Origin of the sequence: Planococcus chinensis, assembly GCF_042681545.1 — a bacterium.
GTDB classification, from domain to species: Bacteria; Bacillota; Bacilli; order Bacillales_A; family Planococcaceae; genus Planococcus; species Planococcus chinensis.
Genome location: NZ_JBHUFW010000002.1, coordinates 169,999 through 227,669, shown reverse-complemented (window position 1 = coordinate 227,669; position 57,671 = coordinate 169,999). Strand labels below are relative to the sequence as shown.

Here is a 57,671-nt window from a genome sequence, read left to right as displayed (position 1 = left end):
GCATCATCACTTTTGCCGAAGAAGGCGAAGCCTTCATGGAACAGGAACTTGCGGCAGTCGCTGCCCATTACGCAGGGAACCCTGCTTACAAAGGGAATGCCATTCACCATGTCGGCAGCTGGATGACGCTGCAGCCTTAATATCCAAGACACGCTGATATCAGCGTGTCTTTTTTTATTGGAACCTGTGAATCCCCCTTTTCCAAAGCTGCCGCCGCTAGAGACCGAAGCCGTTTCGCCGCAACTCATCCAGAATAATTGCAATAAAAGACTATCTATTTATACATAACTTTACATATTATGGCTGTCAGACAAGGCATCCTCGAAAGCGATATAGTATAATAACAACCATCCAGAAATTTTTTCAAAAGAAGGTGAACCCAGATGTCCCCAGTCAATTACAAAGCATTGCTTGCCAATAGAATGAAACAGGACTTTTCCAAATGGCATGCCCAACAACACGTCCAGGAACGGGAAGTCTACCGGTTTTTACATACGATGAAAGGCACGGCGGGCACCATCGGGCTCATGGAGCTGTCCGAGTTTTGCGGAACGCAGCTTGCCTCGTTCGCAGAAGACAGCACCGCGTTGCTGCCGGTCCAGTCACTGGAACACTTCATGGCCACACTGACGGCCTTTTTCACGCCAGAAGAGCCCGCCGCTGAAGCAGCGCCAAGCTCCCCTGAAGACGCATCCGGCAAGAAATCGTTTGTCTTGGTCATCGATGCGGACGCAGCGTTCGCGGCTTCCATCAAAGAATCATTAGAACAACAAGGCATTCCGGTCGTGATTGCCCTGGACGGCAAGAAAGGCATGGAATTTTTCTATACCCTCCAGCCGCAGATGGTCATTTTGGACAGCCACTTGCCGGATGCCGACGGATTCGACCTCGTGACCCGCATCCACGAAGCGGCCAAAAGCCGTTATCTGCCCATTGCCGTGATCAGTGCGGATGACCGGATCGACAACCAGATCCGGGCGATGGAGCTGGGCGCCACCGATTTTCTTGCCAAGCCCTTGAATCTGCCCTTTTTCGCCGCCTATGTCCGGAACCGCCTGCGGAACCAGGAAGCGATCTCCCAAGGGACGCTTTACGATGAACTGACAGGAGCCGGGAACCGGAAGTATTTCAATCATGTCCTGCCGCAAATGATGAACTTGTCGGAGCGGACACGCACCGCTTTCACGCTCGTCCTGCTCGATTTGGACCATTTCAAGAAAGTGAATGACAATTACGGCCATCCTGCCGGAGATGAAGTGCTGCGGACATTCAGCCAGCTCCTCCTGAACATGAAGCGGGAGTCGGATTATTTCTTCAGGTACGGCGGGGAGGAATTCGCCTTGCTCCTGCCGGACACCAAAGCGCAAGCAGCCGTCCTGCTGGTGGACCGGATTCGCGCCGCTTTTGCGGAAACCGCGTTTTCATCCGCCTCGTCCGAGCCGTTCCATGTAAGCTTTTCAGCCGGCATCAGCGAATTCCGGGTGAAACAGGATCTGCTCGTGAGCATGGCGGACCAGGCGTTGTACCAGGCGAAGAAAAACGGGCGCAACCGAACGATCGTCTATGAACCCGCTGAGGGCGATCTCAAACGCCACCTCAACATCATCATTATCGACGACGATTCCCTCGTGCGCCGGCTGGTGTCAAAACAGTTTTCAGGCTGGAAGCCCGAGGAATTCGATCTTCGCATAGAGGAATACGTTGACGGCGCCAGTTTCGTGGAATCCCAATGGTACAACGCCGAGGAGAACTACATGATCCTGCTTGATGGCGTCATGCCGAAAATGGACGGCCTGGAAGTGCTCAATCATGTGCGCGGCCAGTATCCCCATGAAAACATTGTCATTTCCATGCTCACTTCCCGCAACAACGAGTCCGACATTGTGCTGGCGCTGAAAAACGGGGCAGACGATTATATCGTCAAACCGTTCTATGCCCAGGAAGTGGTGGCGCGCGTGGAGCGGCTGACGATGAGGATGTTCAAATGAGCCTTTATTTCTACTGGATCCTAAGCGTCTCCCTGCTCCTTGGCCAACTCGTCCTGCTGCTCGTCCTGGCTTTGCGCAAACAGAAACTCGCCGCGAAAGAAGGAGCCATCGTCGAGCAATACCATGCATTAACCGATTCGTTCAGCTCTTATATGATGGACTCCGCCGATGACCGATTCGTCCAGGAAATCCGCAGCAACCCGCACAAAACCGTGGTCCTGGAACGTTTGCTGAACGGCTATGTCTCCGTGACCAAAGGCGGCGTCCATTCGCCGCTTGTCGCCACACTGTCGGAAGACTTCCTGTCCGCGCATTACGCCAAACAGCTCAAGCGCAAGACGTGGGCGGTCCGGATGAATACGCTGTACTTTATCGAGGATTTCCATATGGAATCCCTCAAGCCCTTGCTGAAAGAAAAACTCCGCAAGAGCTCCCAGCTGGACCAGGAAACGCAGCAGCTCATCCGGACGTTGGCCTCTTTGAACGAACCGGAGACCCTTTCGGTACTAGCGCAGTACCCCGATGCGCCGGCCCGCCTGTACATCGACGTGTTCAAACGGCTCGAAGAACCGACAAGGCTCGAAGAGCTGGATGCCGCGCTGCGGAATGAACCCGCGAACAAAGCGCGGAAGCATGCCGCGATTTCCTATATCGGCATGGCCGGACTGATCGCGTTCCTTCCCCGCATCGAGGACGAATTAGCGACGCAGGAAGGGGAACTGCGCATTCAGGCACTGAAAGCCATCCTCCACCTGCAATACCTGAGCGACCCCCGCCTATTGCTGCCTTTTTTCCAGTCGGCTTCCTGGCCGGAGCGGATGTATGCTTCCCGGATTGCCGGAAGGCTGCAATTGTCGCGGTTCAAAGAAGTGCTCAGCGATCTGCTCGGCGATTCGGTCTGGTGGGTCCGGTATTCCGCAGCCGAAGCGCTGGTCCAGTTTTCGGACGGCGATATTCTGCTTGCCCATCTATCCGCCAATCATCCCGACCGCTATGCCCGTGATATGGCAGACCAGTGGAAATCGTCCCTGTTAGGAAGTGAAGCCTGATGCACAGTTTATTTCAATTCTTGGCCTACGCCATTATCGCCTATATGCTTTTTTCAAGTCTGAGTTATTTGGGCTTCTTCATGCTGGCATTCCGCAAAGTGAAACGGGAGGACCAACTCGACCGCCGGGAATCCACGGAAGACTTTCTCCGCAACCAGAATACGTACCCGGTGTCGATCCTTGTGCCTGCCTACAATGAAGAAGTCGGCGTCGTCAGCACGGTCCGGTCCTTATTGGCGCTGGAATACCCGGAAAAGGAAATCATCGTCATTGACGACGGTTCGAAAGACGAGACGTCGAACCGGATGATTGCCGAATTCGGGATGAAGGAGATCCAATTCGCTGTGCGCACGCACATCGAAACCGCCCCGATCGTAGCGATCTACCAGTCCACCATCTTCCCTTATATCCGCTTGATCAAAAAAGCGAACGGCGGAAAAGCGGATGCACTGAATGCGGGCGTCAACTTGGCTTCCTACCCGTATTTCTGCGCGATTGACGGGGATTCGATCCTGGAAAATGACGGGCTGCTCAAAACGATGAAGCCCATCATCGAATCGGACGGCCAGATCATCGTGACCGGCGGCTCTGTCCGGATCGCCAACGGCTCCACCATTTCCCGCAGCAAGGTGGAAGTGATCGACCTGCCGAGGAGCCCGATCGTCCTGATGCAGATCGTGGAATATTTCCGTGCGTTCCTGATTGGCCGGATTGCATTGAGCCATATGAACATCCTGCTGATCGTCTCCGGCGCATTCGGCGTCTTCAACAAAGAGCGCGTGATCCAAGCCGGCGGATACAACAAAAACACCGTCGGCGAAGACATGGAACTGGTCGTACGGCTGCACCGCCTGCTGCGGGAAGAAAAGTCCAGACAGCGCATCGAATACATCCCCGACCCCGTGTGCTGGACCGAAGCTCCGGAATCGCTCGATGTGCTCCGCTCGCAGCGCATCCGCTGGCAGCGCGGCTTGTTCGAAACCCTGTGGTCCCACCGGAAAATGATGCTGAACCCGAGATACGGCTCCGTCGGCCTATTGTCCATGCCTTATTTTCTGCTCGTGGAACTTCTCGGTGCAGTGTTCGAGTTTGTCGGATATTTCATCATTTTCGGGGGCTTTTTCTTCTCGCTCGTCGATACCGAGACAGCCGCCATCCTCTTTTTGGTGACGATCTTCTACGGTTCGCTCATTTCCGCATTGGCCGTCCTGCTGGAGGAATTGACGCTCCATAAATACCCGAAAGCTTCCCATCTGGCGCGCCTCTATTTCTGGGCGCTGACCGAAGCGTTCTGGTACCGGCCGCTGATGGTCGTATGGCGGGTCCAGGGGATTTTCGCCGCGTTCCGCAAAAAAGCCCATTGGGGCGACATGAAGCGCAAAGGAATTTCATCTTAAGTTTTAGGAGGCAGACACACATGAAGAAAATACTTGTGGCAGACGACGAAGACATTTTGCGCATCCTGATTGCCGATACGCTCGAAGACGATTTTTGGATCGAAGAAGCGGAAGACGGCAAAGAAGCGCTGCAAAAAATACGGGAGAATGCGTATGATTTGATCATCCTCGATTATATGATGCCTTACCTGACCGGCATGGAAGTGCTCGAGCAAGTCCGGAAAGAAGGGAACGGCACCCGTGTGCTGATGCTGACGGCAAAAGCGCAGGATGCAGACCGGGAGCAAGCGATCTTAAAAGGCGCGGATTATTTCATGTCCAAGCCGTTCAGTCCGATGGAACTCCTCGGACTGGTGGAGAAAATAGTAGCTTCCTAATAAAAACGAACAGGCCCGCAGCGGGCCTGTTCGTTTTTTCGTTGCAGCCATTTTCCAACGGGCTGTCATTTAATTGTCGCCGTCTAAAACCGGCTCTTTTTCAGGGTAAAAAATGATGCCTTCTTCGTGCTGGCCATCCATCAGGTCCTTCATCACTTTCGATAGATCGACCGGTGCATACGGTTTTGTCAGGTAATGGCTGATCTTCATGATTTTCTGCACGTCTTCCACCGGGTCCAACGCAGAGGAAATGACGATCGGAATATCTTTCGTCTCCGCACCTTTTTTCATCATGTCGACCAGGTCCCAGCCGCTCAATTCTTCGCCAAGGAGGATATCGACAACCGCCCCGACCAGCGGGGTGCGTTTCGCCTCTTTGAACGCTTCTTCCGGATTCGTGTGGTAAATCACTTTGAAGCCGTTCTGCTTCAATTCCTCCGACAGCAAGAGCGCCAAGCTCATATCGTCTTCGACGATCATCACCGGCGGATTCCCCTCCGCCCCTTCCTGAGTGGCGTATTCGACGGTCTCCGACATCAGCGGCAATTCAAAATGGATCGCCGTGCCCTGCCCTTCCTGCGACTCGATCCAGATCGCCCCGTCGTGCTTCAGGATGATTTCCTGGCAGATCGCAAGGCCAAGTCCCGTGCCGCCGATTTTCCGGCGCGAACTATTGTCGATGCGCTGGAATTTGGAGAACAGTTTCGGGATGTCCTCGGCCGGAATGCCGATGCCCTCGTCCTGGATCGACACATGCAGGTTTTTCGAGTCATTTCTCAGGGAAATCGTCACATTGCCGCCCTGTGGCGAAAACTTGATGGCGTTTCCGATCAAATTCATCAGCACCTGCGCCAGGCGCTCGCGGTCCCCTTCGACGATAACATCCGACGCATCATCGATAAAGACGATCGGGTGCGTCGTTTGCGTCCGGAACTTCTCCGCCGTCTCGATGATCATTTCGCTCATCGACAATCGGCCCATGCGGTAGACCTGGCTGCCGGACTCCATGCGCTGCAGATCCAAAAAGTCATTGATCAGATTGGTCAGGCGCCGCGCTTCTTTGTAGATCGTCTTCAGGTAGCGCTCCTGTTTTTCCGGTTTCAGCTGCTTGTTCAAGAGCAGTTCGGTAAATCCGAGAACGCTCGACAGCGGCGTCCGCAGTTCATGGCTCACGGTGCTGACAAGCTCGGATTTCATCTTGTCCACTTCGCGCTCCCGCGTGACGTCCCGGTGCACAAAAATCGTCCCCGTCTTCTCTTTGTCCACGACGACCGACGTGCTGTATACGTCAATCACGCGTTCATGCGGTTCTTTGACCGTGTACTGGAAGGCATTCGACGCCGACTCCTTCTCGTCGATGCATTTGTGCAAGAACGCCAGCATCGCTTCAGGCGCCGTTGTCTGTTCCGCCATGGCGCGCATCCAGACGCCCTGTTCGACATTCGCATCAAGCGGCACGTCGCCGCAGTCGAGCATCATGCACATCGTTTTGTTATGCTGCACCATATTGCCGTTCTTCGAAATGAACTGGATGCCTTCATTGATGTTGTTGATGATGCGTTCGTTAAGCGTCCGCTCGTGGATCGCGGCGTCGTATAATTGGATGCGGTCGATCGCCAGATGGATCCGCTTCAAGAGCCCGCTGATGTCCTGCTCTTCTTCTTTCGAGAACGTCCGGCCCACGCGGGACAAGCCAATCAGCGCAATGTTCTCCTGGGCTTCGTTTTTCACGGAAGCATAGAGATCGCTGATATAGACTTTCCCCATCGCGATGCCTTTTTCATGCTGCGCTTCCCGCTGCATCGTAAACGACTCACGGTCCTTCAGCCGCTCCGCCAGATACGGGGTCCGCTCGTCCCGGAATTGCAGGAACATGCCCTCTGTAAAGCCGTCCAACGCGAATTCCCCGGTCTTCGGCAGCCACAGCACGCCGCTGTCGATTTCATAGGTGTTCTTGAAATATTGGAGCGTCGCATTGGCCAATCTTTGCTTGTCCAATGTGAACGACAGGATATGGTTCAGCTCGTTGTACCGGATAAGGCGGTCTTTTGTCTTCTCGGTTTCTTCGAGCGATTCTTCCAGTTTCGTCTGCTGCGCCTGCAGCTCGCCTTTACTCAGCAGCAATGCCTGGTTCTGTGCCGTCAGCTCTTCCTGGTTCCCCTGGATGGTCCGGATCATGTTATGGAACGTCATCGAGAGAATGCCCAGTTCGTCCGACCGGTCAAGCGGCTTGTAGGCGACTTCCCCGCCGCTGACAAAGCCTTCGATCGATTTCCGCATGCCTTCGAGCGGCTTCACGATATCGTTCAGCGCCCGCACAATGATCAATGCAATCACGAGGAACAGCAGCAGGAACAGCAATGTCAGCACAAAGGAGAAATTCTCCGCATCCGTTAAAATATCCTCGTTCAATTGCTGCAAGTCCCTTTCAGAGGCCGTCTCGTACTCCGCCGCATAGGCGACGAATTCGTTCACCGCCGAGTTGGTGCCGTCACGCGAAAGCTGGCGCAGCCGCGCGTAATCCTCCGCCCGGACAGCTGCGATCGAATTCGGCAAGGTTTCACTTTCATATGTCTTAAGAAAAGCACTCAGATCCGCAACCGGCTCACGTTCCTCCGGGGTCAAAGACAGCTCTTCCATCTCCTCTATCGTATCCTTCAAATTTTGGAGTTCCGCATAGGCAAGCCCAAGCTCCCGCTCGTTCTGGAACGAATAAAAGCCCCGGATCCGGAAAAACAGCTGATCCAGCGAATTCGAAAGCTCCTTCAGCGTCTCCTGCTTTTCCATGAGTACGGTGTACTCCGCTGTTTGTTCCTCCTGCTGCTTGTTCATATAAAAATAAATGCCCGCGATCAATAACGAACAAACGAGCAACGAAGAAAAGGTCAATCTCAAATATTTATGCCTGATGCCTTTTTCCCTTGAATTGTGCATGCACGTGCCTCCTGGAGTGTGTTTACTGTGGTTCCTGTTTCGGAATTGTAATAAGTCTTATTGTAATGCAATTTCCATAAATATGCTTTTTATTTTTCGTTGATTGATGAGTTCGGCAGGAAAAGGGTGACGGCAAAAGAGATGTGAGAGAGACGGAAAAATTCCCATTAAAAAACACCGATTCTTTTCGAACCGGTGCTTTGCATTCAGTCAATTATCACTCTCTCTTTTCGGACCGCTCCACTTTGCTCGGCACCTTCAAGAAGACCAATAGATTTTCTGCTCATCCTCCCGCAGCTGCTCCAAACCTGCTTTTTGCAGCACGCGGATCGAAGCCCCGTTTTCAGGAGAACAAGTAGCGGTCACCTTTCGGACGCCCGGCTGAGCCAACCCCCATTGGACCATCGCGGTTGCCGCTTCTGATGCATAGCCATTGCCCTGGAAGCGCGGAAGGATGCTGTAGCCCAGATTGATTTCACCTTTGTCGTTCGGCCCGCCTTTATAGCCGATGTCGCCAATGACCGTTTTGGTCTCTTTATGGATAATCAGCCCTTCCCAGATGTTCTCTTCCGGGTGCTCGGTAAACCGTTCAATTTTGTAGGGGAAGAACTGCTTGTAGACATCCATTGGATATTCAGCAGGCACTTGGTAAGGCACCATCTTGGCTAGCTGTTTCGGTCCTTCCAGCAGCGCCTTGATCATTTCGAGCTCGAATGTGGTGATTTTTAATCTGTCTATTGAAATTTGAGGCATTTTTTCTTCCCCCATTTAATATTTTTACTATTTCCATTTTCAACTTTAGAAATTTACAATCATTGAAACGAGTCATTCGAAATGTATATTAATTCTATGACTACTTTGACCCTATCTTTTTAATATTATTTTTTCTTGTATAATTATTAATGTTACAGCTACTTATAAAAGAATAGATTCAACCATTTTCCAATCTCATTAAAAGAAAAGGGATGATAAATTGAGGAATTCTAATAATTGGCTCGAAGGGATAATAACTTCTTTAAATTCACTTGGTGGAAAAGGATCTTTAGAAGAAATTTATGAGAAAGTCCTAACACAAAATAATATCGATTTTAACGCTTACATTGATTGGAAATCACAAGTTAGAAAAAACTTATACTTACACTCTAGTGATTGCGATATATTTAAAGGAGTAACTGGTGATGAAACCGATCTTTTTTATTCTATAGAAGGTAAAGGAAAGGGCATTTGGGGGATTAGAAACTTTAATAGTTAAAAAAAGAGGAATTAGCTTTGGATGCTAATTCCTCTTTTTTATTACACTCATGAAAATGAACAAACGCAAGGTACGGTTTCATCAGGAATTTTCAAGAAATTCTCTACACCTTCTCGTTCCATCCGCTCTCGGTATTCACGTAATGTATAAGGCCCGCCATCTTTTTTAAGAATAGAAACGTTTTTTTCAAAATCCTTACGGAAGTTCTCTTCCATTTCTTCTTGCAAGGCATAACGCTCTGGCCATACTTTATAAAGTTGCGCATAGTGCTGAAAACCTCCACGTACACAGCGGCCACCGCAGTTTGCATGTGAGAATCCCATTGCATACATTCTTGGAAGCTTAATTCCCCACTCATCTTCAATAATAGACTTTACATCGATATCTTCTCGGAATGTTTCTATCATTGGAAACCGTGTTTCAATCGGCTCTAATGGACGGTGAGCATAAAACTCACTCAAGTTGTCAGAGCGATGTGTTTCATGTGGCCCGATTCCAAAATAAAGGACGGGCTCAAGATTATGAATATCTCTTAGTTCTTCTAAAAACACGATTGTTTGTTGCACTTTTAGCTCTTCTGAACATTTTGCCAAGCGAGAATTTCCAAGGAACCGATAGTCATAAAATACTTCTTCAGGAGTTCTTCCATCTACTCTTTCAGTAATTTCGACCCCAATATACTCTGCAACTTCATACATGAAACGGTAATTATCTTCATCTTCCCAAAGGGTATTTGTAAAGAATAATATACAGTTCTCTTTCCCATGTGCTTGTACCATTTGATAAGCAACATATGCACTTGAAGCACCGCCGCTATACATTGCTACGTGCACTTTTTTTCTTTCCAAAATAACCCCTCCTATTACTCTATATACTCATCTAGTAATTTAAACACAAGATATTCTATTTCTTCCCTCGGGACGCTTCTACCAGCGTTATTGATAATCCGGTTTACATTTTCGTAAACTGTCTTTGCTTTATTTGACAGTTCCACTTTCTTGATCGACTTCTGCGAAGCGCCATAACCCAATAGAATTGTGTCACTATCATCGGAAGACATTTCCATGTCCCTATAATCATTTTGCATCTGCCGTTCAAATAAATCAAATGTTGTGTCTGACCAATTCTCTAGTTCTACCCCAGTATAACTGAGCGCAAAGTCTCTTATGAAATTATTAGCCTCTGTATCAATAGACTTGAGCAATCTATTTCTTTTTCCAAGGCTTGCAGAAAAATCATAGCGTTTTTCTGCCAACTCTTTTTCTGAAGATACTCCGAAGGTTTCAAATATCTTGCCAACCACGTCGTTCTCGAATTGAGCGAAGTGTGCTTCCAGATCCGTCTTCATCTCGATTAGCACACTAGTTTCTGAAAACTTCTCCTTTAGCATTTCTAGACTGATAATCGGATTAACTTCAATTTTTCGAACCAAATTTTTGAACTCAAGCAAGTCATTATTCATTTTCTCAGTAGTCTGGGTGTGTCGTGGCAACTGCCTCAACCAGTTCAATATTCCGCTGCTTGCTTTAATGACTATGGTCTGTTCCTGTACATATTCGCTTTCAAAAGACTGGAATGCCTTCTGTACGCCTTTTACGAAACCTAAGAATTCTGCAGAGTAATCATTGAACACAAATTGATATTCTGCTGGTTCATTAAACATTCCATATAATTTGTCGGCATCTACCGCTGTAACATACATACCGTTTCTGTAGAACATTAATTGTTCCCACACGTCTCTTAATAGTCCTGCAAATAACAAGGGAATCAATGGCTTTCGAATGCCAAAAGGAGAAGATGTAAAAATATTCTCCAGCTCAAGTACAGACCCTTCTTTATTCATATGAATAAAGCTAAGCAACGATTCTCTGAGCTTTCTATAAGGAGCATAGGAAACTTGATCCAATTGACTAATATCCAGATTATGATTTTTGAATACAGTAGCATAAATCAAGTAATCCGGTCCTTGACCTTCAATTCCTAACCTCTCAAAATTAGGGGTTTTTATAACATTATTCAATACTGTATGGATTGCTTTTGTTTGCATGCCATTAAGATTTCTTCTATTAATGGAATCATTCCTAATTTCAGGAGTATCCGGATACATACTATACATTACTTCACTTATTTTATTCTCTAACTGAACCTGATGGTTAACGCTGAGTCGTTCACCTTGATGGAACCATCTTACATTTTCTTGGAAATTCTCAAAATCCTGAAGAAATTCTCTGATTTCAAATTGTGTTTCAGCTAACAAAACACTTATTTCTTCTTCTAAGCGATTATTTTCCGAGAGTAGTTTTTTGTTTGAATGGATAGATTGTAACCCAATCAGTCTATCCAACAAATTCCGAATAGATTTGAACTCTCTATCCGTAACTGCAAATACTAAGCGGTTGTCTCTAATAGAAGCAGTAGCAGCAATAGATTTTGAGTAAGAAATTTCATCAGATGGAATCACATAATAAATATAACCATCTGCATCAAATTCAATTTTTTCAAAAAAACCATCTTCTATTAATTGTTCTGATGTCAAAAGATTAACTTGCATAAACCGGGTAATATTGAGCTCATCATTATAATCAGTAGCAAGATAAAATTTCTTTTCAAGAAGTTGTTTTAAAGACTCTAAACGAAGTTCATTGTTTACTTTCAGTAGATTTCTTTCTTCATCTAACAATTCATCCACCAAGACAGAACTGCCTTCATTCAATTCCCATTGCCCCAAAATCCGATTAAACCGAAGCATCTTCTGCTGAACTAATTCGTTCAAATTTGCCCTTACCTCTTCTAAAGCTTGCCCTGTTCCAAACTTCAATAATTCATCATTTAACTTCACGACATTAGTTGCACTAGACAAGTCCCATAAGGTAATTATTTTTAATAGATCCAGTTGACCTTTATTCTGTTTTGTCACTCTTATTTTATTAGTAATTTTAGCAAAGGTCTTTAAAGACCTGAAAGACTCATCCCCCAAAAATTCATTCATTGAGTTTTGGAAGAAATAATCAAAAAGCATGTGAGGGTAGTACATTCCATCATTTTTTTTTGCAACAAAATTTGTCAATCCACCTGTTTCTTCACTTTCCAGAAAAGTAAACAACGTCCGCTCGTTTTGACCAAATACATTAGATAGTCTCGGAAGCAGAAACAATGCTAGCGGGTTTAAAGGATAAGATCCTTCTACGATCAGTTTTTCTGTTTCCTGATGATTCAATTCATTAAACAAGTTATATTTCTTTAAAATCCACTTGGAATCCGCTGATTCAAGATTAAGTACCATCAATTCTTCTTGTAAATTTTTTGTGTATTCTTGCGCAATACGATAAAAAGTAGCCTTATCACTTTCTACAAAGTAAGTTTTAAACCGCTTTTCTATCCGTTGAAATTCTGCTTTAAATTCCTCATTATGCCCTAACATATATTGAGACATGTTTTTATGAGATATAAGTAGAAGCTGGAGAGTGTTGTCACTTCTTCCGGCGACTTCTGCCAAATCCTGCAAATCTTGCATGGTCTTATAAATTTGAGACATTTCCAGTGACTGAAGAAAACGACCAAATTCATCGTAAGCAATGAATATATTAATGTTTTTTTCTTTTAACTGGTCAATCACATGAGTGATTTTCTCAACGAAATTTGCTTCATGATCAACCTGAAATTTAGCACCTGCACTTAAGATAGAATATTCTTCTATAAACCACTTTATTTCTTCTGGATTATTGTCATGAAGTTCTTTCTTCCATTGGATTAATGTATAATCACGACTCTTTAGAGACTTTTTAAAAAGGGCGAGAGTTTTAGGGAACGTAGTTTCCCAGGTTTCTATTACACTGTGAATCTCTTCAATTTCTCCAGGAACATCAATTTGAAAACCAGCATTTTTTACTGACTTAACAATAGAATTTATTATCGTCCTGCTAAATGGACCTTCATTTCCTGAAAGGACTACAGGGATAAATGATTTATTCGATTGTTTAGCTTCGTATAGCTTCTCGAAAATTTCTTGATCAACATCTTTAAACTTATCTATTAACTTGTTAAAATCTGAGTCGTTAATACTTCTAGAAAAAATATCAGCAACTATAGTAGCTGCTAATGACTTTCCACTGCCATAGGGACCTATCATAATATGAGCATTATTTTTGCTCTGACTTAAAAATCCCCCAATAATCCCTTTTAAAAATTCTGCATGAGATGGAGTAGGTAAGTAGCGTTGGACAAATTCCTTATTCCCAATGTCAAACTTCAAATTGATACTGGTAGTAAATGCTTTTTTACTTTGAGTAATCATAAATTTTTTCTACCTTTCGCTCATGCTCATAATAAATGAATTCTTCCGGCGAAACTTCAGGAAGTCGAAGTGTATCTAGATTATTAGTTCTTGTAAATACTGCTGGATACTCTGGATGTTCTGTCCACTCACTAATTAAGTTCACTATCGATGATCTTTTCATATTAAATAGTTTTCCTAATAACTCTTCTTTATGTACTAAATCATCGATACTGATAGCACCTAAATTTCTTCCTTGCATATATTTAAGTATTGTATAGCTTATTAACAACAAGTTGCTTTTATCCATTTTCGCTTCTTTTTTATAAATAATTCCATTACGTTCTTCCAATAAGTTCAACTTATATAATGGGCTTAATATTACTTCCTCCGGATCCGCAGAACTTCCGCCACTTGTGTAAATCTTAATTAAGCAATCAATATCTCGTTTTAAAGAATTTTCGGAAACTACGCGTTTTTCACGTTTCTGAACCCAATTAGTAAGTTCAGATAGAACATCCTCTCTAGTAAAAGCAGTTTCTGTATATACATTAAAAAACCAAAACCAAGTGGTGCTGATATCCCTATTCGTAACTAACGAATGATGCAACAATCCTGCAGTATTAAAATATTTAATAGCGCGATCTTTTTCCTTGATGAATCTACCTAAAGAAGTGATTTGATGATATTTTTTATTATTATCTCGGACTTCCTCAAATAATTTTGTTGCTATTATCCAATACTTCAACGATTGAACCATATTCTTCCCTAATCCCATTTTTTCAAATGCATCTTTTTCAAAGAAAAAGGAATTATTTACCTCAACGTTCTTAATAGCTTTACTTAGCCATCTATCACGTAAGTAAAAACTTTGATGTTGACTATAACCCATTTACCTTACCTTCTTTCATTGGAGTTATCCTCCAGTAAAAATCTTATTAAAGAAAAAAGACATCAAGTCTTTTTTCTTTGCTTTTAAGTAGACGCCTATTAACTTTCATTTAATTAAATATTTGTTTGACAAAAAGCTTTAACTGCTTATTTTTTAAATACCTTATTAATTTTACCACGTTAGAACAAAATTGATTTCACTAATTACTAAAATTTGTTCCTTTTAAAATTTAATTTTTAAATTTCCTTAAAGCGATATATATATCTAAAGATTATATTTTCTTGAAATTTTTCATAAATTTATTATGGAGAAACTTCTATAACTTCTTTCATTTTTTCTAAAGCAACTTCTTGTTGTTCTTTTGTTAAGCCAAAGAATAAACCAATTACTGCATCTACACTTAATTCGCTTAATCTGCCTTGAATTTTTTGATCTATTTTTTTAACTTCTTGAATTAAATCATCTGTTAGGTATAGAGGAATTACATTTGTATGCTGCAACCATGTTGAACATTGCTTAACATCCCAAGTATTTAAATCATTTTCATCAATGATATACTTCACTTTCCACTTCTCTGCTTGCGCGTCTAAACTCATTATTAAACTGTTTTTATAATTCTCTAAAACAACAGAAAAATCAATTTCAGATTCAATGTTTAACCATTTGCTTTCTAAAGCTCCAATTTCCATTAAAAGAGCCTCGCGATTCTCTTTAATTCCCTGAAGTATCTGGATATCATTTAAAAAGTTTTGCAAATTGTTTGCTGCTTCTTCTATTCCCTCTCGATCTTCTTCTCTTATTTCTTTATTTAATATTTGTTTTACTCTGATAAAGAAATTTTCACACTCATTTACTGTGGATAAGTCGTAAATAGCATCATAAATTTCTCCAACTTCTGCATTTAATTTTTTAAGGCAATCGTCCGTTTTTTGCAAAACACCTTCTATGATTTGATGCAATTCATGTTTAGTTTTATTGTCGACTTTGCTTTTGTTTACAAATTCGATATTTTTCGAGCCCTCTTCTTTAATTTGCACTAACCTTTGGTATCCAAGAGAAATAGAAGGAGCATTCTTTCGAGCAAATTGATTAATAGTATCTTCAATTTCTCTAGTTTTAAGACCCTCATTTAAATTATCCAGTATTGCATTTTTCCGACTCTTTAGTTGGCGTGCTTCTGATAAATAATCATATTTATTCAAGGAATCAATAATTTTTTCTACCCACTTATCGAAACCGCTAGCTTGGCCAAGACTTTGGCACTTTAATTCTTTAACGTAAATAGGAAATGTTTCTTTAATATAGTTATGGCATCGCGCTTCAATCTTTCTTGCCTCTTCTATTTGTTCAATGTTGTATACATATTTCTCTGAATCTTCTACTTGTCCATTCATATTCTCTACAGTGTCTAATATTTCGAACAATAATTTGAAGTCGTCTGTTTTTCTAGTTGCTTCACCTATATCGGCACGAATTTTACCAAATTTGCGGATTGAATTATTGTAAAGTCGTTTCCCCTCCTTTAAAAGATACTCAAGATGTGCCACTTTATCTTCTAGATCTGCAGGTACGTCTTCTTCTTTTTTTAATTTTTCATATTCGTCGAAAAGTTGATTTGCTATTATTACATCATTATTTTGATTTACTTTTTTAAATAACGTTAGATAACGGCTAGCAGACTCTTCCGGATTAATGCGTAATACAATGGTTGAAAATAAGGATTTGAAATCTACATTCTTATCTAAGAAAACTACTTTACTCCACTCTTCTAACCTTAGGCGCGAATCGTCCACACTTAAGCGCGTTTCTGATTTACGCTGCACTAAATATACTGCTACAAGTAGCGCTAATGCATAATCATTTATTCCAAATGGCGGAACTTGATATCGATCAAAAATGTTTTGAATATCCATTTTCCCTTCTTTTTCAATGATTTCATCCCATTCATTAAAAATGTATAAAACACGAGGATTAGTAGGAGAAATCATCTTATAATCTCCATTGAAAACACCCCACGAACCAGCTTTCTTCTCAAAAAGCAGATCCTCAACGCGATTCCTAATTTCTGTAGTTTCTGAATGAATCAGTTGAAATGTAGCTTCCGATAACACCAAACGCCCAATACGGGTCAAATGTTTTTTCCCTTTCGATAAATTCTTTTGAGCAAATTCAGTAAAAGGGAAGGGAATAACTCTGCTATACAACTCCATGAAAAGTTGTTCCATATACTTACTTGGCCTTACATTGATTTTTTCAATTCCACTAGCCTTTAATACTAACCTTTTTGTCGCAAGATCATTGAAGGAGTCGGCTAAAACGTTACTGACTTTCAATCTAAAATCTGTAATAAACCGACTATACTTTTCTTTTTCTGGTGCAGTGAATAAATTAGTGACTTGATATTCTTGAATGGCTTCATAGAATTTATTATCTTTATCATCTAGAATACAAAAAGCTATAGGAGCTTCATTAAAATTTTCTTTCTTTAAGATAGTTTTAACATTATTTAATTTCTCTTCGCTAATATCAGAAGGAAGGTAAATCCATACTAAACGCCCTTTCGGAGTGTCCGGTCCTACTGATTCTTTCCACTCTTGTTTTAGTTGAGCTAAAAATCTTAAATTCATATCTTTAACATGAACAATTTTTTGAGTAAATTGCCACTCTGTTGTTTTAATAAAATGATGTCCACCAAATGCTGTTTCTTGTTTATCAAGAGGTAAGATATCGTCCAAAGCATTGTCAAATACTAAAGATAGATCTAATTCCAACTTACTTTTCTTCTTGTTTACTAGTCGTTTAAAATCATTAATTCCAATTGCATCAGCAACAAAGTCGTAAACGTTTGCACTTTCATCAAAACTAATTACACCAAAGTTCCCTTCTAACTGCTCAACTGCTGTCTCTACTTCTTTTATCGAGAGGTTCGATGCATAAGCTAACGCTTTTTTAGCATCCACTGCATTTCGAGTCTTAAAACGACCGATACGTAGTATTAAATTCGCTGCAAGTACTTCTCTTTGACGCTCATCAAACTTATCGTCATATTTGGATAAAACCTGATTATATAATATTGCATATTCGCTTTGCTTGCGCCCCTCTTGTTCGGCAGCAAGAAGCTCTTTGAAAAATTCTGTACGTATTATTCGAGTCGCCGGCACAATTACCAAGTCCCCGAACTCTCTCAGCTCTCTTTCTCCTTCGAATTCAATCTGCCGCTCTAGAAAAGTCAGCGAAGAGCGTTGTTGCAACCAGGAGGAAAGATTAGAAAGCATCCAAGAAGTCATTGGATGTAAAGGATAAATTCCTTCTAATACAACTTTTTTAAAGTGTTCAAAATCCCCCCATACACTTGAGCTTTCAGCTTGAGGAGCCCATGCTAGGAAATCTTCATGGTATGAACGCCAGTCATTTATTTGATTATCTATTTTATCAACCACTAACTCTTTAAAAGCGGTTTGGTTTTTACGTTCAATTAAATTAGCAAAAATAGTTTCCAGGTTTGAAGACAAATGAACTTTTTCACTTGCTTCGTATCTACCTATATAGCGATTAATATTAGCAGTTCTATCTACTCGAGTGAGGTAGGACTTTAAATCAGACTGAATAAAACCTACAAAGATAATTTTATCGTCACTATCTTGAACCGCTTCATAAATCTGCTGTAATGCTGAATCTCCTGCTCGAGTTGGATAAGATGATGCAAACTCAATATACCGTCCAAATTCATCAAAAAACACAACCACTTTATTAAACTGTGCTCTTTCACCACATAAAGCATCGGCTATTTTAGTTAATACATCGCCCGCTGAGACACCCTCGTCCCATCTTATATATGTACCGTTTATGTCAAAATAAACTTTATTAACAACTTCAAAAACATTAGATTCTTGCAAAATATTCTCCATTAAATATTCTTTTAACACATTAAGAGGCATTTTATTTAATAATTCTTCACTATATTTCTCATACAAATTCGCATAGTTCTCGAAAGTATTAGAAACAAAATTACGAGCTATATCATAAGATTTAGTTAAATCCTTAAGGAAATCTCCATTTACCCCATTGATTTCTAAGGTTTTTTGAGTCGTATTTAATATTTCATAATTTAAATTAAAGTCTTTCATACCATTCAATACCAACACTAAATTCGGTTTTAATATATATGCTGAAATTTCTTTAGAAATTTTCGAATCTACACTCCGCAAATTAGAGAGGACGTTTTTCTGACCTTGGGTATTTCCACTAAACAGGCTTGCAAGTGTCACAGCTAAATGGGATTTACCTGTCCCATAGGGAGCAATTGTCATAAAGAAATTTGATAAAGGACTTTCATCATATAATTTATTAGCCAGAATATTAGTGAAAGTTGCGGTATCTACTAAGCGGTGAGATTTAAATGCGATATCATTTTCTGCTACTCCGAAATATTCAGGTCCATGGAACACAAAACTTTTCGCTATTTCATTTTGTTTCTCTTCGTTATAAAACCAATCCACTTGGACTGCTCCATTAAAGTATAATTCCTTTTTAAACCTTAAAATATCCTTTAATTGATGCATAGTACACCTTCTTCGCTTAGATTAAAAAGTTATATAGTTTACTTAAACAATAATCAGAAGAAACTTGCTTAATAATAGTAATTGGAGACAATTGTCTATTAACGACGATCACTCCCTGATCCTGCAGGAGTTCTAATACCTCCATCACAGTATGTTCATTCCAAACAAATGGATTTCCAAAACCTAAAGTATCGGTAAGTTCTGTAAAAGTTATTTCGGATTGTGTGGGCAAATGTATTTCCCAATTTTTTAAAAGAAAATAGGCATAAACAAACCGATAAACCCTATTTATAGGATGAGCTGAAATAATAAACTCATCATTTTCTATAGATAAAAAATTTAAACTTGCAAATGACCTTTCAGCAGTATAAAAAGATCTCAATGGAGACAAGTTAACTTTTGAGCTATCAAACTCCCGAGTAACTGCATTAGAGAAACTATTTTGCGAAAATGCATCTCCGCTGACAGGAATATACTGGTTAAACAAATATGACCATAATAAAGTAGGAGCATATTTGTTAGACATTTCGTAATGGCAAATAATTTTCGATAAATCCTCAGTCAAAAATGGATCCTCTTGATAAATAACATCTCCTAAAGCTGTCAATGATAGGGAATACTTGTTATCTTTTTTGTCGAAATCAACTAACCCCATGGCCTTTGAATAATAAATATGCGGTACTACTTTACCTGACTTTTCTCCAGTTGGAATCATTGTGAGTGAAGAAAGTTCTTCTTTTGAAAGATATTCATGATTAGAAGAAGCTACTCGCAACAATTGTGCGAGCGCTTCTGTTTCAGGTGCAAATGTTTGATGGAAATTTAACTGATATTTCATTTTTAAACCCTTTCTTTCAATGGGGTAACATCTATTATTGCAGGTCTTCCATATTGTAATTCCCCGTTTTCTTTCAGCATTGGTCCCGAAACTATGCATTGGCCCTTGCCAATCTTAGATAATTTGTTTGCCCATTCTTTTCGTTCTGAAGCATCTGTACTTAAAAAGCTTGCCATATCATTTATTTCCGATTCCGGCGGAGAGAAGTAAACTTTTTGTCCCGCATTTTGTAAACGACGAATTTCATCTTTCGCCATTTGCCCCTGCATGAATTGGGTTGCATACCAGCCAGACCATCCGAACTTTCTGCCTTCCGTCAAGATTTTAGCGCTTGGAGACTTTTCAGAGTGATCTAAGTTTTGGGCTTCATCTAAAATTACAGGGAATGGTTTGGATTTATCCCCATGAGACAAATTGAAGTTCCATAGATCCCATAGAATAAATTCTGTAACAATTAATTGTACTTCCCGTACAAATCCTGACAGTTGAACAACAAAAACAATACCGTCTTTTGTGCGATGTTCTTCCCAATCATATTCTTTTTCCATATTGAACGGATTGCGATCAATCAAAGGTTCAATTTTTGATAGAACGGTTTTTGCATTAGCAGAGTTATCGTTTTCCAATTCAACTTTCAAGTACTGAAGGCTCATTTTGTCGCCGTATTTCTTTAACCCATTATAAGTTGCACGGTATATAGCATTTGCCTGCTGATCTCCCATCCCTGGATAGACGGCGCTAAATACACTTCGAATACGTTCTGCTACATCAATATCTGTTTCTTCCATAAATTCATCTTCATCAATTTCTTTCAAATTCTTTTTGAATGGATTTACCGGAAAACCTTCTTTTTGAACATGGAATTGATTTATCCGATCTCCCAAAGAATCTTTAAATTCAGGTTCCAACTTACTTTTCTTAAAACCGTCCGTATAGTCGAAAATCAGGCTCGAAATATTGTTATTAGCTAACTCCAATAACAAACATTGCATGAAATAGGTTTTTCCTACTCCTGATTTCCCTGAAATTAAAATGTGGCGATTTTCGAGTTTAGGATGGCCGTATTCCCAATATATTTTTTTCTTTGTGCGGCTGTCTTCGCCTAACAATACTCTTATCGACTCTAGGCTTTGACCTGGTTCTTCTGGTTCTTCTATTTCTTCGATTACTGCTTCAGGTTTTTGTTGTTCTTTTGAGTCATCTATTAATGAATCGTCATCCTTTTTCATTTCTTTCTGATTTTCTGCTGCTTGAGAAGAGTTTTGATTAATTTTTTCCGCCACACTTTTATAAAAATCTTTGCCAACTTCCGTTGTTGTATTCCCTGGAACTAGCTGAGGCGTTTTAACATCAATTACTTCATATTCTTTTAAAAATAAATCATTGTCATCAAGATTTTTTATAATCTCTTCATAGTTTTCCTTATCATCTGCAAAAGCATCAAATTCCTTAGTTATCGGAGCAATGAACTCAATTTCCTGTCTTTCTTTTTGCGGTAACAATTGTGATTGAATATAGAGTTGACCATACGCTTTATGATTAATTTTCACATTGCTATCTTCTAACAGTATTTCTGCATTTGATACCTCTTCTTGATTATGGTCTAACCAATAAGTAAGAAGAGTTGCATCCCAAATGATTTTGAACTCTCCATCAAGGATTTTCAAGAGGTTACGATTTAAAGCACCTTTAGTAATTTGATCGTCTGTAATATGGACCGGTGAAAATGCTAACAACCTGTATAATTGAGCGTACCAATATCGTCGATCATTTGCAGTTGACTCCCCATTGAATACCTTACCTAAAAATTTGAGACTGTTTTTCAGCTGAAGAGTACCTTTATCAATATGCACTTGATTTTCTTTGCCCATTTTACACTCTACTAAATTTGCTTTTATAATGAGCTTCTCTTCATTTAAACCATCTTTTTCAATTTCAAGAAGTAAATAGTCAGGACGATTAGGTTCATTGCTAAACCAGTGACTATAAGAATCTAAAGAGATAAAGCTTTTCAAGATTGTTTGATTTTTAGGAGAATCAATATCTAACGTTTTTACTGCTAAAATTCCGGACAAGAAGCTGTGAATTTCATAATCCCGAGGATTAAGAGCCTTCAGTACTTTTATCCCGTCTAGAGCAGAAGAAGAATCTAAGATATACTTAGCAGATTCCTCACACATATTCACATTCCAAGAAGTGAAAAGTGCCTTCAAACGATTTTTTAGCCTTAATGCAATATCTTTTTTCATATTTGCAGAAGCTGAAATCGCAACATTTAACTCACCAAATGCACCTTCACCTGTAGCAAAGCTGATAATATGTTCTTTCTCAAATATCGATTTATCAAGTCCTGTATCAAGTGAAATTACCCATTGAGAATTTTTATGCAAACGTTGAAGCATATCTTTAATAGAAGCTTCAAGACCCAACACCTTTTCAACCCTATATAATTGTTTTTCACTAAAAGGATGTTCAATCCAGAATATTAATTGAGAATGCGCAAAAGATGCCTGGAATTGCTTTTGACTTATAGAGACATTTCTAATGGTCTCGTCATTTCTTACAGGCATTGGATGAAATACCATAGGGAAACGGGTATCCCCAGGCTTTATAGTTTGTTCCCCAGTTTTTTCATACTTAATTTCTTTTGTTACCATGAGATTTTCAATGAATAATAAATCATACTGTGTTCCATCAATAATTTCTTCGATACTATTCATATTTCTTGGATCAAATTTATTAAAGTAAGTTTGAATTGTAATATTATCATCTTCAGTAAATACACTGTCCAACCACATGCTCATGTAGTTTTTAGCTTTATAATTAGTTTTTGATGATAATATATCAAGTCGGAGATTAACTCCATGGGGCGAGTTTTTATAGTTACCAATGAATTCGTGCAAACCCTCAATTACCGGCTGCAACTGATCAAAGTTAACGAATCCAATTGAAAGTGAATCTATATTCGCCGGAAAAGTATTAATATACTGATGAATATGAGATTGAATTAATTTTGCCTTTGCAGAGTTCGAAGCTGTATCATCTTCATTGCTCTCTTCCCCACCTGACAAATTCACATCCAACAGACTGGAACTATCAAGAATCGTGGTTTTACTATGAGATCCATGTATGGCGAAATACCCTAAAACATGTGAAGGAATTCGACTTAAACTATCTGCGCTTAATATAGTGTCTACTCCTGATATAATGGTTGACTGTCTCTCAAGTTTTTCAAATTTCGCTTTCAATTTTGTTGAAGGCATTGCATCAGCGGTAAGACTTTCTTTTACTGCTTCAGCCATCCCTTTTCTTTGATATGCTTGTTGATCTATTATTTTTTCAAGCATTGCAGGATGGAACGGAGGGATAATAGCACCTTCAATCTTACCGACAGTAGCACTTACATCTTCTTTTGCAACAATGCAAAATAAATTTGATACTAAATAAAGACTATCCTTTTCTACCTGCTTCATCTGTCCAATATTTTCGTAAATTTCTTTCATAACTTCGATATATTTATTTACAAATATCGCTGCTGCATTGCTATAATTTGTATTTATGGATTTATAAAATCCTTCTTGTTTTATATAATGCAGAAAATTAACAAAAGGCTCTCTTAAGCGAAGCAACTTCCCAAACAATATCCCCTCTATTGGTTGTAAATGTTTTAGGATCGTTAATATATCATTTGCTAAAATTTCATGTTCTTTTATTTGAAAATGGAAAGAAGTCGTGTCCGTGCTAGATAATAAATTCCCCAAATTATCTGAGCTAAAAACAGGCAATAACATATCATTTCCTTCAAGCTGTTCCTCTAATATTGATAGATAGGAAAACGATTGAAGCCAGTAATCATAAGGGCTAAAAGACCACATATACTCCAGTGCTTCAAAACCTTCAATTTGTAAGTGGAAATATATTTTAGAAACTTTTACCTGTGTGGAGGCAAATCCAATAACAGGGTTATTAAAATTATTAAAATCAAAAATATCTTCTTGGTTTAAATATTCAATATTGACAAGGTTATTTAATTCATCGTTTAAATATTCATTAATTCCTTTTACTGCGATACACAGTTCTTTCCAACGGTTTACCTGATCTTCGCTAACCGTCCCCTCAGCTAAAGATATTTGCTGCACATCAATTATCAGTTTGCTTCCTTCAACAATCTCTTCTTCTTTTTTAGCCTCTTGGATATAATCAATCACCATCATCGAGAAAGCATGCAAAGGATTTCCTTTAATCGCCCTTACTTTAAGAGGTGCTGGATCACCCCCGGGCTCTTTCGTTTTAACTCCTAAAATTTTATTTAATATAAAGAAATCAAACTTACCCATTTCTTCTCTTAGTTGTTGTACATTAATACCTTTAGCAAAATTCAAAGCTTTTTTCCGGAGGTTTTCATAAGAATTAAACTTCTCCTCGATATCATGTTTGTAGAATTCGAAATCCTCGGTCGTAGCAAATTTCTCGAATTTTTGTATCAACTTTTTCTCTTTACTTGGACTGAACCCATCTTTATATTCTTCTCTTCGGATGAACTTAGCTGCACTTTCTAAAAGAGGCAATTTTTTAGTGTTAGCCATCTTACTAATCGCCTTTGCTTCTACCGTTTTGATATTAGGCAACTCAAAGTAGCTCCATAAGTTTCTTAAAACAAATTGAAGCAATTCCGAAGCTTCCGTAATCCCTTCAACTTTTACATCTTCAACAATTTCACTTACTTGCAATAAATCTATAGGTGTTAACTTAAAAATCACTTCGAACATACTATTAACTAAATCTGCTTGAGCTTTGTTTTCAATATCAATTATTCCATCAAACCATTTCGCATAATTACCGTTTAAAGATTTTTCAATATCCTTAGGGGTAATGGAATAAAAATCTGCCAATCCACCTTTATCTTGCACGCTCTCTGTCCCCAGTAGAATGATTGTTTTCTTTTCTTCGGCAAAGGCATTACGCCATTTTGTTAAGCGTTGACTGTCACTGATAAAGTTTTTTTCCTTCAAATGATGGAGTATCTCTCCAAATTTGTTTTCTCGAATAAATTCTTCATACTTTTCTTGAGACAATTTAATAATTATTTGGTCGTTATTCTTTTTCAAGGAATTCGCTAATTCTAAATAAATAGCAGGATTACTAATGTGATCAATTCTAAAGAAAGAAGCATTTTGAACTTCACTATTTTTTCCGTTTACAATTTTTGTTAATTCTTTAACATATTCTTGCATTGCATTCACCCTTTAAACGGATTTTCAACGATTGATGTAGCATCAGATAAGTTTCTTAAAAAACCACAGTCTTTCAGTAATTGTTGGAACGCGGCTTCATTTTCATCGAAATCCACTAAATGAGTCATTTCTCGTTCATGAAAATGTTGTGACGCTTCCTTTGAACCAATAATAATTTTAAAATGCTCGTAGCATTTCTTTAAAAATGTAGAGAATAGTAGTCTTTCTCCAGGTGCGATTAAAGTTAAAACTAGTACCTTCACTAAATTTTCATCCAAACTAAAACGCATATTTGGCCCTTTGTTTGGAACAACAAGATTAATATCTTTTGCCAATCGGCGGACTAATAAATTTGTATCTTTTGCAGCTGCATCTAGTGCTTTTGTTTCTGTCATCTTTGAATTTTTATCCAAATAACTTTTTATGTCAGCATGGTGCACGGCTCTAAATACATTTTCCTCTAATTCCCGATAAGAATTTACCGCAATTTTACGGATAGGACTCTTGGAGTCGTTTGTTAAATCGATTAGCCACTCCTGTGAATCCTCAGCCTTAATCGTTTCAGTTGCTTGTAATGTCATTAAACGAATAATTTGCATAGCAATTAGAGTTCCAAAAAGCTTTATTTTTTCAAAGGGATCTAATTCACAATGAATAAGATTATGAATTTCCTCTACTGTAGAATCGCCTCTTTTGGCATAAGTACTCGGTATAAATTCAGCAGTCTTCCTAATGTAATGAAAATTCAAGTCATTCTCTTTCGGATTATCCACTATTTCTTCCCATTGATTTTGAATGAACTTTGATATTTGACTAAGTTGTTCAATACCATTAATCATTTCTTTTATACCAACCGTTATTGACTGTTTACAATCTGGAGCTGCATTTTGAAGCGCTTGAGCCACATGTAAGTAATATACTTCTCCACCTCTTGCCATAAACGCATGCTGATCAAAATTAAATTTTTTATCAATTTTAGTCCACATGTTTTCAGTACCATCTTCTTCAAATTCCGATAGTTTCATCCGTACACTTTTACTTCCAATTGCTTCACAAAAAATCATTTCCGGAGCTAATGGCAATAGAGATTGTGCAAACCAAGAGCGTTTACCGGTCACTGCATTAAATCCATATAATAAATCTTGCAGGACTTCTAACACTAGTTGCTTCGGCATAGTTTTATTTCCATTCAAATCAATAAGAGATTCTAAATGACTTCGGTGTGCATTTAAGGCAGACTTATCAATCGCAAATCGTTTTTCTTGATCGCTATGATTGAAGAAAACGAATCTTTTCAACCCAATTTTGGGAGCAGGGAAATACGTTAATTTTTTCCCATTAATAGGCACAAAAAAGGAAAATCCTTCATCCGCATCACTATATTGCGAATCACCTTTCTTAGAAATGAAGACGACCAAGAATTCTAATAAATATTCATAAAGGGTTTGGTCTTTAAAAAGTCTTTGTCCATATATTTGAATTTGAGGATTTTTTTCATATGTTTTCAGGTCGTTCAACGGTGGATATTCTGTTACCAATTTTATCTCCTCCAATATCTTATTCAACGTATAAAGAATCTTCTTCAAGTTCAATATTCATTAATAAAGGGCCTTGTAAAGTTTGAACTAAAATTTTTATTTCTTCGTTCTTATTATCGAATTTATAAGTTTTATAAATTTTCGCTTTCATTTTGTCCACTCCATGTGTCAATGAAGGATTTAACTTAGTGGAGACAGAACCTCTAGCAACATTATCAAAGTAATCCAGCAGCAATAAGGAAAGTGGAAAACTTTCTTTAATTTTTGAAAACTTGAGTTCAATTTGATAAAAGCTAACCTCCTTATCAAATTTCGATTTCACTACTTCCTGAACAATTGAGATTTCGTTCGTCTCCATCTTACCTAATAAAAGCTGGACATTCTGTGCTCCTTGATCGTTCCTTTTCAGCGGAAGATACAACACACCTTCAGTTTTCAAACCTTCGGTATTGCCGACTAAGATGACATTAAGTGCCCGAATGACCATTTGTTCTAAAATACGAAGTTCTCTTTTCTTAAGAGGTTCTTCTCTCATTTTGAGATACTTGGGAAAAACCGGAACAAAGACTTTTGCTAATAACACTTCTCGTTCATTATGTGTATATTCTCCAAATAGCACTTGCATTCTTCTCATAGCTTTTCTCAAGAGATAAGGTTTTTCATCCGAATGTAGATTACTTGAGCTTATATTATAAAAACGCATTTCATTAAGCCAGAACTTTTTCGTCAGATGATGGACTTCCTTTTTCAGTTTTGAAAAATCGTTTCTTACAAATATATCGTAATTATGTGGAAGTTCTTTCTCATCTATACGTAACGATTTGATTTCTTGGATTGCCTTAATCTTCAAAGCATCGCTGGAACTTTTCGTGCCAATAAAGCCGAAAAACAAATTGGCAAAATGATAGTTGAATAAATTGTCTTCTGTTTTTTTAGTGCTTAATGTTCCGCAATCTAAATTTCCCGTAATGGAATAAGTTAAATGCGCTAGAATTTGACGTATAGTCAATCGTTTATCAGTTTCATACAACCATCTATAGAAAGCTTCAATGAAAGTTGTTACGGATTCTTTATTCGCTTGGATAGTATTGTAGTTATTATATATTGGACAACTTCCTGCGACACTGCATGTCTGACAAGGTGACCATAGGTTCGGTTGAAGAATTTTTTCGAATAATTTAGGCACTAAACCTGTGTTATCTATCCTCGCTAAATTAATCAACACAACTTCATGCTGCCCAATTAATTCAGCTTCCCCGCCGTTGTTGTCCATCATTTTCAGAATATCCATCTCAATAGCATCTAAGTCAGCATCACTTGATATGGTTTTTTCATATTCCTTAAATGCTTCGATTAAAGGACCGGTATTCGAGATGATAATTGCAGATCCGCCTTGTTCCTTAACTTCAAATCCTTCTCTAAGAAAAGCTATTTGCTCGTTCAAAGTTAATTCACTCATATCTTTTACATATAATAAGGAACTAGACAATTCTTTAACATAGTGAACATCTTTGATTTTCAAATTATCTTGTGGCTGAATAATATTTAAGGTTCTTAAGATTTGATGTAATAAGCCTGTTTTTCCATCGCCAGCATGCCCAGTAAGAAGAATTAAAGATGGTTTCTCTTTTATAGTGTTAATTAAATAAGCTCCTAATTCTCTTTCTATACGGATATGATCGTAATACTGGCTTGTTATTTGCGACTCTGCTATAGCATTATCATTAGCACTACTCGCGTTGTTCATTGATTTAAGATATTGTATGTAAGGATTAGTCATTTAGAGCACCTCTTTATCCCGTATTATTTCATAATTAATTACACGTAATAATGCTATTTTACCATTTCATTCATTATAAAATAACAACAATTGGGAATTAGACAAAAAATATTTTGATTTATTTTGATTATTATTATTTCCAAAGGGCACTTTTTAAGTTATTTCTATATTTAATTATGATGAAATTCCTTTATTATTCTCGATATTAATCGATCAATTTTAAAAAAAGAATATCTCAATAGCCAATTAATGTGCTTTGAAACATCCTTTTGTAAGTTTTATTTGTCATCAACTTACTTCGTTAGATATATAGTGATAGAGCTTGCTCTCCAAACTCTTCTCCATTACCAAATGCATATGAACTACCGGAATCTCTTTTCCATTCTTATCACTCATCGTGCTCTGCTCTATTGCATTTTTATCAGGCGTGACTTCCCCAAGGTAATAAAAGTCCGTTCCTTCATCGTCGTCTTTTTTGACGAATAGATGCAGATCGATCCCTAGTTCTTTTGCTTGGATGATTTTTTGCACTTCTTCAGACGCGAGCGTGCGATTGCTTCGGGTCGACCACTTGAAGACTTCTGGGTTCACAAATCCTTCGGTGTAGGCCACGCTCGACTCAACTTCTTCGTTTTTGTGATACGTGACAAAGATTGGACAGGCGCCGTGTTTCGTTTTATAGCCATACATCGTTGAACTTTCATCACTATGCCAGTTTAGCAGTCTGCATGTATCTTTTCTGGTGTATTTTTTATAAAGCGTTAAGGCTTTTTCGCAGGAATACGCTTCGCTCAACGCCATAGCCGTATCCACTAAATCTCTAAGCATTTCCTGGAAGTGATGGTTTGATTTTATTCGCGCGGCCATTTCCTCATTAAACGTATAATCTCCGTGCTGATCCAACACGACGATTGGTCGGTTCCCGTATTTCTTTTGCGGACCCGAGTTGAAAAAGGACAGGTCTAAAATGCGTTCGACAGACCGAATGGTTTCTTCGTCCCTTGTGCAGCCTGCTTCTCGCAATTGAAGCAGATAGCTCTCTTTTGAAACTCGCTCTTCTTTGAGGAGTCGGTCGAGCAAGAGAATTTCATGCTTCCGCTTTCCGTTTAAAACTTCTTGCGAAAGCATTGTCAGCACTTGCTCTTCGTAGATGGACAAAACTTCTTCAATTTCTTTTAAACGCAATAAGAAACGATAATACGTAACGTGTTTTTGAACAATTACCAGCGGATCAATCGAATTGTGAATAAGGAAGTCGTGCAGTCTCGGTACTTCCCCAATTCTGTTTTTCAATTCCACATATGCTTCTCTCAGCAATTTCAAATCGGTGAGGTTGCTCCTGCTAATGGCATTAAACACACGGTTCTTTGCGATTTCTTCAAAGTTCACGGTAGAGACGCCTTTAATATAACTGGTGTCTTTCATGTGGCGCCGGATGTTGTCTTTGTTTTGCGAGCGGTCACCTGATAACGCGATAGGAATCAGGTAATTGTTTTTATAGTTTCCAATAAAATCTATGATGGTAACGTATTCTTTTGAGTTGTGCTTCCGCAGGCCGCGGCCGAGCTGTTGAATAAAGATAATGCTTGATTGCGTTTGGCGCAGCATCACCACTTGGTTAACGCTTGGAATATCAATTCCTTCATTGAAAATATCTACGGTTAGGATATAGTCGAGCAGCCCGTTTTCTAAGCGCTCAACTTGGCGGATCCGCTCCTCTTGAGAGTGATCGCCAGTCAGCGCCACGGTACGCAAGCCCCTCCCATTCAACGCGAGGGACAATTTCTCCGCTTCTTCTTTTCGGCTGCAGAACATCAAGCCTCTAACGCTTTCACCAGAATGCCCGTAGTAATCGATCTTTTGCAGAATGTGGTTGACGCGCTCTTGGGTCACGAGTTTTGAAAACAGCGTAGTTTCGTCAATTACGCCTTCTTCGTACTCCATATCGGTCACGCCAAAATAATGAAACGGGCAAAGCATGTCTTCTTCGAGTGCTTCCTGCAAGCGGATTTCGTAAGCGATGTTGTAGTCAAAAAGCTCGTAGATATTAAAATCGTCCGTTCGTTCAGGAGTCGCTGTCATGCCCATCAAAAATTTCGGTGTGAAATGGTCAATGACCTTCTGATAGGATTTCGCTCCGGCTTTATGCACTTCATCGATCAAAATATAGTCGAAAGCTTCGGGAGCCAATTGACGCAACGTCTCTTCTTTTGAGATCGTTTGGATCGTCGCGAATAGATAACGGGCGTTTGTTTGTCTAGAAGAACCAGACAAAATGCCAAAGTCACTTTCTACGCCTCCTAGAATTTGAACAAAGTCTGATTTGGCTTTTTGCAAAATTTGTTCGCGGTGAACGATAAACAGCATGCGCTTAGGCGCAAAACTGCGCACATCAAAAGCAGATAAGTACGTTTTTCCGGTTCCCGTAGCGGAAATCACTAAGCCTTTGTCATTGCCTGCTTCGCGCACGGTTTGAATTTCTTGAAGCGCTGCTACTTGCATTTTATTCGGCGTGATTTTTAACGCTTCTTCAATCGCATTGGGTTGATAAACTCCTGGAAACTCGGTAACAGTATTTGCTTCTCCACTGTATTGAACTGGGACGTATGTATTTTCGTAATGCACGATCCATTCTTCCGTCAGCGGAATCGAGCTTTCCCAAACATCTTCAAATTGCTCATTAAAGTGATTAACGATTTCTCCGTTTTCAAGAGAAGTCAGTTTGACGTTCCATTCGTAATTTACTTTCAGCGCGTTTGCTGTGAGATTTGAACTCCCGACAATTAAAGAATGGTGCGTGTCGTGGTTAAAGATATATCCTTTGGAATGAAATCCTTTTTTATTGGCCAACCGTACTTCAACGTTCGATATTTTCAAGAGCTCTTTAAAGACCTTGGGTTGATTGAAGTTCAGGAATGTCGATGTTAAGATACGGCCTTTGATGCCTTTTCGATTCAAGTCTAAGAAATGCGATTTCAGCGTTGCTAATCCACTTTCGGTGACGAAGGCCACAGAAAACAAGAAAGACTGACAATGATCGAGTTCTTCGAGTAAGGTGTTTAACACATTTTCTGAAGCGTTATTGACGAGAAGCGTCGGTTTGAAACGCTCTCCACTGTGCTGCGCTTGATCGATAAAGCCTTTGTACAGTGATTCTTGTAGATTTTGGAGTACATTCATATGCTTCCTACCTTTGTGCAACAAATGTGCGCGCTATTTTTTCGATCGCCGGGATATCTGCTGGTGCCCATTGGAGCCCTTCTAACTCATTTGGCTTTAACCATTTGATCGCAATGTGTTCGGTTAATACCGGTTTGCCATTAAGCAAGGTGCAGTAGAACGTCGTTAGATGAACAATGCCAAAATCGTATTCATGGACCGTGTGCTCCACTTGTTCTCCAATCTCAATTTCACAATGCATTTCTTCTTGAATCTCTCGCTGCAACGCCGCTTGCGGTGATTCCCCTTGTTCGATCTTGCCACCTGGAAACTCCCATAGTCCAGGCAAAGCTTTTTCTGTTCCGCGCTGCGCACAGAGAATTTTTTCGCTATCCATTATGACCGCGCCTACGACATGGATGTTTTTCTTCATAGTTGTCTCCTCGCTTTTCTACTTATTTATTCTTCTTATTCTTATATGATCATTTTATTCCTTTAGTTACATTTAATTGAAGTTATCTTATAATTAGATCTATACTAATATCTTCCATCTAGTTATAATCTACGCGTTTTTTAAAGGGATTTCTACCCTTACTTGAAAGGGGCACTGGAAATGACGGATAAGCAAAGTTCGATGAGCGTGAATAAGCATGTGCTAACACACGATTTAAACTTGAGGCAGCTTTCTAATACATCGATTTTCCTCCGAGGGCGACTGTTTGTACTGTCTCCTTCTGCTCAAAACCAGCACAATTGGTTTGATTTGAGCAAGGTAAATGTTGAGCGCTACCAGGAAAAGCCATACAAAGGCTTTTTAATCGTGCGTTTTTTTGACAAGCTATTGGTCGCCGATCTTGACCGTTTTATCCGTGAAATGATGCCGGCAGACTTTTACGTTCTTCCAAGTTCCGGTCGCCCGCATTGGAAATTCAATATCAAATTTTCAAACTCCACTCATTACATCATCAATCAGCAAAATCCTTCGAAACCTTATCCAGTGACAGAGTTTTCCGTAAAACAATTACAAGACTTATTGAATAAAAGAGCTTAAATCTTCTTTTAGATAAAGAGCGCATCAGGACTTTCCTGATGCGCTTTCTTAGTATATCTACGGTTATTCTTCAGTATACTTTCAGGAACGTTAACTATTGACCGAAATTCTCTCAATTCTTTTTCAATCTGCGTATTATAACCTTCCGACTATTTGTAAACTGCAACGATTCTTTATTCCCTATAATAATAAGAACCCTGTTCACTTATCGTGAACAGGGTTCAGCTTCCAAATATGAGATAGTAAATCGTAATTGAAACCACTTAGAAATACCCCAACTTCTTAAGCTCCTCGTAAACGATCCAGGAATATTTCTTTCTCCCGTCGCTGTTCAAATGGTCGGAATCGAGAAAAAGGTCTTTATTGTCTCCGAATCGTGGATCATTCATGTAATTTAAAAAAGGGGCATCGATTTCAAGCGTGTTCAAGTACTGGAAAACCAGCCGATTCATCACGTCTTCATCGAAATGTTCTTGATAAGACTGATGCACCGGCTCCATGGTGAGGACGACTTTGTAGCCTTTCGCTTTGCAATACTCCAGCATTTCCTTCAGCTGCTTCACATTTTGTTCAACGTAATTTTTTTTAGTTGCTTCTCTATATTGGGCTTCTACGTGTTTATACTTTCGTTCCGCATAGTTTTTGCCGTCGTTTGCCCAGGGCTGATGGGAATCCCATCTATAGCTTTTCAACGTGCCTGAGAGCGCAGCGTTGACACTCTTCCCATTTGCCCCCGGCAAATACATGTAACGGTAATAATCCAGCAGCCGGAACGGTTCAATTTCGCTATGATCCAAAATTTCATAATAATTTCCGATGTCCAGAACTTCGAAATTTGCGAAAGTCATCTGCGAAATGGAAATGATGACAACGCCATCCCTTTTAAGATACTCGCCATATTCTTTCAGCAATTTAAAGTCGTATTGAAGCGTCTGTGCAGGAAGGGCCAAGTCCAGATGGGAGAGGCCGGTCGGCTTGAAATAATACCCGTACATGGAATGCGATGCCCCCAGATTGATGATATCTACGGGATGGGGATCCTTCTTGAACGCCAGGATGTCATGGTTGATGTTGTAATCATACGAATCCCCGACAAATTTATTGACCGGGATAAACAGCAGGAAAGCCATCCCGATGATGATTGTTAACTTAATGAATAAACGGCCCATAGCAAATCCTTTCGATGCAGTACTTCTGTTGCCAAACTTGTTGAATCGCCCGCGCAATTTGCATTTCGATTAAAAGCCCCCATAGATGAACCCCTCACCTGAAACACCGAATACCAGGATGGAGACAAGGATCAACACATAAACTGCATATCGGGCGAATGCCGGACGCTGCGACAGCCAGGTCCAGGTGGACGTATTTTTTCGTTCGATGTAATGAAACAGCTGGACAATGACAAAGAAAAAGCCGAAGATCACGAAATCCAGCAGCGAAAACATTTCAGCTGCCTCCAGAATTCCGAATGGGCTCCACGAGCTGAACGTCAAGAACAGCTCGGCATTTTCAAATGCTTCTGCAACGGAATCTGACCGGAAAAACACCCGGGAAAAGCATACCAGCAGGAACGTGATGGCGATCTTCACCCATTTATGCAGCGAGGGATTCCTATCCAAACGGCTAAAGGACGCCATCTTCCCGCGGACGTGTTTCGTATGGTCGCCAAAAACGCGGTAGAATCCGTGGATGAGCCCCCATAACACAAACGTCCAAGCGGCTCCGTGCCAAATGCCGCTGATCAAAAACGTGATCACAATGGCTAAATAAATTTCGCTTCTCTTCTTTTTCCCTTTGCATAACGGAACAAAGATATAATCCCGGAGCCACGCAGAAAGCGTAATGTGCCATCTGTTCCAGAAATCCCCGATCGACACGGCAAAATGCGGCTGCTTGAAGTTTTCCGTCAGTTTGATCCCCAGCATCCTGGCACAGCCGATGGCAATGTCGCTGAGTGCGGAAAAATCGGCGTACAATTGGATCGAGAAGAGAATCGTCCCCAGGACGATTTGCGAACCGGTCGGGTCAGGGCTGTCGAACACATCTGCCACAATCGGCGCCAGCCGGTCTGCAATCAAGGTCTTCTTAAAAAAACCCCAAGCGATCCGCTTCATTCCATAGCTTATGTTTTCATAGTCCAGCGTCTGTTCCACTTTGAATTGCGGAAGCAGTTTCTTCGCACGTTCAATCGGCCCCGCAACCAGTTGCGGGAAAAACGCAAAATAGATGGAAAAATAGCCGTAATGCCGCTCCGCTTTTTGCTTTCCTTTGTAGATGTCCACCAGATAACTGACTGCCTGGAATGTATAAAAAGAAATGGCTAATGGCAGAACAATTTCCTGGTACGGTACGGCATAGTTCCAATTCAGGTATGCCGAGATTGCCCGAACGGAATCGTTTACAAAATTAAAGTATTTAAACCAGCCGAGACAAAACAATAAGACGCAAATGCCCACCAGCATGGCTTTTTTCTTCTGTTCCTTCGTTTCCTGTTTCTCAATAATCCTTCCCGCAACATAAGTGAAAACGGTGCTTGCCAGCAGCAGCACGACAAAGTAGCTGCTCAAAGAAGCGTAAAAACCGTAACTTGCTGCCAGCAACAGCACCCATCTCCACCGATGCGGGATCAGGTAATACGCAAAAACGACGGCTGTGAAAAACAGGAGAAACTCAATTGATATGAAGCTCATAGGATCACCTGATAAAAAGTAAACTTAAGATTTTTCCTAAAGATGAATTATCCCTATTTAGGCAACTCGGAATAAAGGATTTTCCCGAAACCGTTGCGCGGGATTCTCTCGATTCTTATAACCTCAAAGCCCTTTAAGTTTAATTTTCCCTTAATTATTTTTTTAATTTGAAGACGGTCTTCTTGTAAGGTGTAAATGGACAGCCGGTCATCCGCCCCGGCGCAGACGCACTCATGGCCATGCTCATGCAGCAGTCCTTCCACTTCATCCAAGCTGATCCGGCTTCCGGCGACTTTAATGATTCTTTTGAGCCGTCCGGTGATAAAAAAGTAGCCATCCTCATCAACGTAAGCCAAATCACCGGTGTGCAAGATCCCGCTGTTCTCGTCCTTTTTCGAAAGGTCGGCCAATGACTCCGCATATCCTAAAGAAACATTGGGGCCTTTGTAGATCAATTCACCGCTGACATGAGGCGCTGTAATTTTGTTGCCCATATCATCCTGCAGCAAGAGTTCGCCGCCCGGGATGGCAACCCCGATGCTGCCGGCTTTCTCAAGATTCTTTCCAGGCGGCAAATAGCTCATCCGCGCCGTTGCTTCCGTTTGGCCGTACATCATGAAAAATTGGATCCCTTTCCGGTCGCATGCTTCCGCAAATTTGACCGATAGATCCGGGCTTAATTTCCCCCCTGCTTGCGTCAGTTTTTTTAGGCTCGGAAGATCGAACGCTTCAAACTTCAGTCTGTCGAGCATCTCATAGACGAAAGGCACACCGCCAAAAGTCGTTGCTCCTTGCTCTTTGCACAAGTCCCAAAACTCTTTTTTCAGGATGGATGCATCCGTTACAATGACCGTCGCCCCGCAAATGAAATGGCTATTGATGATCGACAGGCCATAGGAGTAATTCATCGGCAGTGTGGTGATGGGTTTATCGTCTGCCTTGATGTCAAGGTACTCCTTTATGGATTCTGCATTTGCGAAGATATTTTCATAACTCAAGCGGACAAATTTGGGGCTTCCCGTACTTCCGGAGGTGGATAAAAGGAGCGCAAGCTGGTCATCCAGATCATGCTGGAAAAATGCCGGGCATTGGAACAAGGTGTAATCCCCGAACACAAATGAACTTTCCGTTATGGCGGAAAGGTCTTGATGATCACTGCTCGCCCAGATGTATGCCGGCTTATAAAGGTCCATCAGCCTTTGCAGCCGGTCCATGGGGATGGATGCATCCAAGAGGACCGGCACCACATGGCCTCTCATAAAGCCGACGTAGCCAAATAAAGATTCCTTATTATTTGAACACAAACAAAAAACGAGCGTTCGTCCACCTGCTGCACCGCAGATCGCGTCCGCAATTTCTGCCATTTCCGTATAGGAGTATTCGCGCTCAGCATACACTGCGGTACGGTTTCCAAACGCCTCAAGTTGTTTGAAATTATTCATTTACAAAATTTACTCCCAGCCGGTTCAATAGCTCCATTCCGGACCGATACGAATTGAACTCTGTCATCCATTCAGCATCCAAGGACACATCAAACGCATCCTCCATCGTAGAAATGAGAATCATATGCCCAAGTGAATCCCATTCATTTGTTTCTCCTAACGCTAAATCTTCACTTACCTCGTCTTCTTCCAAGTCCAACGCTTCCATAAATGCATTTCTATACTTTTCAATATTTTTCATTATGTACGCCCTTTCCATCCTTACTTTCAATTGCCTCTATGTGAAGGTCTTGTTTGCTCAACCAGTTTCGATATCCGATAACTCTCTATGGCAGCTTGTAGATCCATCTGCTTCTTGATTGTCAGCTAGAAATATCTTAATTGAAAATGATTATCATACTCAATTATAATTCCATGAAAAGAAAAGTCAATATGGTAATCTAATGCGATTTTTGTATTTATAACTGAATTCCGAGCTTTTTCTTATACGAATAGTCCCTATAGAACAACGCATCCCTAAAAAGTGACCTTTCCACTTGCTTGAACGCTGGTGCGCATAGCCGCTGTGTTCAAGTGCTTGTCAAGGCAGCAGGAAATTCTTTGTGATCAACGACATTTTTTCTTTCTGCTACAGACAAGAAGCCGTTAAATCATTAAAACGATTTAACGGCTTCTTCTTAACTATTCACCCTACACTTTCCACCTAAGGGTTCATTTCTTTTCCCCTTACAGTCGCTTTTCACGGGCTGCTCAATGCCACCGACTTCCGATAGCATGTGGAACCAGCTTGCCTCCTTACATTCCCTAACAATTTTTTACATGATTTTTATATAAATCGAGTTTCCCCTTAATAATTTCTATCTACTCTATTACTAGATTCAAAAATACATAGTAATGGAGAGATATGGTATGACAAATGCAAATTCCAAAAACGGTTTGAACAGAAGAGATTTCTTAAAAGCGGGAGGAATGGGTGCACTTGCCCTTACTATTGGTTCGACTGGCGTAATTGGCTTCGGTTCAAAGACCCTTGCGGATTCAAGTGTTAATCCAACGAGCGGATTTGGCGGGTACGGCCCTTTAGTGCCGGATCCAAAGGGTATTCTTGATCTTCCAAAAGGCTTTCACTATGAAATCATTTCCAGAGAAGGCGACCTGATGACCGATGGAACGAAGATTCCTGGAGCCTTTGATGGAATGGCAGCTTTTGAAGGAGCTAATAATACAACCATTCTCGTTCGTAATCATGAATTATCGGGAGGTCCGGCATTTGGGAGCAATCCTTACGATGCGAACGCTAATGGTGGTACAACCGCTCTAGTTGTAGGCCCAAATCGCAATGTCAAGAAAGAATATGTTGCATCTTCAGGAACCATCCGAAATTGCGCCGGAGGAGCAACACCTTGGGGAACTTGGTTAACTTGTGAAGAAACACGCACCGAAACACACGGATATGTATTTGAAGTAGATCCACAGCAGCCGGAAAACGACTTGTCCAAAACGCCAATCAAGGAAATGGGGCGTTTCTCTCACGAGGCGTGTGCCATCGACCCTTCGACAGGATATGTATACTTAACCGAAGATTCAAATCCGAGCTACCTTTACCGTTTTATCCCAAATGACTTGAGCCAAAAACCGGGTTCGCTGCAAAAAGGCGGCAAACTATATGCAGCGGCAATTGAAGCGGTAACGGATCCATCAGCAAGCACCTTTAAAACGGGACAAACCTTTAATATTGTTTGGAAGGAACTAGATCCTCATTTATGCCGTGAGGATGCTAAGGCACAAAAATGCATCGAATTCAGCAGACTCGAGGGTGCGTTCTTCCAAGAGGGCGTGTTCTGGTTCGACGACACCTCTGCTGGGGACAAAAAGCTTGGACGCATTTATCGCTATGTTCCTCATACGAATACATTGGAGCTTTTCTATGAGGGAAATGATGCAAGAGAAATGGAATATCCGGATAATATCTGCTGTACGCCGTGGGGAGACCTTTGGTATGCAGAGGATGGTTCGGGCCAGGATCGCATTATGGGAATCACCCCGGAAGGCAAAGTTTATCCTTTTGCCGCTAACCGCCTAAGCGACTCTGAATTGTGCGGTCCAACCTTCTCGCCAGATGGACACACACTTTTCGTCAATATCCAAAGTCCAGGCAAAACCTTTGCCATTTGGGGACCGTTCCAGCGCAGAAACTCTGCACGTGCAAGGGAAATGTCTTATGCTGCCCCTGCGCACCTTGCCCCGCAAGTTTCAGAAAAAGTGGCCAAGGCTGCCGAAGCGCAAGGAATGTCCGTTCTAGAAGCAGCAGCATTTGAAAGACATGGGGTAAAAATGAGTTAAATTGTTTTACAGAATGCCATAAAAAAGATGTAAGCTAACGCTTTGTATGGTTTACATCTTTTTTTATCAAAGAAAAAGAGCTATCAAAACAATGGAGGTTACTAAATGATACAAAATATAGGAATACCTGGTTTGATTCTTTTACTTGTCATTGCATTAATTATTTTCGGCCCATCCAAGCTGCCTGAAATTGGCCGCGCGTTCGGCACTACTTTAAAAGAGTTTAAAAAATCAACACGTGAGCTGGTATCCGATGATGAGCCAAACAAAGACAAAGCTGAAGCAGAAAAAGAAAAAGCAGTTTAACTAAATAATAGACATTAGAAGATGCAGGTAGCTCCCATGCTTTCATCTTCTTTTTTAGAGGTGATGTAATGGATATCCAAAAGATGGATCTTGTGGACCACTTGAGTGAATTGCGGAAACGCCTGATTATTATCGTTGGCTGTTTTATGGTATTAGTAACTTTGGCTTTAATCTATGTAAAGAATATTTATCTTTGGTTGATCCAAGATTTATCAATAAAATTGGCAGTTCTAGGTCCCAGTGATATTCTGTGGGTTTATTTAATGCTTGCAGCTGTGATTGCATTAGCGGGTACGATCCCGATTGCCGCCCATCAGATTTGGCTATTTGTAAGGCCCGCATTATCCGAAAAAGAGAAAAAAGTAACATTGGCTTATATACCAGCCCTATTTTTTCTTTTTATCGGCGGTATTTCTTTTGGTTATTTCGTCATTTTCCCGTTAGTGTTTCAATTCTTATTATCGCTGTCAGAAGGCATGTTCATGGAATTTTTCACGACAGAGAAATACTTTCGTTTTTTAATTCATATGATCCTGCCCTTCGGTTTTCTATTTGAACTTCCTGTTGTCATTATGTTTTTAACAAGTCTCGGGGTGCTGAATCCCTACCGTTTGCAAAAAGCCAGAAAGTATTCATATTTTATTCTGATTGTAACAGCTGTGCTGATTACGCCTCCAGATTTGCTTTCAGACATACTCGTTATTATCCCGCTGCTGTTTTTATATGAATGCAGTGTTCTATTATCAATGGTAGTTTACCGCCGGAAACAGAAATCAACCTTGCCGGTGGAGTACACTTGAACTGAAACCCTCTAAGAATGCCCACCGGGACAACTGGTGGGCATTCTTTGTTTTGCGGACATTTGCGGGCTCACATACTTCTTTATTCATTCCAAAAACGCCTCGTTGATATAAATTCAATCCTCAGCGCATCTTCGTCCTAGTTATGGATTTCCAATAAAAAATTTCCGATTCGAGTTCTTATTAGAGGGTCCATTAATAAGGGCTCCGTTCAAACTTAAGCGGTCTTTTTCACTCCTATTAATAGCGTTGATTAATCCTCTATTTTCATAACCAAGTGGTATATTTATAAAAAGAAAGTATAAATGAATCTGTTGATGTGATGGCTTATTGACATGTTAGACTAAATAGTTATGAATAAAAAAGGTTAATCTTCAAGAACCCCACCCTTTTGTGGAATATAGGAAAGACTTTTAAATATTAATAAATGTCCAAAGTTAGCAAATGTAAGGATTAGCCGATAACTCATTTTATTTAGGAGGTTAATTATGAGCAAAAATGAGGACCAAACTAATTGGCCAGTCTGGGCAACGGAATCAATTGAAATAGCTGATCCTGATTCCATGTGGTTAGAAAAGGGCAAACAAGAGGAAAAACAGCTTTATGAACTTCTTTCTCCATTTGGAATAGGGCAAGTAATACACATAGGCAGTACTTCCGTTCCTAATCTTCCTGCAAAACCAATCATCGATATAATGGCTGATGTTGATTCATTTGAACGGATCACTGATATTTCTGCGTTGTTATCTAGCTATGACTGGCATTATGTACCTCCCCATTTAGATAATAAAGACTGGAGAAGATTTTTTGTGAAGGTAAAAAACGATAAACGTGTAGCCCATCTTCACTTAATGCTAAAGGGAGAAAAACGATGGGAAAAGCAATTACTTTTCCGTGATAAATTAAGGGATGATCCGCAACTAGTTTTTGAGTATGCCCGTCTCAAGAGTAATCTAGCAAAAGAATTTAATCTTGATCGGGAAGCTTACACGGATGCAAAAACAAAATTTGTTAATCTTGTTCTTCGGTCATGATACACAACAGAATTGTATTTTGTATGAATAAACGGATGGCAAAGGAGTTTGTAGTGGTCTATAGCCATCAGGTACGATTGTTGAGTAAACATTTTAGAAAAGAGTATCGATAATCCTCTACTATCAATACCTGTTTATCAACGCACTAAAGCCGAGCAGACTTCGCTCGGCTTTTTATGTCGTCATTTCTTATGCCCGCCAATCAGACGAGTCCGTGCGATGGCAGTCCCCGCTTCTGTTCCCGAAACCGCCCGGTAGATCGCGGCGTAGCCGTACCTGCTCCGGATATTGTCCATGGCGGCGCCGAGCTTCCGGTTCTCCCACTTGCGCGCCTCAAACAGGCTCAGCTGCATCGACGACTCCTCTTCGAGGTTGCTGATGGACAGGGAAATCTGCCGGACCGGCTTGCCGATGTAGTGTTCGTGGAAAAGCGCCTGGCAGACCCGGTAGATCTGCATCGTTTCGTTCGTCGCTTCATGGATCGAGCGCGACCGGGAGAAGCCGCCGCCGAATGCGGTCTTGCTGTAGCCGACGCCCAGCTGGATCGTCCGGCCGGCGCGCCCTGCCTGCCGCGCGCGCATCGCCACCGCCTCGCACATCTCCAGGATAATCGTCATGATGTCTTCCACTTCTATGTAATCCCGGTACAGGATCTGTCCTTTTCCGTAGCTGACCTGCCCTTCAACGAGCGGCGCGCCTAGTTCTGAGAGGTCGATGCCGTTCGCATGCTGAAAGAGCTGATGGCCCATGATGCCGAACTGCCGCTCGAGCTGTTCCACATCCGCTGCAGCCAGGTCCCCGACCGAAAAGATGCCCATGCCGTTCAGGGTGTGTTCCGTCCGCGACGCAATGCCCCACATCTTGCTGAGGGGCGCGACCGGCCAGAGCTTGGTCGGGACGTCTTCGTAGCCCCACACGGCATAGCCTGTTTTCTTCGCTTCCAGATCAAGGGCGAGCTTCGCCAGCAGCATGTTCGGCCCCACACCGACGGCAGATGGCAGCCCGAACTGGCGGATCAGGGCATCTTGGATATGCCGGATGATAGCCTCCGGACCGCCCCATAATTTTTGGACATGTGTCAGTTCGATAAAGCTCTCGTCTACGCTGTAGACGTGCACGGCTTCTCTTGGCACATACTCCCCCAGCAGCTCGGTGATCGCCATCGAGATTTTCAGGAAGAATTCCATCTTCGGCTCCAGGAGCCGGATCCGCGGGTCTCCCGGAATCTCAAAGAGCCGGGTGCCGGTCCGGACACCGAAGTCCTTTTTCATCCGCGGCGAAGCCGCCAGGACGACACTTCCCTTACGCTCCTGGTTGCCCACCACTGCAATATGCGCTTCCATCGGGTCGAGCCCCGCGTCGATCGCCGCACAGCTTGCGTAAAAACTGCGCATGTCCAAACAGGCAATGACGCGTTCCGGCAGGTCCATTGTCTTCATCATAGCCACCCCTTTAAAAAATAAGAACACTTGTTCTTATTTTATACCACCGATCGGGCCGCGCCAATCCAGTTTTTTGAAAAAAATTTTCGACTGCTGAAAAAAAGAGTGAGTTGTCCCAGGTCTAGAAAAGAATAGACAAAAACAAAAGCCCGGACCGTTTGTCCAGGCTTCCTCTCTTTACTTCTCTTCTCCAAGGACTAGTTCATACATCTTCTTCGGCCGTCCTCGTTTTCCTGAAGGATTTTCTTCTTCCAGGACACGGATCAGCCCCATCTGTTCAAGCTCGCTCAGAATCCGCCTCGAGTTCCGCTCGGTGTTTTTCAGTAGCGAAGTAATCATGTCACTTGTGAATTGGGGAATGTTTTTGAGTTTGATGTATTGATAAATTCTTAATGGAATATGCTCCCGGTACCCGTGCTCTTTCAGCACCTGGTTCCAGAAAGCCGGCAGTGCGATACTCAGCGAGTAGGCCTCCCCTTGGCTGCCAAACTGGCTGGTGAGGATGCCGTCCTCGTCAACATAGATGATTTTCCGGCCATCTTCGATTCCATCATATTCAAAGGCCTGCTGGACATGCTGCTCCGCCCCGTGGATAGTGTAGCCGCTGCCGATGCCGATATTGAAACGGAGCGAGGTCTTCAAGTTGATTTCATCCGCCATCTGGGCAAACGGACGCTCGGAAATCAGCATCTCGTAATCGCCTTGTGTCGTATAGATAAAATGCGTCCCGCTTCCTTTATTAATCAGGGTACCGTTCAGCTTTTTAGCAATCTGCAGGAGTTCCAGCTCAAATTCCAGTTCTTTTTGCTGCTCTTCGAAGTTGTAGACGGCCTTTTTCGGCATTCCGCCTTCTCCGATCAGCTCAAAGCCGACAATGGCCACTTTCTGCTTTTCATACACCTGGCTTTGCCCCCTGGACACCAAGAGGTCCAGCACCGTCCGGATGGCGATTTTGGATGGCACAATTCGGTAGCATGGAATGCCGAGCTTCTGCAGCGCCAGATAGACTTTCAAGAGGCATGTGATCGCCACTTCCGTCTTTCCAGATTTGAAGTTTTCGAAGTGGAACCGGATGATTTCGTCATAATCCTTGTATGTCTGGTAATCCATGAGACTGAATGAAATCTTATCCAGGCGGTACTCGGAGAACAAAGAATTTACCACGGCGCCGTCCACCGTATCCAAACTCATTTTCGACACAAAGCGCCCTTGGTCCTGCATCACCTGCAGGCAGGTGCCGAGCAGCGCCATGCCATGCTGGGGCGGGAACAGAGCTTCCTTATCTGAAATCAACCCCCGCTCCAAGCAATAGTAATAAGGCACTTGCCCAGAAAAGATCCATTGGGTGACGTCATAGCGATGCTTCGCCATAATTCCCGGCAGCTCTTCGGATCCGAAATACTCGAATTCCACCAGTTCAATCCGCGAATCCAGTTCAGCGACTTCCCGTATTATTTGCAAAGAATCCGGAGGGCCTATTGCCCCGATTCGAACTTTCATGAGGTCAGCACCTTTTCATCAAACAGTCTTGGAATCCGGCAGCACGCCTGAATCTTCGTTCAATAGCGGATGGTGGCACGCTACAAAATGATCAGTCAGCAATTCCCGGTATTCCGGCATATCTATTTTACACGTTTCCGTCGCCTTTGGACATCTGGGGTGAAACGGGCAGCCGGAAGGCGGATTACTCGGACTCGGAATCTCTCCTTTTATCAGCTGGTGCTCTTTCCGCAGCCTCGGGTCGGGGATCGGCACCGAATCGAGCAGCGCATGCGTGTACGGATGCAGGGGATTCTCAAACAGCGCGTCGCGCCCTGCGAGCTCCACCATCTTGCCGAGGTACATGACGCCGATCCGGTCGCTGATATGGCGCACGGCCGGTAGTCCGTGGGCGATGAAGATATAGGTCAGGTTCATCTCTTTCTGCAGCTTTTTCAGGAGGTTGAGGATCTGCGCCTGGATGGAAACGTCCAAAGCCGAGACGGCTTCGTCGCAGACAATCACTTTCGGCTTCAGTGCCAGCGCCCGGGCAATGCCGATGCGCTGCCGCTGCCCGCCGCTGAATTCATGCGGGTAAAGCTTCATCTGGTGCTCGCGTAGTCCAACGAGATTCAGCAGTTCTTTCACCTGTTTTTTCAGTTCCTTCCCCGACGCAAGCCCATGGACAACCAGCGGCTCTCCGACCAGCTGCTCGACTGTCATGCGGGGGTTCAAGGAGGAGTAGGGGTCCTGGAAAATCACTTGAAGGTCGCGCCGTGCCGTACGGAGCTCTTCCTGAGTCATGTGCGCGATATCTTCGTTCTGAAAATAGATGTTTCCTTCCGTCGCATCCAAGAGGCCGAGCATCAAGTTGCCGGTCGTCGATTTCCCACAGCCCGACTCGCCGACGATGCCGAGCGTCTCGCCTTTATACACCTTGAAGTTGAGCCCGTCAACCGCCCGTACTTTCGTATTCGTTTTTTTAATGAAGCCTTTTGACATATCAAAATGCTTTTTCAGGTTTTTCACTTCCATGATCACTTGCTCTTCAGTAGCATGCATTGAGATCCCTCCTATCCTTTCACCTTGATGCAGCGCTTAGAATGGTTTTCGGACACATATTCCAAAGTGGGGTGGACTTTTGTGCATTCGATATCCCCAAGTGGGCACCGCGGGTAGAACTTGCAGCCAGATGGCATATTCGTCGGATTTGGAACCGTTCCCTCAATGGAATACAACTCATCCACCACATCATGGATTTTAGGAATGGATGCCATCAACCCTTGTGTGTACGGATGAAGAGGACGCTCGAACAATTCATTGATCGGTGCCTGTTCCACTACTTCCCCGGCGTACATGACGATGACTCGGTCGGCGAGTTCCGCCACAACGCCCAAATCGTGGGTAATGATCATAATGCTCGTATTGGACTTTTCCTTCAAATTTCGAAGCAGTGTCAGAATCTGCGCCTGGATGGTCACATCCAGGGCCGTCGTCGGCTCGTCCGCAATCAGCAGCTTCGGATTGCAGGAAAGGGCCATGGCAATCATGACCCGCTGCCGCATGCCGCCCGACAGCTGATGCGGGAACCGGCCCATCACTTTTTCAGCATCCGGAATCCCAACGGTTTCGAGCATTTCGATGCCTTTGTTCTGCGCCTGCTCTTTGGACAATTTATAATGGAGCATCAGCGTTTCACGCAATTGATAACCGATGGTGAACACCGGATTCAAGGCGGTCATCGGCTCCTGGAAAATCATCGCGATTTCGTTGCCGCGCAGCTGTCGGTATTCTTTTTTGCTCAAATTTCTGAGGTCTTTATCCTCAAATCGAAGGTCGCCGTTGTACACTTCCCCATTCGTAGGCAAAATGCCCATCAAAGCAAGCGACGTGACGCTTTTTCCACTGCCCGATTCCCCGACAATCGCGAGCGTTTCCCCTTTTTCCACATCAAAAGACACGCCATTGACCGTTGAAACATAGCCGTCTTCCGTCTTAAACCGGACCTTTAAATCATCTACACTTAAAAGGCTCTCGCGCATGCCTTCACCTTCTTTCAATTAATCTTTGATTTTCGGATCCAATACATCCCGCAGCCAATCGCCCAGGAAAATCACACCAAGGACCGTTATCGTGATGGCTACCCCCGGAAACGTAGCGACCCACCAGCTCGTAGCGATATATTCGCGTCCATCACTCAGCATCAGGCCCCATGAAACATCGGGCGGCTGTATGCCAAGCCCAAGGAAACTCAGACTCGCTTCCAGAATGATCGTAGTCGCCACATTCAATGTCGCGATGACGATAAAAGAAGAAATGACATTCGGAAGAATGTATTTCATGATAATGCGGAAATCTTTTGCGCCAATCGCCTTGGCAGAACGGACATAGTCCCGTTCTTTGATGCTGAGTGTCTCGCTTCGCACCATGCGGGCATAAACGACCCAGGAGGTTCCGCCAAGAACGAGAATGAGCGTCACGAGGCTCGGCCCCATGACTGCGAGAATGATCAGCATGAAGAGGATATTCGGGATTGCCAGCAGCGCATCTACCGTCCGCATGATGACAAAATCCCATACCTTGCCGTAGTATCCGGCGACCAATCCTAGCGCCATGCCGATTGCACCTGCGAGAAGCACAGCACTGATGCCTATCAAGAGCGAGATGCGCGAACCGTAGATGATCCGGCTTAAAATATCCCGCCCAAGGTTATCGGTTCCGAGAAGAAATTCTGTATTGCCGCCTTCCATCCAGAACGGCGGCAATAGCCGGTTGATGACATCCGTTTTAGCGGGATCGTGCTGTGCAAGCAGCGGAGCGAAAACCGCCATCAGCACTACGGCCACCACAATGATGAGGCCGATCATCCCGGTCTTGCTTCGCAACAGCCGCTTTCCAAGCTTTTTATAAGAGGCCTGGGTTTTAACTTTCCCGCCTTCTGCAACAGGTTCCAATACTTTCGTCAATTCCATGACCTCCTTTAATCATATTTGATGCGAGGATCCAGCAAGCGGTACACCAAATCCGCAATCAGGTTGCTCAATATTACGAAAATCGCAATGATAAACGTAGCTGCCTGAACGACTGCCATATCCCGCAAGTTCACTGACTGAACCAGCAATTGGCCAAGCCCCGGCCAAGCAAACACCGTTTCGGTGATCAGCGTGCCGCCAATCAGCGTTGACGTCTGCAATGCCATGATGGTCACGACCGGAATCAACGCGTTGCGGAACGCGTGCTTGTTGACAATGATTGCCTCGCCAAGCCCTTTGCTTCGGGCTGTACGGATAAAATCCTGCCCCAGTATTTCGAGCATGCTCGAGCGGATCAAGCGCGTCATTTCCGCTGCAATTCCGGTTCCCAGCGTTAAAGCGGGAAGCACCAGGTGGCCCAGCGTCCCCCTGCCGGAAACAGGGAAAAACTGAAATGTTACGGACAGGAGAAGGATCAGCATAATGCCGAGCCAAAAGTTCGGCATCGCTTTCCCCAGCACCGCGCCTCCAGTGATGAATAAATCGAAAAAGCTGTTTCGTTTGACCGCAGACAATATGCCAAGCGGAACCGAAATGATGATGGCCACAATCATGGCCGCAACCGCCAGTTCAAGAGTGGCTGGTAGCCGCTCGAAGATGAGGTTCAGCGCATCTGTGTTATAGCGGAACGAATCCCCGAAATCGCCGGTCACCAAATCTCCCAGGTAATTAAAATACTGCACCATGATCGGATCGTTGAAGCCCATTGCTTCTCTGAGCGAATCCCGCTCGGCATCCGTCGCCGTTTCAGGAAGCATCAAGGAGACCGGGTCACCGGTCACCCTGACCAGCAGAAAGACAATCAATGTGATCAAGATGAGTACAGGAATCGTCTTTAGCAAGCTTTTGAAAAAATACTTCATGTGAAACCTCCCCTATTGAAAAGAAGGGGGCATGCCCCCTTCTTTTACTTCAATGTAATTGAGTCTGCATAGAACATTTCGTTCAAACGCGGTTCGAATTCAAGACGGTCGTTGATGCCTGTGATCGCGTCCAACTGGAACATGTAGATCTGAGGACGGTCTTCCGCAATGAGTTCCTGCGCTTTTTGGTACTGCTGCTCCCGCTCTTCAGGATTCATATTCTGTTCTGCGGCCAATAGCAATTCATTTACTTCCGGGTTGTTGTAATCCGATTCGCCTTTTGCTTCTTCCGTCGTCAAACGGTCAAGAGCCAAAGAAGCGTCGAACATGGAATTTCCGTATCCGATGTAGAACATTTCATTGAATGCCCGTTCTTGGTAGCGCTGGTTGAATGCGCTCCATTCCAGCAATTCCAGGTTCACAGTAATGCCGACTTCTGAAAGCATGGCCGTTACTAATTCAACTGTTTCTTTGTCTTTCAAATAGCGTCCGTTCGGTGCAGCCATTGAAATCTCGAGGCCTTCCGCATAGCCGGCTTCTTCAAGAAGCTGCTTTGCTTTTTCCGGATCGTAAAGCGTTTGCTCGTAAAGGTCAGGGTTTGCTCCTACGTTTCCTGGAGTAACTCGTGTACGTGTAACTGTTCCTGCTCCGCCAAGCAATGAATCGACAATCGCTTGCTTATCAATCGCCAAGTCAATCGCTTCTCTGACTTTCGGATCGCCTGTAACACTATCCGCATCGGTGCGCAATGTAAACATCATGACGCGCTGTGTAGGGGATTGGACAACCGACACGCCTTCCGTATTTTCGATGCGTTCAACGTCTGTAGGCGGGATGTTGACTGCGATATCCACTCCGCCAGTCAGAAGTTCAGAGACGCGTGTCGAATCTTCCGGAATGCTGCGGAAAACCAATTCTTCCCACTTCGGAGCTTCACCAAAGTATTCCGTATTTGCTTCAAGCGTCAAACGATCGTCTTTTTTCCATTCTTTGAATTTGTAAGGACCCGTGCCGACCGGCTGTTCAAGGAACACTTCCCAGCCTTCTGTTTCAATATAATCTTTCGGCAGAATGCTTGAACCCAAGCGAGACAGTCTGTTCAATAGCGCCGGCTCCGGATTTTTCGTGATGATTTCAAATTCATAGTCGCTTACCACTTTCACTTCTTGGATTTGGTTGTAATTCCCGTGCTCAAGGAGCGTATCGTCTTTTGCAATTCTTTCCAGTGTGAATTTCACGTCATCTGCCGTTAGGTCTTCTCCATTATGGAATTTGATGCCTTCTTTCAATTTGAAGGACCATGTTGTGTCATTGACGTTTTCCCAGCTTTCCGCCAAGTCCGGCTGGAAGCCTTCTTCACCTTCGTTGGTTACAAGGTAATTGAACATGTTGACATGGACCGCTTCCGTAGAAGTTGTGTTGTGGTCGTGGATATCAAAAGTGACAATGTCTGTTCCGTTGGCAATAGTCAGTGTTTTGCTGTCGCTTTTCTCAACCGGTTCTTCACCTTCCGCGTTGCTGTTTTCTCCACCGCCTGAACAGCCGGCCAGTACCAGTACCAACACAAGGAACAATGCCCATAAGCTTTTTTTCATTCTTTTTCCCCCTCATTCTTTTTTAAGTAGTTGTATGTCAACAAACCAAGCACCGACATCCCGTAAAGGAATGCTTGTTCATCTACATCAAAGCGCGTATTGTGATTCGGATAAGCGGTCGTTTCCCCGCCCTTCGTGCCGAGTCGGAAGAATACAGATGGCACTTCCTGTGAGAAATAGGCGAAATCTTCCCCGCCCATCGAAGGCAAGCTGATTTTCAATGCATCATTTCCATATAGTTCTTCGATTGTCTCGGTCAACAGCTCTCGTGCATCTCCATCGATTTTAATGGACGGGGTGATAAACTGATAATCCAGTTCGCATTCCCCACCGAAACTTCGGGCGATGCCGGAAGCAATGGCTGCCATCCGTTCCGGCATCTCTTTTCGGGTTTCCGGCTTCAACGTGCGTACCGTCCCTTTTAATAAAACGGAATTGGGAATGATTGTGGCCTTGCTGCCCGCTTCGATCTGTCCGAAGCTCAATACCACCGAGTCGAGCGGGTCAATCTGCCGGCTGACGATTTGCTGGAGCGCCACCAGGATTTGGGCGGATATCATAATCGGGTCGACTGTTTGATGAGGGTGAGCTGCATGCCCGCCCTGACCTTTGACTTCGAGCTCAAAGATGTCAACAGCTGCACAGCTGTAAGGGGCTGTGGTGACTGAAAATTCTCCTGTGTGCAAGGTCGGATGGACGTGGAGGCCTGCCATCAAATCGACCGATGGATTTTGAAGTGCGCCGTCTGCAATCATGGCCGCAGCCCCTTCACCGATTTCTTCCGCCGGCTGGAACAGCAGCTTGAGCGTTCCGCATGGAAGCCCCTTTTCCGAAAACAATTTGGCGACTCCTAGCAGGATGGCCGTATGGGCATCATGTCCGCATGTATGCGCCGCTCCGTCGTTTTGGCTGCGGTAATCCGCCTCAATCTCATCCATCATAGGAAGAGCGTCCATGTCCGCCCTCAATCCGACGACCGGTCCAGGCAATCCGCTTTTCAACAATCCAACTACTCCAGTTCCGCCTACTTGCTCCTGAACTTCATATCCCCATTCCCGTAGCAGCGTCGAAACGATGCCGGCTGTCCGCTTTTCCTGAAAAGACAATTCCGGATTTTTGTGCAAGTCCCGCCGGATAGCCACAATCTCTTCATAAACCGATGAAATCGCTTGGTGCCATTCCGGATGCGTTTCTGCTAAACTCGAAAATTCCCGGCTGCTGCCGACCGATACCGTCATGAAGTCACACTCCCTTCCTTTTCAAATTTCTTGCTGAATTCGAAAATCAGTGCAGCAATCATTTTAATGCCTTCTATATAATCTTCTACGTTGATGTTTTCATTCGGTGCGTGATTGTTCGATTGAAAATTCCCAACGCCGAATGAAGCGGATGGAATGCCAAGCGCTTGGCATAATTCATACATCGGACCAGTCCCTGGAGTATTCGGAATGATGTTCGGTTGTTTATCGCCGTAGCGTTCAGCCACTGCAATCATCGCTTCCACAATGGCTTCGTCCGGCTTCGTGCGCGCTGCCCTTTCCGAACTCGTGACGTGGATCGAAATTTCCTCAAAACCATTCGCATCCAAGTACGCCCTCAATTGCGCCAATACCTTCTCTGGATCTTGCCCCGGCACCAGACGGAAATCCAGTTTCGCTTTTGCCTCTGAAGGCAGTACCGTTTTTGTTCCTTCGCCGGTATATCCGGAGACGATTCCGCAGATATTGCAGGTCGGTTCAAAGATGTGCTTTTCTTTGAGCTTGTGCCCTTCCAAATTTTGCACAAAATTCTCAAGCCCCAGTTTACTCAATGTTGCTTCTTCTTCCAGCCGGTAATGCGAAAGCATTTGCTGGTCCAACTCCGTTATAGGTTCAATATCATCATAAAATCCAGGAATCAGGATTTTTTCGTTTTGGTCTTTCAATGTGTTCAACGCCCAAACCAATTTCCACACCGGACTTTCAATGATGGCGGCTTGTGCGGAGTGCAAGTCAGTGTTTGCGCCTTTTGCCTCGAGTTCGACATACAACATGCCTTTTACACCCAAGCTGACTTGAATGGCTCCGTCTGCGTCACGGTAGCCGAATTCCCAAACACAGCCGTCGGAATGAATCTTCTCTGCGTACTTTTCAGCGAATTCCGGCAGATTCAAGCTACCGATTTCTTCTTCGCCTTCGAAGATGCATTTGATATTGACCGGCAATTCTTCCCCGGCCTGCTGAATCGCATGAAGCGCAGCTAAGCGGGCAATCAGATTCCCTTTATTGTCCGCCACCCCACGCGCAAAAATCTTCCCATCCCGAATGTCCGGTTCAAAAGCAGGCGTTTCCCATAAATCGACCGGATCTTCCGGCTGCACATCGTAGTGGTTATAGAAACTGAGCGTTTTATCCGACTTCCCTTTCATTTCCGCAAAAACGACCGGAAATCCTGAGGTCTCTAATTTTTCTGGCACGATTGAAAAAGCATTTTCAAAAAGCTCATCCAGGTAACGGACCGCTTCCTCCATGCCTCTGTTTTGCGCAGCGACACTTGGTATTTCACAGAATTCTGTCAGCCATTTTATGTACTGATCTCGATTTCGCTCTATAAATTCGTCGATTTTCTCCACTAATGAACCAGCTCCATTCAAATAAAGGAAAATTTCCTTAATGTTTTTTCTAACTTTACACGCGTCTTTAGAAGCATGTCAATACTATTTTCAGTTTATTTTAAATAGATTGATTTATTATTTTATTTGTGATTATGTATAAAGATATGAAGAAGAAAAGGAGAATCTAGCATATGAGTGTATATTACGAGTATTTAAAGCAAAATGAAGAACACATCAAAAAGGATTTACTGAAGTTGGTGAGAGCGGAGTCCCCAAGCCACCGCAAAGAAAAAGTCGATGCGTGCGGAGAAATCTTAAAGGAAATATTCCAAAATAGAATTCAAGGGGATTGGAAGCTTGAAACGTTTTCCCGAAAACCGACTGGAAATCATTTTTTGTTCACGTTAAAAGAGACTTCTTCCAAGCCCCGCATTCTTTTTCTCAGTCATTTTGATACCGTCTGGGAAGTAGGGGCTCTCCCAATCGTCGAAAAGGGCAATGACATTTACGGGCCAGGGATTTTTGACATGAAAGCCGGGCTGCTTTCCTCAATTTGGGCCCTCCGCTCTTTACAGCAAGAAATTGAAGACCTTCCATTTTCACCGGTCTATCTTTTTACAGCAGATGAAGAAATCGGCAGTACTACCTCCCGTTCGGTCATCGAAGAAGTGGCCAAAACTTGTGATGCCGTCTTGGTCATGGAGCCTCCGGTTGCAGGTTCATATGCCTTGAAAACCGAACGCAAAGGGGTCGGCCGCTATACTCTAGGGGTAACAGGAGTCAGCTCCCATGCCGGAAATCATCATGAAGACGGAGTCAGCGCAATCCGGGAGCTCGCACAGCAGATTATCGGATTGGAAGAACTGACCGACTACGCAAACGGTACGACGGTGAATGTGGGCGTCATCAAGGGCGGTACCAGCAGCAACGTGGTTTCTGCTTCTGCAGTGGCTGAAATCGATTTTCGTGTCACATCAAACCAAGAAGCTGAAAAGTTGATCGGCGTACTCGAGAATCTGCAGCCGCACAATCCTTCTGCCGAAATTTCCATCTCGGGCGAATTGAACCGGCCGCCGATGGAAAAAAGCCAAGGCAGCACTCGGCTTTTTGAGAAAGCGCAGCTTGCCGGAAAACGGCTAGGCATGGATATTGAAGGTGCAAAAGCAGGCGGCGGCAGCGATGGCAATTTCACTGCTGCTCTTGGCATCCCGACGCTTGACGGCCTTGGCATTCCAGGGGACGGCCCGCATGCCACTCACGAACACATCCATTTTGACCGCTTCAGCGAGCGCTGTGCTTTGGTAGCGGAGCTTTGCTTGGAAATAGGCAACGATTAAAACCCATTTCGTTTTGCCGATATAATTTAATAACTAAGAAATAGCAAAAGGGCTTTCCACGATACTGGAAAGCCCTTTTGCTATGAATGCTCTTAAGTTTTCTTTGTTTTATTCTGCCTGTCGGAAATCAAGCTGTTCCTTTTAAAGGTATTTCCGGTAATTCGCTCTTAAAAAGATTGTCTCGATCCGGCTTGTAAAAACTTTGGTGTTCAATATTCTTTTGCCGATTAAACGGTTGGCAATTTTTTCGGCTTCCAAAAAACTCAGGTTTAATCCATCTGCAATTTGTTGCGTTTCTAAGTTGACTGGCTTATCGGTTTCTTCTAGGCCTTTTCGGCTTTCTTCCACCACATACCGCAGCACACGCGCCTCTTCGTCCGTCACTTTCCCGGTTTCGAGAAACTTCTCGATAAAATCGCGCTGGTTCACAAAATCCTTCAGCACTTTCGCTGGTTTGAATTGCGGTGTCTTAGAAGCCGGAATGCTGATGGCTTCCCCGGTCTGTGGGTTGCGGCCTTTGCGCTCTTTTTTCTCGGCTACCTGGAAAGCGCCGAAGTCGTTGATCTTCACTTCCTGCCCGTCTGCCAAGGCTTGGGAGATGCCAGCCAGGATTTCGTTGACGGCCTTGCCCGCTTGGTCTTTCGTCAGTTTGCTTTTATGTGAGACTGCCTGGATCAGTTCTTTTTTGTTCATCGTTTTTCCCCCTGTTTGATAAGGCGCCTGCTTTGGGCTGCCTTTTTCTACTGCCCTCCATTATACCTCTTTAAAAGTGGGAATTGTGGAAATAAGGGCTTTCCGGAGGTAGTATAATTCGGTTAAGGAGTTGCTTGCGATGGATGAAAAAGACTGGCTGACCATTGCAGCAATCTATGAAGAGAAGGGCGTCCCGAATCACATCCGATTGGAATCGGCTGAAAATAAACGCTATTTTCTACCAATCTCCCCGCCTCTAACGCTATAATGAAGGCAGGATTCTATGGTAAATACACTCGAAGGTGGTATGGGTTCATGCATACTTTTCGGAAATATAAAAATTCACATCTGCAGGTGCCGGTGAAGGCGCCCCTGCATTTCAACGAAGAGACCGGAAACGCAGAAAGAGCGGTGCTGACCGCGAAGCTGAAGACCATTTTTTCGGAAGCGAAAGAGCAGCAGCGCGCGGTCGTTTTCCTATGCATCGGCTCAGACCGCTACATCGGGGATTCGCTCGGACCGCTGATCGGCAGCATGCTGGTGGAGAACGGCGTTTCACATCCCGTATACGGCACCTTGGAAGAACCGGTCCACGCCTTTAATTTGAAAAACGCCTTGAAGGACATCCAAAAGAAAAACAGCAATCCGCTCGTCATTAGCATTGACGCGAGCCTCGGCACGAAAGAACAGGTGGGTGATGTGCTGTTCAACGAAGGCCCGCTGGTTCCGGGAAAGGCGCTGGAGAAAATGCTCCCGGAAGTAGGCGACTATCACTTCCAAGGCATCGTCAATTACCTCGACCCGCTGCCGAGCTCCCAGTTTTTGAATGACACGCGTCTCCATACGGTCATGAAACTGGCCAAGCTTATTACGCAGTTCATCCTCGACAGCGACAACGAACAGTAAAAGGGATTCCGCCATTCTTGGGGGAATCCCTTTCAGACTGTAGACAAAGTCTAATTTGAATGAATAGAGATGCATAAGCCCGACCGGGCTGGCCACTTCGCTTTCCGTGGGCTCGGCTTCAGCCGCTTCCCTCGCTTCGCTCAGTCCAGGGTCTTCAGCTCGAGCTTGGCCCAGAGGAGTCTCGTGGCCAGCACGGTCGGGAGCGTCATCTGTATCAAAAAGACGAGAGTAGGACTCTAATTCTGCTTGGACCTGCTAGGAACAAGCAGCTGGCTTCAGGATCCGCAACGGAAGGCGGCGAGCAAGTTGGCCGAAGGCAGTTCGGCCAACTTGTTTGCGACGAAGCAGCGCAGCGATGCAGGAGCACCGGTTTTCCCTGCGGGATAGCGAAGTGCCGAAATCCACTCGGACGCCAGTCAATGCTTGACCGAAGCTTGCGAGGGCAAGTATTTGCGACGAGCTTGCGCAGGAGCACAGGTTCTTAGTTAGTTTGGCGCGAGCCCGCGGAAAGCGTCCGCCTGAAGTGGAGGATCCCAACACAGCTTTCGTTAGTTTTATTCATCTACTTGAAAAATTATTCTTTTGTCTACAAGCTCAAAGGGATTCCGCCATTCTTGGCGGAATCCCTTTTTGTGTTAGATCGCTCCTGTGATGAACGCCACCGCGATGATGGCGAGACAGCAGATAAATGCCCATTTGAATGCGAACTTCTGCAGTTCGCCGATGTCCTTCTGCACCATGCCGGCAACCAGCAGCGTGGAAGCGACCAGCGGGCTCAGGAAATGGATCGGCTGGCCCAGAACAGACGCCCGGGCAATTTCCAGCGGGCTGACGCCGTATGCGGCTCCCGCTTCTGCCAAGATCGGCAGGACGCCGAAATAATAGGCATCATTCGAAAGCGCAAACGTGAACGGCATGCTCGTGATTGCCACGACCAGCGGATAGTACGAGCCGACGGACGCCGGTATGATCGAAATCAGCGAATTGGAGATGGCATCGACCATCTGCGTTCCGGAAAAGATGCCCGAGAAGATCCCGGCTGCAAACACCAGCACGACCACGGTAATGGCATTTCCGGAATGCGCCAGAATCCGTTCTTTTTGCAGGTCCAAATTCGGGTAGTTGATTGCCGCAGCCAGGACAAACCCGATCAGGAAGCTGATCGGTGCCGGCAATAGGCCCATTACCAGGACCGTCATGATGGTGACAGCCAACACCAGGTTGACCCAGATCAGCTTCGGCCGCTTCAAGTCGTTTTCCAGCGCATGGGTGGCGGCGACTTGCAGCATGCTTTCCGAACCGGCCGGAATCTTCTCCACAGAGATGATGCCAAGCCGTGCCCGTTCTTTCTTGCCCATCAGATACGCGACGCCCAGAATGCTGAGCATCCCCGCCAGCATCGTCGGCAGGATCGGAATGAAGAATTCATTGGCATCGAGGCCAAGCGAGGCGATCGCCCGTGTGGCCGGCCCGCCCCACGGCGTCATGCCGCTGACGATACTGACTGACAATACCGAGATGGTCGCCAGCACCAAGGGGTTCATCCCCAAGCGCAGGTAAAGTGCGAGCATCGCTGAGATGGTGATCATATGTGTCGTCGTCCCATCTCCGTCCAAAGACGCAATCATTGCAATGACGGCTGTGCCCAGTGCGATTTTCACCGGGTCCCCTTTGACCAGTTTCATGACTTTATTGATCAGCGGATCAAACAAGCCCGCATCGATCAGAATGCCAAAGAACAAAATCGCGAACAACAATAACGCCGCGGACGGCGCAACCTGCTTCAACCCATCCATCATCATGCCGCCAAGCCCCGACCAGAACCCGCCGATCAGCGCAAAGACAATCGGCACCACGACCAATGCCGCCACCGGCGACAGCTTTTTCGCCATAATCAGATACGTAAAGACAACAACCATCGACACCCCTAAAAATGTAAGAATAACAATTACCCCCTTCGAATGTATTCGCTTACAATTACCGGAAATCTGTCACGAATGTTGATTCGTTAACAATTTGAATTAGTTATAAGAATATTTCATCTACTCCAATAAGTAAAATAGATAAATCTTATCAGAAATCAACAAAAAAACTTATAACCTATTTTCTGTCCGCTATTAAAAAGAAGGGCGCTCATTGAGGAAGTCGATGAATTTCTGCACCGTCGACAATTTCAGGAATTCCTGGTTGTACATCAGCCACGTATCCCGCGTCACCGGTTCGCCGTTCTCATAGAACAGCGGGTATTTGTAGAGCTCGTCTGAAGGACGCAGGCAGATCTCCGGCAAGATGGCGATGCCCAGATCGTTTTTCACCATTTCTTTGCAGGTCTCCTGCCGGTCGGTTTCCATGGTGATCATCGGCGGCTCGACGTAGCGGTTATGCCACCATTTGCTGATGATGTCCTTCAGCGAACTGTCCGTCTTGTAATTGATGAAAGGCAGTTCCGGCACTTGCTTCATGTCCACTTCTTTCTTGGAAATCAGAAACAATTGCTCGGTCTGCAGCAAGGTCTTCGCCCCTGTCCAATTGTAATCGCCGCGAAGGATGCCCAAGTGGACGCCTGACGAATTGAGCAGCCCCATGATATCCGCGCTCCATCCCGTGTTGACGCTGAATTGGACATTCGGATGGGCCGTCAAAAACTCCTTTAACAGCGGCGGCAGTTTGTATTGCGCAAAATTGCTCGAAACGCCGAGACGGATTGTGCCCCGGATTTCCTGCTGCATGTTCTGAAGGTAATCTTTAGTGTTTTGCAGCTTCGTGACCATTTCCTCTGCATATTGTGCCAG

At 43.5% G+C, this 57,671-nt stretch carries 41 protein-coding genes and 1 pseudogene (2 of these 42 only partly in view); 14 read left to right on the top strand and 28 right to left on the bottom strand.

Annotation, left to right across the window (positions count from 1 at the left end; genetic code table 11):
- From ACFSDB_RS01060 to ACFSDB_RS01040, 5 genes are all read left to right on the top strand, one after another.
- Nucleotides 1-140: the final stretch of a glycoside hydrolase family protein gene (locus ACFSDB_RS01060; RefSeq protein ID WP_204891492.1), read on the top strand. Its footprint begins 742 nt before the window's first position; 140 of the gene's 882 nt are visible here — the last part of the coding sequence; its start codon lies beyond the left edge, outside the window; its stop codon occupies nucleotides 138-140.
- A gap of 243 nt (nucleotides 141-383) precedes the next feature.
- Nucleotides 384-1,988, top strand: coding sequence for a diguanylate cyclase (locus ACFSDB_RS01055; RefSeq protein WP_204891493.1), 1,605 nt, complete (start codon nucleotides 384-386; stop codon nucleotides 1,986-1,988).
- A complete protein-coding gene (locus ACFSDB_RS01050; protein ID WP_377338830.1) occupies nucleotides 1,985-3,037 on the top strand; it encodes a HEAT repeat domain-containing protein in 1,053 nt (350 codons plus the stop codon). Before ACFSDB_RS01055 ends, ACFSDB_RS01050 begins: the two co-directional genes overlap by 4 nt.
- Nucleotides 3,037-4,434, top strand: coding sequence for a glycosyltransferase family 2 protein (locus tag ACFSDB_RS01045; RefSeq protein ID WP_204891494.1), 1,398 nt, complete (start codon nucleotides 3,037-3,039; stop codon nucleotides 4,432-4,434). The genes ACFSDB_RS01050 and ACFSDB_RS01045 overlap by 1 nt, the downstream gene beginning before the upstream one ends.
- 20 nt (nucleotides 4,435-4,454) lie before the next feature.
- Nucleotides 4,455-4,811 carry a response regulator transcription factor gene (locus ACFSDB_RS01040; RefSeq protein WP_204891495.1) on the top strand — a complete coding sequence of 119 codons (357 nt, stop codon included), beginning with the start codon at nucleotides 4,455-4,457 and terminating at the stop codon, nucleotides 4,809-4,811.
- A gap of 69 nt (nucleotides 4,812-4,880) precedes the next feature.
- Here ACFSDB_RS01040 and ACFSDB_RS01035 read toward each other — a convergent pair whose 3' ends face one another.
- On the bottom strand, nucleotides 4,881-7,745 hold the full coding sequence (locus ACFSDB_RS01035; protein WP_204891496.1) for an ATP-binding response regulator: 2,865 nt from the start codon (nucleotides 7,743-7,745) through the stop codon (nucleotides 4,881-4,883).
- A 258-nt stretch (nucleotides 7,746-8,003) separates the two neighbouring features.
- The gene (locus ACFSDB_RS01030; protein WP_204891497.1) at nucleotides 8,004-8,498 is read right to left on the bottom strand and encodes a GNAT family N-acetyltransferase; all 495 of its coding nucleotides are present in this window, start codon (nucleotides 8,496-8,498) and stop codon (nucleotides 8,004-8,006) included.
- A gap of 220 nt (nucleotides 8,499-8,718) precedes the next feature.
- On the opposite strand from ACFSDB_RS01030, the gene ACFSDB_RS01025 reads away from it, so the two are divergent.
- Nucleotides 8,719-8,997, top strand: a complete 279-nt coding sequence (locus ACFSDB_RS01025) for a hypothetical protein (protein WP_204891498.1) — start codon at nucleotides 8,719-8,721, stop codon at nucleotides 8,995-8,997.
- 47 nt (nucleotides 8,998-9,044) lie between these two features.
- On the opposite strand, the gene ACFSDB_RS01020 is transcribed toward ACFSDB_RS01025, so the two are convergent.
- The 10 genes from ACFSDB_RS01020 to ACFSDB_RS00975 form a co-directional block, all read right to left on the bottom strand.
- Nucleotides 9,045-9,845, bottom strand: a complete 801-nt coding sequence (locus tag ACFSDB_RS01020) for a hypothetical protein (protein WP_377338797.1) — start codon at nucleotides 9,843-9,845, stop codon at nucleotides 9,045-9,047.
- Nucleotides 9,846-9,859: 14 nt separating this feature from the next.
- On the bottom strand, nucleotides 9,860-13,291 hold the full coding sequence (locus ACFSDB_RS01015) for a hypothetical protein (RefSeq protein ID WP_204891499.1): 3,432 nt from the start codon (nucleotides 13,289-13,291) through the stop codon (nucleotides 9,860-9,862).
- Nucleotides 13,275-14,162 carry a DUF4007 family protein gene (locus tag ACFSDB_RS01010; protein ID WP_204891500.1) on the bottom strand — a complete coding sequence of 296 codons (888 nt, stop codon included), beginning with the start codon at nucleotides 14,160-14,162 and terminating at the stop codon, nucleotides 13,275-13,277. Before ACFSDB_RS01010 ends, ACFSDB_RS01015 begins: the two co-directional genes overlap by 17 nt.
- 302 nt (nucleotides 14,163-14,464) lie before the next feature.
- Entirely contained in the window at nucleotides 14,465-18,724 is a 4,260-nt protein-coding gene (locus ACFSDB_RS01005; protein ID WP_204891501.1) for a hypothetical protein, read from the bottom strand.
- Nucleotides 18,725-18,740: 16 nt separating this feature from the next.
- Complete coding sequence (locus ACFSDB_RS01000; protein ID WP_204891502.1) at nucleotides 18,741-19,562, bottom strand: DUF4007 family protein; 822 nt, start codon at nucleotides 19,560-19,562, stop codon at nucleotides 18,741-18,743.
- A gap of 2 nt (nucleotides 19,563-19,564) precedes the next feature.
- On the bottom strand, nucleotides 19,565-24,796 hold the full coding sequence (locus tag ACFSDB_RS00995) for an ATP-binding protein (protein ID WP_377338793.1): 5,232 nt from the start codon (nucleotides 24,794-24,796) through the stop codon (nucleotides 19,565-19,567).
- Between the two features lie 5 nt (nucleotides 24,797-24,801).
- Complete coding sequence (locus tag ACFSDB_RS00990) at nucleotides 24,802-26,334, bottom strand: hypothetical protein (protein ID WP_204891503.1); 1,533 nt, start codon at nucleotides 26,332-26,334, stop codon at nucleotides 24,802-24,804.
- A 19-nt stretch (nucleotides 26,335-26,353) separates the two neighbouring features.
- Complete coding sequence (locus tag ACFSDB_RS00985) at nucleotides 26,354-28,114, bottom strand: hypothetical protein (RefSeq protein ID WP_204891504.1); 1,761 nt, start codon at nucleotides 28,112-28,114, stop codon at nucleotides 26,354-26,356.
- Nucleotides 28,115-28,402: 288 nt separating this feature from the next.
- The gene (locus ACFSDB_RS00980) at nucleotides 28,403-31,294 is read right to left on the bottom strand and encodes a DEAD/DEAH box helicase (RefSeq protein WP_204891505.1); all 2,892 of its coding nucleotides are present in this window, start codon (nucleotides 31,292-31,294) and stop codon (nucleotides 28,403-28,405) included.
- A 7-nt stretch (nucleotides 31,295-31,301) separates the two neighbouring features.
- Nucleotides 31,302-31,706 carry a (deoxy)nucleoside triphosphate pyrophosphohydrolase gene (locus tag ACFSDB_RS00975; protein ID WP_204891506.1) on the bottom strand — a complete coding sequence of 135 codons (405 nt, stop codon included), beginning with the start codon at nucleotides 31,704-31,706 and terminating at the stop codon, nucleotides 31,302-31,304.
- A gap of 180 nt (nucleotides 31,707-31,886) precedes the next feature.
- On the opposite strand from ACFSDB_RS00975, the gene ACFSDB_RS00970 reads away from it, so the two are divergent.
- A complete protein-coding gene (locus tag ACFSDB_RS00970) occupies nucleotides 31,887-32,324 on the top strand; it encodes a hypothetical protein (RefSeq protein WP_204891507.1) in 438 nt (145 codons plus the stop codon).
- Between the two features lie 263 nt (nucleotides 32,325-32,587).
- Here ACFSDB_RS00970 and ACFSDB_RS00965 read toward each other — a convergent pair whose 3' ends face one another.
- The 4 genes from ACFSDB_RS00965 to ACFSDB_RS00950 form a co-directional block, all read right to left on the bottom strand.
- Complete coding sequence (locus ACFSDB_RS00965) at nucleotides 32,588-33,493, bottom strand: hypothetical protein (protein ID WP_204891508.1); 906 nt, start codon at nucleotides 33,491-33,493, stop codon at nucleotides 32,588-32,590.
- A gap of 69 nt (nucleotides 33,494-33,562) precedes the next feature.
- Nucleotides 33,563-35,014, bottom strand: coding sequence for an MBOAT family O-acyltransferase (locus ACFSDB_RS00960; protein WP_377338787.1), 1,452 nt, complete (start codon nucleotides 35,012-35,014; stop codon nucleotides 33,563-33,565).
- A gap of 53 nt (nucleotides 35,015-35,067) precedes the next feature.
- On the bottom strand, nucleotides 35,068-36,456 hold the full coding sequence (locus ACFSDB_RS00955; RefSeq protein ID WP_204891509.1) for an AMP-binding protein: 1,389 nt from the start codon (nucleotides 36,454-36,456) through the stop codon (nucleotides 35,068-35,070).
- The gene (locus tag ACFSDB_RS00950; RefSeq protein ID WP_204891510.1) at nucleotides 36,449-36,697 is read right to left on the bottom strand and encodes an acyl carrier protein; all 249 of its coding nucleotides are present in this window, start codon (nucleotides 36,695-36,697) and stop codon (nucleotides 36,449-36,451) included. The genes ACFSDB_RS00955 and ACFSDB_RS00950 overlap by 8 nt, the downstream gene beginning before the upstream one ends.
- 668 nt (nucleotides 36,698-37,365) lie before the next feature.
- Here ACFSDB_RS00950 and ACFSDB_RS00945 point away from each other — a divergent pair.
- The 4 genes from ACFSDB_RS00945 to ACFSDB_RS00930 all read left to right on the top strand — a co-directional run bounded on the left by ACFSDB_RS00945 (nucleotide 37,366) and on the right by ACFSDB_RS00930 (nucleotide 40,939).
- Nucleotides 37,366-38,799: an alkaline phosphatase PhoX gene (locus tag ACFSDB_RS00945; protein WP_204891511.1), complete on the top strand. Its 1,434-nt coding sequence runs from the start codon at nucleotides 37,366-37,368 to the stop codon at nucleotides 38,797-38,799.
- Nucleotides 38,800-38,904: 105 nt separating this feature from the next.
- Nucleotides 38,905-39,105, top strand: a complete 201-nt coding sequence (locus ACFSDB_RS00940; protein ID WP_204891512.1) for a twin-arginine translocase TatA/TatE family subunit — start codon at nucleotides 38,905-38,907, stop codon at nucleotides 39,103-39,105.
- 68 nt (nucleotides 39,106-39,173) lie between these two features.
- Nucleotides 39,174-39,905: a twin-arginine translocase subunit TatC gene (tatC, locus tag ACFSDB_RS00935; RefSeq protein ID WP_204891513.1), complete on the top strand. Its 732-nt coding sequence runs from the start codon at nucleotides 39,174-39,176 to the stop codon at nucleotides 39,903-39,905.
- A gap of 488 nt (nucleotides 39,906-40,393) precedes the next feature.
- Nucleotides 40,394-40,939, top strand: a complete 546-nt coding sequence (locus tag ACFSDB_RS00930; RefSeq protein ID WP_204891514.1) for a GrpB family protein — start codon at nucleotides 40,394-40,396, stop codon at nucleotides 40,937-40,939.
- 182 nt (nucleotides 40,940-41,121) lie between these two features.
- Here ACFSDB_RS00930 and ACFSDB_RS00925 read toward each other — a convergent pair whose 3' ends face one another.
- The 9 genes from ACFSDB_RS00925 to ACFSDB_RS00885 all read right to left on the bottom strand — a co-directional run bounded on the left by ACFSDB_RS00925 (nucleotide 41,122) and on the right by ACFSDB_RS00885 (nucleotide 51,961).
- Nucleotides 41,122-42,378: a Y-family DNA polymerase gene (locus tag ACFSDB_RS00925; RefSeq protein ID WP_204891515.1), complete on the bottom strand. Its 1,257-nt coding sequence runs from the start codon at nucleotides 42,376-42,378 to the stop codon at nucleotides 41,122-41,124.
- A 180-nt stretch (nucleotides 42,379-42,558) separates the two neighbouring features.
- Nucleotides 42,559-43,881, bottom strand: coding sequence for a hypothetical protein (locus tag ACFSDB_RS00920; RefSeq protein ID WP_204891516.1), 1,323 nt, complete (start codon nucleotides 43,879-43,881; stop codon nucleotides 42,559-42,561).
- Nucleotides 43,882-43,899: 18 nt separating this feature from the next.
- Entirely contained in the window at nucleotides 43,900-44,922 is a 1,023-nt protein-coding gene (locus ACFSDB_RS00915) for an ABC transporter ATP-binding protein (RefSeq protein WP_204891517.1), read from the bottom strand.
- Nucleotides 44,923-44,933: 11 nt separating this feature from the next.
- A complete protein-coding gene (locus ACFSDB_RS00910; protein ID WP_204891518.1) occupies nucleotides 44,934-45,902 on the bottom strand; it encodes an ABC transporter ATP-binding protein in 969 nt (322 codons plus the stop codon).
- Between the two features lie 18 nt (nucleotides 45,903-45,920).
- Nucleotides 45,921-46,814, bottom strand: a complete 894-nt coding sequence (locus ACFSDB_RS00905) for an ABC transporter permease (RefSeq protein WP_377338993.1) — start codon at nucleotides 46,812-46,814, stop codon at nucleotides 45,921-45,923.
- Between the two features lie 26 nt (nucleotides 46,815-46,840).
- A complete protein-coding gene (locus tag ACFSDB_RS00900; protein WP_204891520.1) occupies nucleotides 46,841-47,755 on the bottom strand; it encodes an ABC transporter permease in 915 nt (304 codons plus the stop codon).
- A 44-nt stretch (nucleotides 47,756-47,799) separates the two neighbouring features.
- The gene (locus ACFSDB_RS00895; RefSeq protein ID WP_204891521.1) at nucleotides 47,800-49,350 is read right to left on the bottom strand and encodes an ABC transporter substrate-binding protein; all 1,551 of its coding nucleotides are present in this window, start codon (nucleotides 49,348-49,350) and stop codon (nucleotides 47,800-47,802) included.
- Entirely contained in the window at nucleotides 49,347-50,588 is a 1,242-nt protein-coding gene (locus ACFSDB_RS00890; protein WP_204891522.1) for a M20 metallopeptidase family protein, read from the bottom strand. Before ACFSDB_RS00890 ends, ACFSDB_RS00895 begins: the two co-directional genes overlap by 4 nt.
- Complete coding sequence (locus tag ACFSDB_RS00885) at nucleotides 50,585-51,961, bottom strand: M20/M25/M40 family metallo-hydrolase (protein WP_204891523.1); 1,377 nt, start codon at nucleotides 51,959-51,961, stop codon at nucleotides 50,585-50,587. Before ACFSDB_RS00885 ends, ACFSDB_RS00890 begins: the two co-directional genes overlap by 4 nt.
- 173 nt (nucleotides 51,962-52,134) lie before the next feature.
- On the opposite strand from ACFSDB_RS00885, the gene ACFSDB_RS00880 reads away from it, so the two are divergent.
- Nucleotides 52,135-53,280 (top strand): M20 family metallopeptidase, encoded by a 1,146-nt coding sequence (locus ACFSDB_RS00880; RefSeq protein WP_204891524.1) that lies wholly within the window; start codon nucleotides 52,135-52,137, stop codon nucleotides 53,278-53,280.
- 426 nt (nucleotides 53,281-53,706) lie between these two features.
- On the opposite strand, the pseudogene ACFSDB_RS00875 reads toward ACFSDB_RS00880, so the two are convergent.
- Nucleotides 53,707-53,973: pseudogene (locus ACFSDB_RS00875) on the bottom strand (HU family DNA-binding protein); the annotation flags it as partial.
- 139 nt (nucleotides 53,974-54,112) lie between these two features.
- On the opposite strand from ACFSDB_RS00875, the gene ACFSDB_RS00870 reads away from it, so the two are divergent.
- Entirely contained in the window at nucleotides 54,113-54,241 is a 129-nt protein-coding gene (locus ACFSDB_RS00870) for a hypothetical protein (protein WP_377338778.1), read from the top strand.
- A 47-nt stretch (nucleotides 54,242-54,288) separates the two neighbouring features.
- Nucleotides 54,289-54,879 (top strand): spore protease YyaC, encoded by a 591-nt coding sequence (yyaC, locus tag ACFSDB_RS00865; RefSeq protein ID WP_204891526.1) that lies wholly within the window; start codon nucleotides 54,289-54,291, stop codon nucleotides 54,877-54,879.
- A 635-nt stretch (nucleotides 54,880-55,514) separates the two neighbouring features.
- On the opposite strand, the gene ACFSDB_RS00860 is transcribed toward yyaC, so the two are convergent.
- Together ACFSDB_RS00860 and ACFSDB_RS00855 are read right to left on the bottom strand one after the other, a co-directional pair.
- On the bottom strand, nucleotides 55,515-56,822 hold the full coding sequence (locus tag ACFSDB_RS00860) for a CitMHS family transporter (protein ID WP_204891704.1): 1,308 nt from the start codon (nucleotides 56,820-56,822) through the stop codon (nucleotides 55,515-55,517).
- Between the two features lie 174 nt (nucleotides 56,823-56,996).
- Nucleotides 56,997-57,671 carry the 3' portion of a LysR family transcriptional regulator gene (locus tag ACFSDB_RS00855; RefSeq protein WP_204891527.1) on the bottom strand. 189 nt of this gene lie beyond the right edge of the window, so only the last 675 of its 864 coding nucleotides appear in the window; the start codon falls outside the window, past its right edge; its stop codon occupies nucleotides 56,997-56,999.

Coding starts and splice junctions, on each gene's coding strand:
- ACFSDB_RS01030 (WP_204891497.1), bottom strand. CDS start 8,498: ATGCCTCAAATTTCAATAGACAGATTAAAAATCACCACATTCGAGCTC.
- ACFSDB_RS01040 (WP_204891495.1), top strand. CDS start 4,455: ATGAAGAAAATACTTGTGGCAGACGACGAAGACATTTTGCGCATCCTG.
- tatC (WP_204891513.1), top strand. CDS start 39,174: ATGGATATCCAAAAGATGGATCTTGTGGACCACTTGAGTGAATTGCGG.
- ACFSDB_RS00890 (WP_204891522.1), bottom strand. CDS start 50,588: ATGACGGTATCGGTCGGCAGCAGCCGGGAATTTTCGAGTTTAGCAGAA.
- ACFSDB_RS00945 (WP_204891511.1), top strand. CDS start 37,366: ATGACAAATGCAAATTCCAAAAACGGTTTGAACAGAAGAGATTTCTTA.
- ACFSDB_RS00955 (WP_204891509.1), bottom strand. CDS start 36,456: ATGAATAATTTCAAACAACTTGAGGCGTTTGGAAACCGTACCGCAGTG.
- ACFSDB_RS00965 (WP_204891508.1), bottom strand. CDS start 33,493: ATGGGCCGTTTATTCATTAAGTTAACAATCATCATCGGGATGGCTTTC.
- ACFSDB_RS00910 (WP_204891518.1), bottom strand. CDS start 45,902: ATGCGCGAGAGCCTTTTAAGTGTAGATGATTTAAAGGTCCGGTTTAAG.
- ACFSDB_RS00930 (WP_204891514.1), top strand. CDS start 40,394: ATGAGCAAAAATGAGGACCAAACTAATTGGCCAGTCTGGGCAACGGAA.
- ACFSDB_RS00960 (WP_377338787.1), bottom strand. CDS start 35,014: ATGAGCTTCATATCAATTGAGTTTCTCCTGTTTTTCACAGCCGTCGTT.
- ACFSDB_RS00920 (WP_204891516.1), bottom strand. CDS start 43,881: ATGAAAGTTCGAATCGGGGCAATAGGCCCTCCGGATTCTTTGCAAATA.
- ACFSDB_RS01010 (WP_204891500.1), bottom strand. CDS start 14,162: ATGGGTTATAGTCAACATCAAAGTTTTTACTTACGTGATAGATGGCTA.
- ACFSDB_RS01055 (WP_204891493.1), top strand. CDS start 384: ATGTCCCCAGTCAATTACAAAGCATTGCTTGCCAATAGAATGAAACAG.
- ACFSDB_RS01035 (WP_204891496.1), bottom strand. CDS start 7,745: ATGCACAATTCAAGGGAAAAAGGCATCAGGCATAAATATTTGAGATTG.
- ACFSDB_RS01045 (WP_204891494.1), top strand. CDS start 3,037: ATGCACAGTTTATTTCAATTCTTGGCCTACGCCATTATCGCCTATATG.
- ACFSDB_RS00980 (WP_204891505.1), bottom strand. CDS start 31,294: ATGAATGTACTCCAAAATCTACAAGAATCACTGTACAAAGGCTTTATC.
- ACFSDB_RS00880 (WP_204891524.1), top strand. CDS start 52,135: ATGAGTGTATATTACGAGTATTTAAAGCAAAATGAAGAACACATCAAA.
- ACFSDB_RS00915 (WP_204891517.1), bottom strand. CDS start 44,922: ATGCATGCTACTGAAGAGCAAGTGATCATGGAAGTGAAAAACCTGAAA.
- ACFSDB_RS00995 (WP_377338793.1), bottom strand. CDS start 24,796: ATGCAAGAATATGTTAAAGAATTAACAAAAATTGTAAACGGAAAAAAT.
- ACFSDB_RS00940 (WP_204891512.1), top strand. CDS start 38,905: ATGATACAAAATATAGGAATACCTGGTTTGATTCTTTTACTTGTCATT.
- ACFSDB_RS00950 (WP_204891510.1), bottom strand. CDS start 36,697: ATGAAAAATATTGAAAAGTATAGAAATGCATTTATGGAAGCGTTGGAC.
- ACFSDB_RS00985 (WP_204891504.1), bottom strand. CDS start 28,114: ATGACTAATCCTTACATACAATATCTTAAATCAATGAACAACGCGAGT.
- ACFSDB_RS00975 (WP_204891506.1), bottom strand. CDS start 31,706: ATGAAGAAAAACATCCATGTCGTAGGCGCGGTCATAATGGATAGCGAA.
- ACFSDB_RS00925 (WP_204891515.1), bottom strand. CDS start 42,378: ATGAAGACAATGGACCTGCCGGAACGCGTCATTGCCTGTTTGGACATG.
- ACFSDB_RS01050 (WP_377338830.1), top strand. CDS start 1,985: ATGAGCCTTTATTTCTACTGGATCCTAAGCGTCTCCCTGCTCCTTGGC.
- ACFSDB_RS01015 (WP_204891499.1), bottom strand. CDS start 13,291: ATGATTACTCAAAGTAAAAAAGCATTTACTACCAGTATCAATTTGAAG.
- ACFSDB_RS00970 (WP_204891507.1), top strand. CDS start 31,887: ATGACGGATAAGCAAAGTTCGATGAGCGTGAATAAGCATGTGCTAACA.
- ACFSDB_RS00895 (WP_204891521.1), bottom strand. CDS start 49,350: ATGAAAAAAAGCTTATGGGCATTGTTCCTTGTGTTGGTACTGGTACTG.
- ACFSDB_RS00870 (WP_377338778.1), top strand. CDS start 54,113: ATGGATGAAAAAGACTGGCTGACCATTGCAGCAATCTATGAAGAGAAG.
- ACFSDB_RS00900 (WP_204891520.1), bottom strand. CDS start 47,755: ATGAAGTATTTTTTCAAAAGCTTGCTAAAGACGATTCCTGTACTCATC.
- yyaC (WP_204891526.1), top strand. CDS start 54,289: ATGCATACTTTTCGGAAATATAAAAATTCACATCTGCAGGTGCCGGTG.
- ACFSDB_RS01005 (WP_204891501.1), bottom strand. CDS start 18,724: ATGCATCAATTAAAGGATATTTTAAGGTTTAAAAAGGAATTATACTTT.
- ACFSDB_RS01000 (WP_204891502.1), bottom strand. CDS start 19,562: ATGAAATATCAGTTAAATTTCCATCAAACATTTGCACCTGAAACAGAA.